The sequence below is a fragment of the Hwangdonia sp. genome (genome assembly GCF_048381975.1).
GTDB classification, from domain to species: Bacteria; Bacteroidota; Bacteroidia; order Flavobacteriales; family Flavobacteriaceae; genus Hwangdonia; species Hwangdonia seohaensis.
In genome coordinates this window covers 288357-346027 of sequence record NZ_JBLWYT010000003.1, presented here as the reverse complement: position 1 = coordinate 346027, position 57671 = coordinate 288357, and the positions used below count along the sequence as shown (strand labels likewise).

The 57671-nt window shown below is 35.7% G+C and carries 53 protein-coding genes (2 of these 53 cut by a window edge); 21 read left to right on the top strand and 32 right to left on the bottom strand.

The features are described 5' to 3' along the window. Positions 1-757: the final stretch of a peptidase M61 gene (locus tag ACN5J7_RS07730; RefSeq protein ID WP_418603455.1), read on the top strand. The gene continues 1136 nt to the left of window position 1, outside the view; only the last 757 of its 1893 coding nucleotides appear in the window; the start codon falls outside the window, past its left edge; it ends in the stop codon at positions 755-757. 108 nt (positions 758-865) lie between these two features. Here ACN5J7_RS07730 and ychF read toward each other — a convergent pair whose 3' ends face one another. The 10 genes from ychF to ACN5J7_RS07680 form a co-directional block, all read right to left on the bottom strand. Continuing rightward, positions 866-1960 (bottom strand): redox-regulated ATPase YchF, encoded by a 1095-nt coding sequence (gene ychF, locus ACN5J7_RS07725; protein WP_418603454.1) that lies wholly within the window; start codon positions 1958-1960, stop codon positions 866-868. 189 nt (positions 1961-2149) lie between these two features. After that, the gene (locus tag ACN5J7_RS07720; RefSeq protein WP_418603453.1) at positions 2150-3583 is read right to left on the bottom strand and encodes a pyridoxal phosphate-dependent decarboxylase family protein; all 1434 of its coding nucleotides are present in this window, start codon (positions 3581-3583) and stop codon (positions 2150-2152) included. Positions 3584-3596: 13 nt separating this feature from the next. Next, on the bottom strand, positions 3597-4220 hold the full coding sequence (locus tag ACN5J7_RS07715; protein ID WP_418603452.1) for a Type 1 glutamine amidotransferase-like domain-containing protein: 624 nt from the start codon (positions 4218-4220) through the stop codon (positions 3597-3599). A gap of 15 nt (positions 4221-4235) precedes the next feature. Further along, positions 4236-5243, bottom strand: coding sequence for a T9SS type A sorting domain-containing protein (locus ACN5J7_RS07710; RefSeq protein WP_418603451.1), 1008 nt, complete (start codon positions 5241-5243; stop codon positions 4236-4238). A 247-nt stretch (positions 5244-5490) separates the two neighbouring features. Continuing rightward, entirely contained in the window at positions 5491-6072 is a 582-nt protein-coding gene (locus ACN5J7_RS07705) for a DUF7010 family protein (protein WP_418603450.1), read from the bottom strand. Positions 6073-6114: 42 nt separating this feature from the next. Further along, complete coding sequence (locus ACN5J7_RS07700; protein ID WP_418603449.1) at positions 6115-6756, bottom strand: class I SAM-dependent methyltransferase; 642 nt, start codon at positions 6754-6756, stop codon at positions 6115-6117. Between the two features lie 3 nt (positions 6757-6759). Further along, positions 6760-7416, bottom strand: a complete 657-nt coding sequence (locus ACN5J7_RS07695) for an SCO family protein (protein WP_418603448.1) — start codon at positions 7414-7416, stop codon at positions 6760-6762. Positions 7417-7427: 11 nt separating this feature from the next. Further along, positions 7428-9155, bottom strand: coding sequence for a tetratricopeptide repeat protein (locus ACN5J7_RS07690; protein WP_418603447.1), 1728 nt, complete (start codon positions 9153-9155; stop codon positions 7428-7430). A gap of 409 nt (positions 9156-9564) precedes the next feature. Continuing rightward, positions 9565-11223 carry a tetratricopeptide repeat protein gene (locus ACN5J7_RS07685; RefSeq protein ID WP_418603446.1) on the bottom strand — a complete coding sequence of 553 codons (1659 nt, stop codon included), beginning with the start codon at positions 11221-11223 and terminating at the stop codon, positions 9565-9567. Between the two features lie 220 nt (positions 11224-11443). Further along, positions 11444-11797 carry a 4Fe-4S dicluster domain-containing protein gene (locus ACN5J7_RS07680; RefSeq protein WP_418603445.1) on the bottom strand — a complete coding sequence of 118 codons (354 nt, stop codon included), beginning with the start codon at positions 11795-11797 and terminating at the stop codon, positions 11444-11446. 76 nt (positions 11798-11873) lie between these two features. Between ACN5J7_RS07680 and ACN5J7_RS07675 the strand changes: the two genes are divergently transcribed. The 8 genes from ACN5J7_RS07675 to ACN5J7_RS07640 all read left to right on the top strand — a co-directional run bounded on the left by ACN5J7_RS07675 (position 11874) and on the right by ACN5J7_RS07640 (position 19642). Beyond that, positions 11874-12932, top strand: a complete 1059-nt coding sequence (locus ACN5J7_RS07675) for an acyl-CoA reductase (RefSeq protein WP_418603444.1) — start codon at positions 11874-11876, stop codon at positions 12930-12932. 113 nt (positions 12933-13045) lie between these two features. Then, the gene (gene serC / locus ACN5J7_RS07670; RefSeq protein ID WP_418603443.1) at positions 13046-14110 is read left to right on the top strand and encodes a 3-phosphoserine/phosphohydroxythreonine transaminase; all 1065 of its coding nucleotides are present in this window, start codon (positions 13046-13048) and stop codon (positions 14108-14110) included. Between the two features lie 108 nt (positions 14111-14218). Further along, positions 14219-15169: a D-2-hydroxyacid dehydrogenase gene (locus tag ACN5J7_RS07665; RefSeq protein WP_418603442.1), complete on the top strand. Its 951-nt coding sequence runs from the start codon at positions 14219-14221 to the stop codon at positions 15167-15169. Between the two features lie 119 nt (positions 15170-15288). Then, the gene (locus tag ACN5J7_RS07660; protein ID WP_418603441.1) at positions 15289-15927 is read left to right on the top strand and encodes a DUF937 domain-containing protein; all 639 of its coding nucleotides are present in this window, start codon (positions 15289-15291) and stop codon (positions 15925-15927) included. A 123-nt stretch (positions 15928-16050) separates the two neighbouring features. Further along, on the top strand, positions 16051-16488 hold the full coding sequence (locus tag ACN5J7_RS07655) for a DUF6146 family protein (RefSeq protein ID WP_311939992.1): 438 nt from the start codon (positions 16051-16053) through the stop codon (positions 16486-16488). A gap of 36 nt (positions 16489-16524) precedes the next feature. After that, entirely contained in the window at positions 16525-17019 is a 495-nt protein-coding gene (locus ACN5J7_RS07650) for a DUF6787 family protein (protein ID WP_311939994.1), read from the top strand. After that, positions 17019-17351 (top strand): hypothetical protein, encoded by a 333-nt coding sequence (locus ACN5J7_RS07645; RefSeq protein WP_418603439.1) that lies wholly within the window; start codon positions 17019-17021, stop codon positions 17349-17351. The genes ACN5J7_RS07650 and ACN5J7_RS07645 overlap by 1 nt, the downstream gene beginning before the upstream one ends. A 65-nt stretch (positions 17352-17416) precedes the next feature. Beyond that, positions 17417-19642, top strand: a complete 2226-nt coding sequence (locus ACN5J7_RS07640; protein WP_418603438.1) for a TonB-dependent receptor — start codon at positions 17417-17419, stop codon at positions 19640-19642. A gap of 158 nt (positions 19643-19800) precedes the next feature. Here the strand turns inward: ACN5J7_RS07640 and ACN5J7_RS07635 are convergent, their stop codons facing one another. Continuing rightward, positions 19801-20091 (bottom strand): hypothetical protein, encoded by a 291-nt coding sequence (locus ACN5J7_RS07635; protein ID WP_418603437.1) that lies wholly within the window; start codon positions 20089-20091, stop codon positions 19801-19803. Between the two features lie 43 nt (positions 20092-20134). After that, positions 20135-20722, bottom strand: coding sequence for a GTP cyclohydrolase I FolE (gene folE / locus ACN5J7_RS07630; RefSeq protein ID WP_418603436.1), 588 nt, complete (start codon positions 20720-20722; stop codon positions 20135-20137). Positions 20723-21004: 282 nt separating this feature from the next. Between folE and ACN5J7_RS07625 the strand changes: the two genes are divergently transcribed. Further along, positions 21005-23515 carry a DUF5916 domain-containing protein gene (locus ACN5J7_RS07625; protein ID WP_418603435.1) on the top strand — a complete coding sequence of 837 codons (2511 nt, stop codon included), beginning with the start codon at positions 21005-21007 and terminating at the stop codon, positions 23513-23515. Positions 23516-23567: 52 nt separating this feature from the next. Next, on the top strand, positions 23568-24233 hold the full coding sequence (locus ACN5J7_RS07620; RefSeq protein WP_418603434.1) for an ABC transporter ATP-binding protein: 666 nt from the start codon (positions 23568-23570) through the stop codon (positions 24231-24233). Between the two features lie 76 nt (positions 24234-24309). Here the strand turns inward: ACN5J7_RS07620 and ACN5J7_RS07615 are convergent, their stop codons facing one another. Together ACN5J7_RS07615 and ACN5J7_RS07610 are read right to left on the bottom strand one after the other, a co-directional pair. Continuing rightward, entirely contained in the window at positions 24310-25119 is an 810-nt protein-coding gene (locus ACN5J7_RS07615) for a hypothetical protein (protein ID WP_311940009.1), read from the bottom strand. Between the two features lie 276 nt (positions 25120-25395). Beyond that, positions 25396-26256: a mechanosensitive ion channel family protein gene (locus ACN5J7_RS07610; protein ID WP_418603433.1), complete on the bottom strand. Its 861-nt coding sequence runs from the start codon at positions 26254-26256 to the stop codon at positions 25396-25398. Between the two features lie 161 nt (positions 26257-26417). Here ACN5J7_RS07610 and ACN5J7_RS07605 point away from each other — a divergent pair, with 161 nt between their 5' ends. From ACN5J7_RS07605 to ACN5J7_RS07590, 4 genes are all read left to right on the top strand, one after another. Further along, positions 26418-27182: a TIGR02757 family protein gene (locus ACN5J7_RS07605; protein ID WP_418603432.1), complete on the top strand. Its 765-nt coding sequence runs from the start codon at positions 26418-26420 to the stop codon at positions 27180-27182. Positions 27183-27184: 2 nt separating this feature from the next. Then, on the top strand, positions 27185-27406 hold the full coding sequence (locus ACN5J7_RS07600; RefSeq protein WP_418603431.1) for an EamA family transporter: 222 nt from the start codon (positions 27185-27187) through the stop codon (positions 27404-27406). 116 nt (positions 27407-27522) lie between these two features. Then, entirely contained in the window at positions 27523-29385 is a 1863-nt protein-coding gene (locus ACN5J7_RS07595) for a DNA topoisomerase IV subunit B (RefSeq protein WP_311940017.1), read from the top strand. Positions 29386-29391: 6 nt separating this feature from the next. Further along, entirely contained in the window at positions 29392-32067 is a 2676-nt protein-coding gene (locus ACN5J7_RS07590) for a DNA gyrase/topoisomerase IV subunit A (protein ID WP_418603430.1), read from the top strand. A 75-nt stretch (positions 32068-32142) separates the two neighbouring features. Here the strand turns inward: ACN5J7_RS07590 and ACN5J7_RS07585 are convergent, their stop codons facing one another. Genes ACN5J7_RS07585 through ACN5J7_RS07575 form a run of 3 tightly spaced genes read right to left on the bottom strand, consistent with a single transcriptional unit; the run spans position 32143 to position 36528 of the window. Next, positions 32143-34545, bottom strand: a complete 2403-nt coding sequence (locus ACN5J7_RS07585; RefSeq protein WP_418603429.1) for an ABC transporter permease — start codon at positions 34543-34545, stop codon at positions 32143-32145. Between the two features lie 17 nt (positions 34546-34562). After that, entirely contained in the window at positions 34563-35258 is a 696-nt protein-coding gene (locus ACN5J7_RS07580; protein WP_418603428.1) for an ABC transporter ATP-binding protein, read from the bottom strand. Between the two features lie 10 nt (positions 35259-35268). Next, positions 35269-36528 carry an efflux RND transporter periplasmic adaptor subunit gene (locus ACN5J7_RS07575; protein WP_418603427.1) on the bottom strand — a complete coding sequence of 420 codons (1260 nt, stop codon included), beginning with the start codon at positions 36526-36528 and terminating at the stop codon, positions 35269-35271. Between the two features lie 321 nt (positions 36529-36849). Here ACN5J7_RS07575 and ACN5J7_RS07570 point away from each other — a divergent pair, with 321 nt between their 5' ends. Together ACN5J7_RS07570 and ACN5J7_RS07565 are read left to right on the top strand one after the other, a co-directional pair. Beyond that, complete coding sequence (locus tag ACN5J7_RS07570; RefSeq protein WP_418603426.1) at positions 36850-38232, top strand: sigma-54-dependent transcriptional regulator; 1383 nt, start codon at positions 36850-36852, stop codon at positions 38230-38232. 153 nt (positions 38233-38385) lie between these two features. Further along, positions 38386-39618 carry a sensor histidine kinase gene (locus tag ACN5J7_RS07565; RefSeq protein WP_418603425.1) on the top strand — a complete coding sequence of 411 codons (1233 nt, stop codon included), beginning with the start codon at positions 38386-38388 and terminating at the stop codon, positions 39616-39618. Here the strand turns inward: ACN5J7_RS07565 and miaA are convergent. From miaA to ACN5J7_RS07530, 7 genes are all read right to left on the bottom strand, one after another. After that, on the bottom strand, positions 39601-40557 hold the full coding sequence (gene miaA, locus ACN5J7_RS07560; protein ID WP_418603424.1) for a tRNA (adenosine(37)-N6)-dimethylallyltransferase MiaA: 957 nt from the start codon (positions 40555-40557) through the stop codon (positions 39601-39603). The genes ACN5J7_RS07565 and miaA overlap by 18 nt on opposite strands. After that, on the bottom strand, positions 40511-41380 hold the full coding sequence (locus ACN5J7_RS07555; protein ID WP_418603423.1) for an ion transporter: 870 nt from the start codon (positions 41378-41380) through the stop codon (positions 40511-40513). Before ACN5J7_RS07555 ends, miaA begins: the two co-directional genes overlap by 47 nt. 25 nt (positions 41381-41405) lie before the next feature. After that, the gene (locus tag ACN5J7_RS07550; RefSeq protein ID WP_418603422.1) at positions 41406-43364 is read right to left on the bottom strand and encodes a DUF3857 domain-containing protein; all 1959 of its coding nucleotides are present in this window, start codon (positions 43362-43364) and stop codon (positions 41406-41408) included. A gap of 6 nt (positions 43365-43370) precedes the next feature. Next, positions 43371-44732, bottom strand: coding sequence for an exonuclease domain-containing protein (locus tag ACN5J7_RS07545; protein ID WP_418603518.1), 1362 nt, complete (start codon positions 44730-44732; stop codon positions 43371-43373). Positions 44733-44807: 75 nt separating this feature from the next. Next, the gene (locus ACN5J7_RS07540; protein ID WP_418603421.1) at positions 44808-45485 is read right to left on the bottom strand and encodes a YggS family pyridoxal phosphate-dependent enzyme; all 678 of its coding nucleotides are present in this window, start codon (positions 45483-45485) and stop codon (positions 44808-44810) included. A gap of 104 nt (positions 45486-45589) precedes the next feature. Next, positions 45590-46480: a 3-hydroxybutyryl-CoA dehydrogenase gene (locus tag ACN5J7_RS07535; protein WP_418603420.1), complete on the bottom strand. Its 891-nt coding sequence runs from the start codon at positions 46478-46480 to the stop codon at positions 45590-45592. A gap of 109 nt (positions 46481-46589) precedes the next feature. Then, complete coding sequence (locus tag ACN5J7_RS07530; protein ID WP_418603419.1) at positions 46590-47549, bottom strand: Gfo/Idh/MocA family protein; 960 nt, start codon at positions 47547-47549, stop codon at positions 46590-46592. Positions 47550-47704: 155 nt separating this feature from the next. Between ACN5J7_RS07530 and ACN5J7_RS07525 the strand changes: the two genes are divergently transcribed. Next, positions 47705-48346, top strand: coding sequence for a protein-L-isoaspartate(D-aspartate) O-methyltransferase (locus ACN5J7_RS07525; protein ID WP_418603418.1), 642 nt, complete (start codon positions 47705-47707; stop codon positions 48344-48346). 14 nt (positions 48347-48360) lie between these two features. Here the strand turns inward: ACN5J7_RS07525 and ACN5J7_RS07520 are convergent, their stop codons facing one another. From ACN5J7_RS07520 to smpB, 4 genes are all read right to left on the bottom strand, one after another. Next, positions 48361-48885: a GNAT family N-acetyltransferase gene (locus ACN5J7_RS07520; protein WP_418603417.1), complete on the bottom strand. Its 525-nt coding sequence runs from the start codon at positions 48883-48885 to the stop codon at positions 48361-48363. 18 nt (positions 48886-48903) lie between these two features. After that, positions 48904-50799 (bottom strand): Xaa-Pro dipeptidyl-peptidase, encoded by a 1896-nt coding sequence (locus ACN5J7_RS07515; RefSeq protein ID WP_418603416.1) that lies wholly within the window; start codon positions 50797-50799, stop codon positions 48904-48906. A gap of 5 nt (positions 50800-50804) precedes the next feature. Then, complete coding sequence (locus ACN5J7_RS07510; RefSeq protein WP_418603415.1) at positions 50805-51341, bottom strand: hypothetical protein; 537 nt, start codon at positions 51339-51341, stop codon at positions 50805-50807. A 145-nt stretch (positions 51342-51486) separates the two neighbouring features. Next, complete coding sequence (smpB, locus tag ACN5J7_RS07505) at positions 51487-51945, bottom strand: SsrA-binding protein SmpB (RefSeq protein WP_311940051.1); 459 nt, start codon at positions 51943-51945, stop codon at positions 51487-51489. Positions 51946-52244: 299 nt separating this feature from the next. On the opposite strand from smpB, the gene ACN5J7_RS07500 reads away from it, so the two are divergent. Continuing rightward, positions 52245-53840 carry a S41 family peptidase gene (locus ACN5J7_RS07500; RefSeq protein WP_418603414.1) on the top strand — a complete coding sequence of 532 codons (1596 nt, stop codon included), beginning with the start codon at positions 52245-52247 and terminating at the stop codon, positions 53838-53840. Here ACN5J7_RS07500 and ACN5J7_RS07495 read toward each other — a convergent pair. After that, a complete protein-coding gene (locus ACN5J7_RS07495) occupies positions 53837-54031 on the bottom strand; it encodes a dodecin (RefSeq protein WP_418603516.1) in 195 nt (64 codons plus the stop codon). The genes ACN5J7_RS07500 and ACN5J7_RS07495 overlap by 4 nt on opposite strands. 139 nt (positions 54032-54170) lie before the next feature. On the opposite strand from ACN5J7_RS07495, the gene lpdA reads away from it, so the two are divergent. Continuing rightward, complete coding sequence (gene lpdA, locus ACN5J7_RS07490; protein ID WP_418603413.1) at positions 54171-55571, top strand: dihydrolipoyl dehydrogenase; 1401 nt, start codon at positions 54171-54173, stop codon at positions 55569-55571. Between the two features lie 11 nt (positions 55572-55582). Then, entirely contained in the window at positions 55583-56773 is a 1191-nt protein-coding gene (gene fabV, locus ACN5J7_RS07485) for an enoyl-ACP reductase FabV (protein ID WP_418603412.1), read from the top strand. A 99-nt stretch (positions 56774-56872) separates the two neighbouring features. Here fabV and ACN5J7_RS07480 read toward each other — a convergent pair whose 3' ends face one another. The 3 genes from ACN5J7_RS07480 to ACN5J7_RS07470 all read right to left on the bottom strand — a co-directional run. Further along, positions 56873-57199, bottom strand: a complete 327-nt coding sequence (locus tag ACN5J7_RS07480) for a CCC motif membrane protein (RefSeq protein ID WP_311940077.1) — start codon at positions 57197-57199, stop codon at positions 56873-56875. Positions 57200-57208: 9 nt separating this feature from the next. Continuing rightward, complete coding sequence (locus ACN5J7_RS07475; protein WP_418603514.1) at positions 57209-57430, bottom strand: DUF2752 domain-containing protein; 222 nt, start codon at positions 57428-57430, stop codon at positions 57209-57211. Between the two features lie 139 nt (positions 57431-57569). Beyond that, a protein-coding gene (locus ACN5J7_RS07470; RefSeq protein ID WP_418603411.1) for a T9SS type A sorting domain-containing protein crosses the window boundary here: on the bottom strand, positions 57570-57671 show its final stretch. The gene runs 1770 nt beyond the window's last position; only the last 102 of its 1872 coding nucleotides appear in the window; its start codon lies off the right edge, out of view — the gene reads right to left on this strand; it ends in the stop codon at positions 57570-57572.

Here is a 57671-nt window from a genome sequence, read left to right as displayed (position 1 = left end):
TTACAATAAACTAATGGATAAAATTCAAGCAGCTTCTCAAATGGACGACGCTATGAGTTTTACCATTATGAGCGAAAATGTTTTAAAAGCACCGTACAAAGATCAGTATTTAAACGTGTATCATAAAGGGGCTTTAATAGGTATGTGCATCGATATTTTAATGCGCGAAGAAAGCCAGGGCAACAGAGGTATTCTATCCTTAATGAAAGAATTATCAAATAAATACGGGAAAAACAAACCGTTTGAAGATGATAAATTGATAGATGAAATTGTAGCGATGACCTATCCGTCGTTACGCGAGTTTTTCGACGACCATGTTATTGGCGATTTACCAATAAACTATACGACATTTTTCGATAAAGTAGGATTGGAAATCGGCGAAGGCAAAGTGGAAACCAATTACATATTAATGAATGGCGCGCCAATTGTTAGTGGCGACGGTCAAACAGGTACTATCTTTTTTACGGATATGGTTTTAGAAAATAGTTTTTGGGCGGAACATGGCGCAAAACCAAACGACGTTATAAAATCGATTAACGGAACATCGGTTAGCTTGCAAAATGCGAATAACGTTTTAGAAGGTGTGTTTTCTTGGAAACCGGGGAAAGAGATTGAAGTGGTACTTAATAGGGCAGGAGAAGATATTGTTATTAAAACAAAAACGACAAAAACCTTTACCATAGGCCAAGGCATTATGCACAAAGAAGATGCTACCGATGCACAAAAAGCATTGCGTGAAGCGTGGTTAAAGGGCTAGTTCTATTAAAAAAAAACAATAAAAAAAGATTGATAAATTATAGGTTTATCAATCTTTTTTTATTTATGAAAGCTTTTAAATTTATGAATTCAAAAACCGGAAATTGAATTAAACATTAAATAAGAAGTGCATTACATCACCATCCTTAACGATATAATTTTTGCCTTCAACACGCATTTTACCAGCTTCTTTAACTTTGGCTTCACTTCCAAAAGCCACATAGTCATCAAAAGCAATAACCTCGGCTCTAATAAATCCTTTTTCAAAATCGGTATGGATAACGCCTGCTGCCTGTGGTGCCGTAGCTCCAATATCCACAGTCCATGCGCGCACTTCTTTTACACCAGCGGTAAAATAGGTTTGTTGGTTTAATAGTTTGTATGCAGAACGGATTAATTTAGCTGAACCCGCTTCATCAAGCCCAATGTCCTGTAAAAACATTTGGCGCTCTTCGTAATCGTCCAATTCGTTAATATCGGCTTCCGTTCCCACAGCAAGTACTAAAACCTCCGCGCTTTCGTCTTTAACGGCATCTTTTACTTGCTCAACATAAGCGTTTCCGGTAACGGCAGAACCTTCATCTACATTACAAACATACATAACCGGCTTATCGGTAATAAGTTGTGAAGGCTTTACAAAATCGTTGTAATCATCTTCAGAAAACGTTAATGCTCGTACCGAAACCCCAGCTTCTAAGCCAGCTTTTAATTTTAATAAAACAGCTTCTTCCTTTTGGGCTTCTTTATTCCCGGTTTTTGCAGCACGTTTTACTTTATCCAGTTTTTTATCGACGGTTTCCAAATCTTTCAACTGCAGTTCCATATCGATGGTTTCTTTGTCCCGAATGGGGTTTACGTTGCCATCAACATGCACGATATTATCGTTATCAAAACAGCGCAATACATGAAGGATAGCATCGGTCTCACGAATATTAGCCAAAAACTGATTGCCTAATCCTTCGCCTTTACTGGCTCCTTTTACCAAGCCCGCAATATCTACAATCTCTACGGTTGCAGGTTGTACGCGTTCTGGATTTACCAATTCTTCCAGTTTTTCCAACCTCGGATCTGGTACATTTACCACCCCAATGTTAGGCTCGATAGTACAAAACGGAAAGTTTGCACTTTGCGCTTTGGCATTTGATAAACAATTGAATAAGGTCGATTTCCCTACGTTTGGCAATCCTACAATTCCTGCTTTCATTGAATAAGTTTTTATTCATTCCCTTGAAGAAGGGAATCTATATTTATTTGCGAGTGCAAATGTAGTTATTTTTGCCGTTTAAAAGCATAAAAAAATCGAGATGAAAACTGTGGGTTTGTTAACGTGAAATCATTTGATCTTTAATACACTTATTGGGAAAGGCCCAGCCTTGATAAACTCCAGTCGGTTTCAGTCAATTGAAGATGGACTATCATTTTTTAGAAGCGTCAATACGGTTTCCATTTCCTTTAAAGCCATTTGCACGTCTTTTAAAGTTGTTCTCCAGTTCACAAATGCGGCCCTAAACCCATTTCTACCGTTAAATACTGTTGGTGTTATAAATACGTTTCCTCGATTGCTCAAAGTTGATAAGAATTTATCTATGGATGCCTTATCTGTCGCTTTTAAAGTAAAAGCTACAATGTTGAATTTAACAGGTGTAAGCAATTTAAAAGATTTACTTTCTGAAATTAGGGTCCCGAAAACACCGGCTAAACGAATATTGTTTTCTACAATATCCATATAGCCTTTTTTACCATAAGCATTGAGGGTAAACCATACGGGCAGTGCTTTTAAGCGTCTTGAATTTTCTGGCAGGAGGTTTAAATAATTAAAGTTTTTAAAAATATCGCCTAAATATGGTGCGTTAGAATTTTGAAAAGTATTTACATGTAATTCCTTGTGTTTTTCCTTTATAAAAAAAGTGGCATTTTCGTAAGGAACATTTAACCATTTATGATTGTCGGTAGTGATGCTGTCTGCTTGTTCCCATTCTTTTAAAAGATGGATATACTTTGGCGAACAACTGGCAAAAGCTCCAAAAGCAGCATCTATATGCCACCAGAAATCATATTTTGTTTTTAATTCGGCAATTTTTGAAAAATCATCGAAATCTCCAGAGTTCACGGTTCCGGCACTTGAAATTAAAATGAAGGGAGTTTGTTTGTGCGCTTTAATCTTTAATTCTAAATCATCAACATCCAAGGCTTCTCTACTTGTGTCGATAGTTTTTATCGGAATAATATTTTTACTTCCAAAACCTAACATTGCCAAACTTTTTAAAGCTGAAGCATGTGGAGTAGCACTATATATTTTAATTGGTTTAGCCTTTGAAAACCCTTCTTTAGCTATATCTGTCCCTAACTTTTTGCCCAGCCATTGCCTTGCAACTGCCAGACATGTAAAATTAGACATGGTTGCACCGGTAACAAAACCGCCAATAAAAGTTTTCGGAAGCTGGAAAAGCTCCAGTAATAAATTAATCGTGTTGATTTCAATTTGAGCAGAATTATCTCCATGTCCAGATATTGCTTGCGTATTTTGGTCATACACGCTTGCTAGCCAATCACCAACAATGGATGCCGGTGTTGACCCACCAGTAACAAAACCCCAATACCTCGGGCCAGATGAGGCTACGATGATAGGTTTATAGTTTTCAATAAACTTTTGTAAGGTTTTTTGTGCGCCTAGCCCTTCATTTGTAAGTGGTTCGCTTTTAATGGTTTTATTGGATTTTGAAGTCGCTGTCGTTTCTATATTTTTTAAATAGTCGAGGCTTTCCTTAATCGCATCATCAAAAATTAAATTAATTTGCTCTTTATCTTTCTTTAATATCGCGTTCATATACTTTCAGATTTTATTCTATTGTTAACACCTCGGCGTCTTTTAATGTTATAAAAGGCCATTTGTTATCTATGCATCGCTTAACTGCCCTTTCAATTTTTGTAGATTCTGGGTGATTAGAACGGTAATGTGGTAAAATTCCATAGTTGAATAGGTTTAAACCTTCCCAAATGGTTTCTTTAATTTCTGTGTAAGGAAAATCATTTGGGTTATCAACAAATTGTATGTATTTTAAGGAATCTGAAAGGATACAGACACCTGCACTATACCCGCCATAAAAATAATCATTATTTAAAAGTAATTCTTGAAACACATTGTCAAATCCGCTTAATTTCATAGCTTGTCTTAAAATAAAAGCGTTCCCGCCACAGACCCAAACGCCGTCGAGGGAAACCATTTTATGTCTTAATCTGCTTTCCCGACCAAAATAGTCCCTCAAGTTTAAGTGCTCGCTAACAAACCCCAAACTGTCCAAAAATTCCATTTCTTCTTTTAACTGACTATTTCTATTTTCTGTACTTACGGTTTTAGAATCTCTTGCATTGTTTATATGGGCAATTCTGGCACCTTGAGGCAGCATTTGCTTTAGTGAATCTACACTATTTCCAAATTTATAAGAAGATAAATAATATTTCATTTTAGTTCATCTATTCTAATGGTTAACTATGAATTTATAGGTGCCAAAACTTAGCCCGTTGCTTTTTAGCTTAACAAAATAAATACCCGAAACCATATTTAAAGTTGATACATCTATTTTTGTTTTGGTTGTTGAATCATTTAAACGATTTAAAGGTCTCTCGAAGATTTTTTCGCCCAAAACATTATAAAACTCAACAGTAATCGTGTTATTTGTTTTCGCTTTCAATTCAATATTCAGTTCATCTTTAACCGGATTGGGATACATGTTTAAATGATGATTAGAATCCACAACTTCATCATTACTTAATGGGTCATCAACCTCACTAAACCGGATATAATCAAATTGCGCAAGCAGATTTCCCGGATAAGCTTCAAAAACATAAGCTATAAGTCCCACTTGTAATGTAGCTGGTAAATCTGGGCGATTAAATGCGTCTCTAAATATCCAAGTGGAGCTTCCAATTTGTCGTGAATAAAGACTGAAAAATGTTCCTTCCCGCACCATTCTGAGCTCTGCGGCGGTACCGGACATATTATCTGTAAAGGCGCGTATTGAACTTAAATTGTTGGTGGTAGATTTAAGCTCAATCGATGGATTATCAAAACGCATTCCGGCAACATTAAAAACATAGTTTTCGTTTCCGGATGTTGTAGATGCAGGGTCTCTGGCCATTAATCCAGCCAATTGCGTCCATCCATCAATATCTTGTGCGGGATTGTTTTTTTGTTTGGTGTAAACGGCTGTAACCACATTAAAATCTCCCGTGATTTCTTTGTAGATAAGTCCCGCATTCATATCTACCCACCAAACACAGGTTCGGTTGCATTCCACGTCATCAAGGTTCATTTCCATAAATCCGTTATTCATGGGAACTGGTGTTTGGTAATATTGGGTTTGGAATAAATTCCATGATTCATCCAGGGTTGAATCGTTAAACTCATCGCTTAAAGCACTTATTTGACTGAACACTGTTGTTGTAAAGCAGATGTAAAGGAGACCTATTAAGTAGTTGTTTTTCATTTTTAGTTGGTTTTTAATTTATGATAGATTTACTGACTCCTGTTTAACTTGCTCTAACAAATTTTAAAAGCCTATTTTGATTGCTCACAATAGGCTTTTGGTTTTGAATAAATTAAATAATCCCCGAAAAAAAATTAATCATCCAAAAATTCCTGTTGGCAATGTGATTATATAGTGATTTAAAAAGTTTTGATGTTTTTAGATTTATTGTTTTTTGAATTGATAGAATTAGACTTTCATTATTCAATTATTTGATTTTTTTTGAATGTTCTTCACATTTTTGAACGGTCCTTGGCATAGAAAACCATAGAATTATAAACATGGCCAATAGCAAAAAACCCGTATATAATGGAATGTAAAACAGGGTTTCTACGGGGAAGTTCAATCCCATAATTAGGCTCGTGGCCGAAATAATTCCTGCCATAATAGCGTAGGTATTGTCATCGTAAAACCAAGTATAAGGAAACAAGTGCGCGCCCGTAATAATGGCATATACCATTACAAAATAATCCGGTTGGGTAAGTAAAATAAATACCAAAAACGGAAAGTAAAACAACTGTGCAAAGTTTAACCAAAGCCCTAAGGATTGCAACGGGTTTTTGGCCACTTTCCATTGTGTTTTCAAGAGTTTTGAAAACACAAACGCCAACGGAAGCAACAATGCACCAATTATAAAAACCAATACGCTTTTGTTGTATGATGTGGCTTTTAACGACCATAGGTAGGCTATGGCAAACCAAATTACAGATGCCGCCAATATAAAGTCGGTGCCTTTTTTTGCTTTAACTGCGAGCTCTAATTTAAGTTTTTGGAGTTGGCAATAATTCATATTTATAATTTTAAGATTTAATGTTTTCAACTGTGTTAAAAATTATTTAATGGCTTTTCCCCTTATTTGGGTTGTGATAGGAATAAAGGGCGAGTACAAATTATAAGCCTCAATTTCCAGTGTATTAAACCCGGCAGATTCCAATAATAATTTGGTGTCTCTATTGGTATGGCACCCTTCAAAAAACCAATGCCACGGTTTGTGCAGTATTTTTTGAATGTAAGCTAAAATGCTTTTTTCCTGAGCTTTAACATGCTCAACAAACACAAAAACCCCCGATGGTTTTAATATGCGTTTAATTTGATTAATGCATGTTACAGGATTGTTTACCGTACAAAGCACTAAAGTAGATACCACAAAATCACATGAGTTATCTGGTAAATCTATCGACTCGCCAACCATGGTTTTTATTTCCAGATTAATGCCATATTTTGCAGCATTCTTTTTTAAATTATTATGCATATAAATATTTGGTTCTATTGCAATTAGCCTTGTTCCCTTTTTTAAATAGCGCATATTTGCCCCTGTTCCCGAACCAATTTCAACAATGGTTTCTGGATGGTTTTTAAAGAGTTTCTTTTTAGATTTTCCAAAAAGATAATTCATGTAATCATCAAGGATTTTAAGCATCCAAGCATTTATTGGCCCGCGAATGTTATTGGTTTCGAAATCAGAATGCTTCATCACTTATAAGCTTTGAAGGGCTTTGATATCTTCTATTAAACGCGAGACGTCCTCGTCTTTAATACCATCATAAATACCTCGTATTTGTTTGTCTTTATCTATGAGGATAAAATTTGAGGTATGTATAAAATCTTGCATTCCGCCATCGCCTTCATCAGTAACGGCGAAATAACTTTTGCGCGCCAGCTCGTAAATGTGTTTTTTATTGCCCGTTGTAATATGCCATTTTGAGTCTATCACACCATTTCTATCGGCGTAAGCTTTCAACCTCGGAATGCTGTCAATATCTGGGGTTACGGATAACGATAGAAGCATAAACTCGTCATCATTCAAAAACTCCTTTTGAATTTTGGCCATATTATTGGTCATAACCGGACAAATTGTTGGGCAACTGGTAAAAATGAAATCTGCTACGTAAATTTTATTTTTATAGGTTTCTTGGGTGATGGTTTTTCCGTTTTGATTGATTAATTCAAAATCGGCAACCCTGTGGTTTTCACTCAAATGATGTAAACTCGCATCTACCAATTCAGGATTCACATCCGTTGGATTGTAGACAGCTGGCGCCTCTTTATGCGACAGATATAGTTTATATACATGTGCTGAAATTAAAACCAATACCAATAATGATAATGACGATTTAACGATAAATACTTTCATTTTAAATACTGTTATAAAATTGAATTGCTAATGTTGATATCGGCGTCTTTCCAAGCTTTGTTGAATTCCTTTTTTATGGTCTTTGCCTGAGATAGTTTTCCTTGTGCCACATAGGCATTGTATAAACCGATTAGCGACCATCCGTTTTGTCTTAAAACTGCCAAATCTTCCTTGTATATTTTTTCGGCTGCTTCGTATTTTTTAGCCTTCATTAAAACAGCGCCTAAATTCTGCCTTGTTGGAATATGCCACGCCGAAGGTTCGGTATAAACGAGCGCATCTTCAAAAACCACAGCATTTTCAAGATGTTTGATAGCCGTTGGCAAATCGCCTTTTAAAGCCGCCAATTCTCCCGCCACAACCTCAAAAGCGATTGCTGCAATTGAAGCTGAATTATTGTTGGCTGTTGCCACGATATTTTCTAACTCCGGGTCGTTTTTAAGTGTCTTAATCGCTGTTAATTCTTCCTCCGCATCTTTTATATTTCCTTTTCTAATAAAGGCAATTCCCCTGGCGTAATGTCTTATCAGATTTAAATGTTTGATTTTTGGGCTTGGTGCCGGTGTCGATAAAATTTCATTCCATTTTCCGAATCGTGTATAAGCCAATAAAGGTGTTGAAGCAAAATCCTGTAAAAAGGGCATGTCAACAAATTCTCCAGCGGGTACTTTTTCAGCTGTTTTTCTGGCGGCATCAATAGCCAATTCGCTGCTCCCCAACAAACTCGCCGAAGACCATAAAAAATGTATATTATGCGGATAATAACCCAACGGATACAGCCCTTGCGAAAAACATTGCGAAATATAATCCTCATCGGCCAAAATAGCCGCTTGATTAACTTTTACGGCATCTTTATAGCGGCCCACTCGAATATAAATATGCGAGGGCATGTGCACGATATGTCCTGCTCCAGGCATTAGCGACGCCAATTTATCGGCACTTTCTACACCAAGGTCTGGATAAGGCAATTCTACCATGTGGATATAATAATGATGCCCGCCCGGGTTTTCTGGCTCTAGTTTCATAGCTTTTTCCAATGCCGTTTTAGCCTCTTTTATATTTGGTGATGGGTTTCCGTTTTTATCCCAGTAATTCCACGGTACCGTATTCATTACCGATGCGGCATATAAAATCTGAATGTTCGCATCGTCCGTATACATTTTAACCACTTTGGCCATTTCCATCATGTAAGCCATATTTAATTCAGCAACATCTTTACTTAAATTTTCGCTATATCTTGCAGACAGCGCTTTAATTAATGCTTGTTCTTTTGGGGTTGCCAATGGTGCTAATTTTTTAGCCTTAGCGATAGCCTCATTATATTTTATCTTGCGCTCGTCATCTGGTTGGGTATCATTTATATTCGGGCCTAAAGCAAAGGCTTGTCCCCAATAATTCATGGCAACATTTGGTGCCAATCGTGCTGCTTCCATAAAAGAACGGTGTGCTTCGGCGTGATTAAAAGCGTAACTGAGTTTTAAACCTTGATTAAAAAAGGCCTGAACTCTATCATTAGTTGTAGAAATTTTAAAACTAAGGTTTCCCAGATTATTGAAAAGCGGAGAAATTTGTTTGGTTGTGTCCACTTCACCCAACAAAAATTTCGCTGGTGTACACTTTACAAAATTATAGGCCAAAGGTTTTGAAGCTTTCGGTTCGGTTTTATTTATAAGAATTGCGGTAACGCATAATGACAGTACAAAAGTTATAATTGTTGATGCATAAATTGTTTTTTTCATGATTTCTATAAGATTAAATTCGATTTACAAATCGTTTCTGGTTTTTATGATTTTATTTTAAAAGTGTTTTTGTTGATTTAATTGTCTTACTCTTAACTTGTACTTTCTATTAAACCAAATTTGCTTTAATGTTGAATCGTATTTTTTTGATTGTAAATAATTCATAACTGTTCGTTTTTGTTTTAAATGATGCTGCAAATCTAAATGCAGAGGAAAGAGATTTAAAAAAAAGGGCGTATACAAAAAGTGGTCTATCGAATTAATTTAGATAGACCACTTTTAGTTTTAACTTAAAAAAAGGTGAACAATAGGTGAACACTAACAGTGTAAAGAGTTAATAATCAATGATTTGAATATATTTTGTTTTTAAGGAAAAAAGAAGTAAAAATATAAAAGAAAAACAGAGGTTTTAGTTTTCCAAACTTAAAAAGTAGCTTAAAAGCTCCTCGTTGGGTTCCAGGTTAAGCTTTTTTCTGAGTCTGTAACGCGCTGTTTTTACACTCTCTGGTGTAATCCCTAATATGGTTGCAGATTCTTTAATGTTTAAATTAAGTCGGGTTAGCGCACAAATCCGTAAGTCGTTGGTGCTGAGATTAGGGTGCTTTGCTTTTAGCTTTTCGTTAAAACCTGTGTGCACATCTTCAAAATAACGCTTAAAATCTTCCCAATTCCTATCGATATTAACATGCTGTTTTATAACCCGGTTTAGCTCTCTAATAATTGTGTCATGCTGTTTGGGCGTCGCTGTTTTTAAAGATTCTATTTTTTCTTTAAGTTGCTGGAACAGCTCGCTTTTCTGTACAAAATTAAGCGTGTACGAGGTGAGCTCTTTATTTCTATAGTCTAATTTTTGTTTTAATTCTTGCTGTCTCAGTTTGGCGTTTTCCAATTCGGTTTTAGTAAACTCTTCCTTGGTAATTTGCAATTCTCTACTTTGGGCAATACGTTTTTTAAAATTCAGAAAATAAAATATGGTAAAAAACATAAGGGTTACCAAACCAATTATTAAGCTCCATTTAACAAAATTATTGGAACGCTCTTTTTCGGCAAGCAGTTCCAATGCCTTTTCATTGGCTTCAATTTGGTTGTTAAATTCCAATGCCGAAATACGCATGGTTTTTTCCGAGTTGAAAATACTATCTTTTAAAGACACATATTTATCGTAATATTCTAAAGCTTCTTCTGGTTTTCCCTCAAGTCGTTTTAATGTTTTTAACTCTTGGTAAGCCTCAAGTTCATAGCGTTTTAAATTGTTTTCTTTAGCGCGTTTTATGGCTAAAACCAAATGTTGTTCGGCAGCATCAAATTTATGGTCAAGCATAAGAAGCTTTCCGTATTGGATAAGATTACTGGTCATACCATCGGTATCGTTAACTTTTCTACCGTAAATTATCGATTTTTCAATGTGGTAATAAGCCTGTTCTTTTTCACCTTGCTTAACATACAAAATACCCAACCTGTTGTGGGCTTCGGCAATGCCATAAGTAAAATTAGCATCGGTATGCATTTTTAGTGCGTTTGTTAAATATTCCTTTGCGTCGTAAAGCCTATCCTGTTTTATATAAATCGATGCAATTTTTGTAAACGTTGTGGCAATTCTGCCATCTAAATTTAAAGCGGTAAATTGGGTAATGGCGTCGTCGTACATACTTAAAGCCTTTTCGTCTTCTTGCAGTGCGGCATAAACCATAGCGAGATTTAATGTGCAGTTTGCGGTACCTTCTAAATTGTTTAAGTTTTTATTTTGCTTTAAGGCTTCGTTTAAATGTTTAATGGCATCTAAATGATTGCCCTGCGACCAATACGCTACACCAAGTACGCGATTTGCCTTGGCTTTTCCGGATAGATAGTTAAGGCTATCGGCTAATTTTAAAGCCTGTTTTCCATATTTTAAAGATTCGTTGGAATCTACAATCCAATAATTATAACCCAATGCGTTAACAATATCGACATAAGCTTCAGACTTTGATGTTTGGTTTTCAATGGCAACTTTTAAGCTATCAATTTTATGTTGCGAAAAACACACAACTGAAATTAACAAAGCATAAATTGATATAAAAACTTTCATTATCTGTTTTGGGTGTGACATAAAAAGGAGTTCAAAGTTAATCTTTTTCTTTAAAATGATGGTTTTATGGCCATTCAAAGTATAGCCATAGTTTAAAGACGTAGTTAGATTAAAAATGTTTCACTTTATAAATGATTTACTTTTGATGCTGAATGTTTTTCAAAAAAAAATCCCAAGTAAAAACTCGGGATTCATTGTATAGTTAAATATCGATTATCGTCTATCCATCAGGATGCATAAAGCGTTGTTTGGCCAATAGTTCTTCTTCGGTCTCCACCACATCTTCATCGGGCACACAACAATCAACAGGACAAACCGCAGCACACTGTGGCTCGTCGTGAAACCCTTTACATTCAGTACATTTATCGGGTACAATATAATAAATTTCGTCGCTAATCGGTTCCTGTGCTTCTTCGGCATCAACCTCTGTTCCGTTGGTTAGTACAACGGTACCTTCTAAACTCGTACCATCTTTATAGCGCCAATCGTCCGCACCTTCATATATTGCTGTATTTGGGCATTCGGGTTCGCATGCGCCACAATTTATACATTCGTCTGTTATTATAATTGCCATAGCGTTTTTTCTCTTGAGTTTGCTTAAATTTGCAGTTGCAAAAATAAAGCCAAAACCATTCATAACCAAATATAGAATGAATTTACGACAAAGAATTAACGCTTTTGTAAAATTAGGAGATTTTATAAGTCAATTTTCTAATGAAGCTATCCAAAAAAAGGATAATGTGGAACACAACGTTTTATTCTTTGACGGGTTTAAGCATCAATTAAAGTTGGCCGAAGAACACAATGGCTGGTTTACGGAAGAAAACATAAAATTTGCCTTAAAAGGGTGGTCCGATTCCTTAACTCTCGAAAACATAACAACATGGTTGCAGCCTTATAATTTAGATGCTGTTAACCCTAAAACGATCGCCATAATTATGGCAGGCAATATACCGTTGGTAGGGTTTCACGATTTTTTATCGGTGCTCATTTCTGGGCATCGGGTATTGGTTAAGCAATCATCAAACGATAAACATTTGCTTCCTTTTTTAGCCAAATATTTAGAGTATGTTGAAAAGGATTTTAAAGGTAAAATTGAATTTACCGAAGACAAGTTAACAGATTTTGATGCTGTAATTGCCACCGGAAGTAATAATACAGCGCGTTATTTTGAGTATTACTTTAAAGGAAAACCATCTATAATTAGAAATAACCGAAATTCGGTTGCGGTTTTAAATGGCAACGAATCGCAAGGAGATTTGCAAAACTTGTCTGAAGATATTTTTAGATATTACGGTTTGGGTTGCAGGAATGTATCGAAACTTTTTGTGCCGAAAAACTATAAATTTGATGCTTTTTTTGAAGCCATTTATCATTGGCATCCCATTGTTGAAAAAGCCAAATACGCTAATAATTACGACTATAATAAAGCCGTGTATTTAATGAGTGAATTTGATATGCTTGAAAATGGCTTTTTTATGATTAAAGAAGATGCAAGCTACGCATCGCCCATTGCAACCTTGTTTTACGAATATTACGAAGATGCAGATCAACTAAAACAAAAATTAAAGGCCGATGCACAACAAATACAATGTGTGGTTTCAAATGGGTTTTTAGACAATGAAATTGCTTTTGGCAGCACACAAAAACCACAACTTTGGGATTATGCAGATGACGTGGATACTATTGCATTTTTAACAGAAATATAGGGCAAAAATTATTATTTTAATAACACAATTTTACACAGAAATTACCACCTTTGCAATCAAAATTAGTCAACAATATAGTTTTTCGCTTTCGTCGAAATAAAAAATAATATTTAATGAAAAAACACAACTTTAACGCAGGACCATCTATTTTACCACAAGAAGTCTTATTAAAAGCTTCTGAAGCAGTAATGGAATATAACAACAGTGGTTTATCTGTAATTGAGATTTCGCACAGAAGTAAAGACTTTGTTGAAATTATGGAAAAAGCCAGAGCATTGGCTTTGGAGTTGCTCGGTTTAGAAGGTAAAGGTTACAAAGCCTTGTTTTTACAAGGTGGTGCTAGCACACAGTTTTTAATGGTGGCTTTAAATCTATTGGAAAAAAGAGCAGGGTATTTAAACTCGGGGACTTGGGCAGATAAAGCCATTAAAGAAGCCAGAATTTACGATGATATTTACGAAGTAGCATCATCAAAAAATGCCAATTACAATTACATTCCTAAAGGTTACGATATTCCTTCAGATTACGATTATTTTCATTTTACAACAAACAATACCATTTTTGGTACGCAAATGAAATCGTTCCCAAAATGCGATATCCCAATGGTTTGCGATATGAGTAGCGATATATTTTCGCGTGCCATAGATTACAGCCAATTCGATTTAATTTACGCCGGTGCACAAAAAAATTTAGGAGCAGCGGGCACAACCTTAGTGGTTATTAAAGAAGATATTTTGGGCAAAGTATCGCGTAAAATTCCATCAATGATGGATTATAAAATGCACATAAGCAAAGGGAGCATGTTTAATACACCACCAGTTTTTGCCGTGTACACATCCATGTTAACTTTAGAGTGGTTAAAAAACCTTGGTGGCATTGAAGCTATTGAAAAGGAAAACGAAAAGAAAGCGCGCTTAATGTATTCCGAGATTGATTTGAATCCGTTATTTAAAGGTTTCGCAACCAAAGAAGACCGATCAAACATGAATGCTACATTCACTTTAGAAAACGAAAATTTAAAAGAAACGTTTGAAGCCATGCTGAAAGAAGGTGGAATTAACGGTATAAACGGGCACAGAAGTGTTGGTGGCTACAGAGCCTCAATGTATAACGCATTGCCATTGGACAGCGTTAAAGCTTTAGTTGAAATAATGAGCGAATTGGAAAGTAAGGCGTAAATAGATTAGCATTTGGTATTCCCTCGAAGGAGGGCATCCCATAAAGCTAACTGAAATATAATTATTAAGATTCCCGCCTTTTGTGGGAATGACAAAAACAGAATTTAAATGAAAGTATTAGCAAACGACGGTGTTTCTCAAAGCGGTATTGATGCTTTGGAAAAAGCCGGTTACCAAGTCATTACAACAACGGTTGCACAAGAGCAACTAATAAATTACATAAACGAAAATAAAATCGATGTTTTATTGGTGCGCAGTGCCACCAAAGTACGCAAAGATTTAATTGATGCTTGCCCAAACTTAAAAATTATTGGTCGAGGTGGTGTTGGAATGGATAATATTGATGTTGAATATGCTCGCGAAAAAGGGCTTTCGGTTATAAATACACCAGCGGCTTCATCGCATTCGGTTGCAGAATTGGTATTTGGGCACCTTTACGGATTAGCACGTTACCTGCACAACTCAAACAGAGATATGCCATTGGAAGGCGATAGCAATTTTAAAGGCTTAAAGAAGGCCTATGCTAAAGGTACTGAATTAAAAGGAAAAACCTTAGGTGTTTTAGGTTTTGGCCGAATTGGACAAGCTACAGCAAAAGTAGCTATTGGCGCCGGCATGAAAGTGGTTGCTTTCGATCCGTTTTTGGAAAAAGCCAATTTGCAATTGGACTTTTTTGACGGACAAACCTTGAATTTTGAAATTGAAACCATTTCTAAGCAAGATGTTTTAAAACAATCAGACTTTATTACGTTACACGTTCCATCACAAGAAAGCTACGTTATAGACGAAGCTGAATTTAACATGATGAAAGACGGCGTAATCATTGCCAATGCAGCTCGTGGTGGTGTGGTAAACGAAGTAGCCCTTGTAAAAGCTATTGAAAGCGGTAAAGTAGCACGGGCAGCTTTAGATGTTTTTGAAAAAGAACCTAAGCCGGAAATTCAATTGTTAATGAATCCTTCGTTATCGTTAACACCGCATACCGGTGCAGCAACTAACGAAGCACAAGATAGAATTGGTACAGAATTAGCGTCACAAATTATAAGTATTCTTGGGTAAAGGAATTCTTTTTAATTAAAATGTGACCTAAACGGTATAAGTGAGTCCTAACAATATGTTGGGACTTTTTTTGTACCTTCAACATCCAATTTATTAATCTTAAAAAACAAAATACAATCATGTCAGGAATTTTAGACTTATTAAACAGCGACCTAGGAAAAACCATTGTTAGTGGTGTTTCGGGCTCAACAGGAACCGATGAAACCAGAACGAGCAGTGTTTTAACCATGGCTTTACCGGTATTAATGAAAGCTATGGAAAGAAACACATCAACGCCGGAAGGTGCCCAAGGCTTAATGGGTGCATTAATGAACAAGCACGACGGAAGCATTTTAGATAACCTTGGAGGTTTATTTAGTGGCGGTGTTAATGATGAGGTTAAAACAGATGGCGATAAAATTCTAAATCATGTTTTAGGAAGCAAGAAGCAAGGTGTTGAAAAAATTATTGGCGAAAAATCTGGTTTAGATGCAGGTTCTGTGGCCGATATTCTTAAGGTAGCCGCTCCAATTTTAATGGGTGTTATAGGAAAACAATCCAGACAAAACAATGTGAGTACGCCAAACGATTTGAGTGGATTGCTAGGTGGATTGCTTGGTGGCAGCGCTGCCAAAGAAGAACAAAGTTTTTTAGAAAAAATATTGGATGCTGATGGCGACGGTAGTGTTATTGACGACGTTGCAGGAATGGTATTGGGAAGTGCCAAGAAAAAAGGTGGACTAGGTGGCTTATTAGGCGGTCTTTTTGGAGGAAAATAAAATAAATTCGTTTTATAGAATTAAAAATGCCAAACATTGTGTTTGGTATTTTTTTTAAAATCAGTTAAAAATCAATCGATTAAGGAATGATTTTTGTATCTTTAAATTAAAAAAAATTAAGTTATGAAAACGTTTCTCTATCTAATCCTAGTCTTAGGTTTTCTTATTGGATGCAATTCCTCAAAAAAGATACCTTCTTCAAACAACGAAGTAACAAATAAAGTAACCCAGAACGATACGGTGAAAATTGCCAACAATGAGCTGGAATACGAAATAATTATTATCGAACCGGGATTTAATTTTTGGTTGGCAAGCAGAGCAAAACCAGAAGGTTACTATTCGCAACAATTTTTGGAAAACAGAAATTATCTTTACGTTACAGAATGGAATAGTAGAGTTATGCAGCCACAGCGCTTTAATCCGGACCTTTACGAATTGCGTATTGATTATCAACCAGGAATTGATTACGGCTACGATGTAAATTATAAACTATATAATTACTTTATCTACTTTCAATTAACTTATAAGCAACAATTAGCTGGTTTTACACCTAGAATTTAAAACACTTTAACTATTTTTGCTCTCAAAATTTTTATAGTGAAGAAATTTAAAGAGCATTGGCAAATACATAAAAATTGGCAACTTATTTTTCCCCTTTTGGGATTAATAGCTTTAGGTTACTCATCTTATAAATTATCTAAAGTGCTTTTAAAAGATGTCCAAATCATGTTAACGTTATTGTTAAGTGGTGTTATCTTTTTTATACTTTTAAAGTTAACTCTTTTCATTTTCAATAAATTGGAAAAAAAATGGAATGTCACCTTTAAATGGGAAATGATAAGCATTTTTTTGGTGTTTGCAACCACGGGTACGTCATCATTATTTGTAAGCAGGCCACTCATTAAACTCATGGGCATAAATAAAGAGAACCTGCCAACTTATACGTATTGGGTATTGTATATAGTTATCGGATTTATTTTTTATCAAATACTTCTGGTTTTAATAGGATGGCTTTTTGGGCAATACAAGTTTTTTTGGGATTTTGAAAAAAAGATGCTTCGTAAAATCGGCTTTAAACGCTTTTTTGATTAATGCAGAGTATTAAAGAACATATCGCTTTTAAGGTTATTACACTGTGTATTGCTGCTCTGTTTTTAGTGCCATCGGCTGTAAAGTTTGCACATATATTTACCCACCACACCCACGAAGTTTGTGAAGGATATAACACCACCCATATACATAAGGTTGATGTGGATTGCGACTTTTACAAGTTTAAGCTCAATAAAAATTTTACGTATTCCTTTTTTAATGTTGATTTGTTTTTAGAGCAAATCGATACCCAACAAATTGTATCGCAGTATTATTTTTTAAGTAAATACCAAGGCTTACAAACCTCACTTCGCGGTCCTCCCGCATTAATTTAATACCATTATAAAATTGTTGAAATTAGTTTTCAGCTTAAAATAATTATTAAATTAAAAATCCATATATGAAGTTGTTTCTCAATATATTGCTAGTATTGGCAGTATCAAATATATATTCTCAAAACAAAATAGAAGGCATCGTAACCGATGCTAGCACAAATATAGAATTAGTTTATGTAACCGTTTACGTGCCTCATTTAGAAAAAGGCACAAGCACTAACGAAAATGGTGAGTTTACATTAAATGATTTACCCACAGGCACGCATACTTTGCTGTTTTCAATGATGGGTTACGAAACCCAATCGATAGATGTTACCATTCCGTTAAACAATCCTTTATCCGTTCAATTAAAACCTTCAGCCATTGAAATGGAAAGCATTATAATTTCCACGCCTTTCCATAAACTACAACGTGATAATGTGATGAAAGTTGAGCACAAAAACGTAGCGGACTTAAAGGCAAGTGGCGCCATAACATTGGCCGACGGCATTACGAATATTGCCGGTGTAGAAAGTGTTACTACGGGCATAGGCATTGGCAAACCTGTAATTAGAGGTTTGAGTTCTAACCGTGTTTTGGTTTACACGCAAGGCGTTCGGTTGGAAAATCAGCAATTCGGCAGCGAACACGGACTGGGAGTTAACGATGCCGGTGTTGAAAGTGTTGAGGTTATAAAAGGGCCAGCTTCGTTGCTTTACGGTAGCGATGCTTTGGGCGGCGTGCTTTATCTTAACCCCGAAAGATTTGCTAATAACAATACCGATTCAGGCGATTTTGGAACAAATTACTACAGCAACACCAAAGGCTTTAGTACCAATGCGGGTTATAAATCTTCGGTAAATAATTTTAAATTTTTATTTAGAGGAAGTCTTACCGAACATTCAGATTACAAAACAAAAGCATATCGGGTTACCAATACGCGTTATAGAGAGCAGGATTTTAAAGCAGGTTTGGGCTATCAAAACCAAGCGATTAAAACGGCTTTTCGATATAATCTCAACAATTCTAAATTGGGCATTCCAGAAGAAATCGGGGAGCAATCAACAAACAAAACACCGTTGTTGCCGTTTCAGAATATTACAAACCATATATTTAGCTCAAAATCGGTTTTGTTTTTCAACAACTCGAAATTAGACCTCAATTTGGGATATGTTTATAATGATAGAAAAGAGTTTGAAGATCATCACCATCATGAAACCGAAGAAGAGCACGAACAACATGAAGAGGAAGAAGAAGACGATATGTTAGAAGCGGCACTTCGTATGAAACTAAAAACATTTAATTACGATGTAAAATATCATCTCCCAAAACTGGGCAAATTTGAAACCATTGTTGGTGCTCAAGGGATGAATCAAATCAATTCAAATTATGGCGAAGAAGAATTGATACCTGATGCGACAACTAACGATTTTGGTGTTTTGGCAACTTCTCATATTCATTTTGAAAACATAGATATTCAACTTGGGGCACGTTTTGATAACCGTAATATTAATGTAGTTTCAGGTATAAACAAAAGCTTCAATAGTTTTAACGGGGCTTTCGGAATCAAAAAAAACATTGCGGAAAACATTACCGCACGATTAAATTTTGCAACAGGATTTAGAGCGCCTAATTTATCCGAACTTACATCGGATGGGAGTCACGAAGGAACGAATCGATACGAAATAGGAAACATCGATTTAAAAAGCGAACAAAACTTTCAAACCGATGTCGCTTTGGAATTGAAAAACGAACATTTAGAAATTTTTGTAAACGGTTTTTACAACCAAATAAACAACTATATTTTCCTTTCGCCCAACAGCAATGTTATTGATAATACGCCTGTTTTTGTGTATTTACAAAACGACGCTAAACTTTATGGCGGCGAATTTGGGTTGCATTTGCATCCGCACCCTTTGGATTGGTTGCATTTTGAGTCGAGTTTTGAAACCGTTACGGGAAAGCAAAAGGATGATACGTATTTACCGCTAATCCCTGCAAACTCGATAAGTAATATTATAAGAATTGAATTTGAAGATAATTGGATTAAAAAAGGCTATGCTTTTGTGAAGTTAAAATCGACATTCAAACAAAATAACGTGAGTGCTTTTGAAACCAATACCAATGGCTACAGTCTTTTAAGCGCTGGTTTAGGTGGAGATTTTTCGGTATTTAAAAATGAGTTGAGCGTTACGCTTTCCGGAAATAATTTAACCAATAAAACGTATGTAAATCATTTGTCGCGGTTAAAACCCGATGGTATATTTAATATGGGCAGATCTATTAATTTAGGATTTACCTATAGCTTATAACTAAAAAAGAAGCTGTCTAAAAGGTCTTACCCTATGTCATATTGAGCTTGTCGAAATATTTTAACTTACTGATAATCAATATCGGTTTCGACAAGCTCAACCTGACAAATTAAATTCAAACGACTTTTTAGACAGCTTCTGCTTTTATAATAATAGTATTATTCATTTTCAGCTTCAACCTCAATCACAATAGGCTTTTCTTCCTTTTGAAAAACATAGGTTAAAAACCACATAATCGTAAAGGTTGGAATAATGTCAAGACCCGGAATGGCCTCTTCAATAAACGATATAACACCTGCCACTTTACCTCTTGTCCCTTTATACATTTTACTCATTAAATAAGCCGATGCCGGTGCCCAAATAATATCTAAAAGGGTGAGCATTCCAACAATATCAAACAATATGCTTAAGGTCAATTTTTTGTTTTTACTTAAATTTTCTAAATTCATAGGCTTTGTTTTAGTCTGTATAACGCAAAAAATATACCAAAAATTATTTGCCAATAAGTTTTAAAAATTCGTTTCTAGTTTCAATTTTTTCAAACTGTCCCCTAAAACCCGAAGTTGTTGTTATCGAGTTTTGTTTTTGCACACCGCGCATCATCATACACATGTGCGACGCTTCAATAACCACAGCAACGCCCTGCGGTTTTAAGGTGTCGTTTATGCAATCTAAAACCTGTTCGGTTAAGCGCTCCTGTACCTGCAACCGTCTTGCGAATATATCTACAATTCGGGGCAATTTGCTTAACCCGACTATTTGTCCGTTCGGGATGTATGCAATGTGTGCTCTACCAAAAAAAGGTAAAATATGGTGTTCGCAAAGCGAATATAATTCGATATCCTTCACAATCACCATTTCGTTGTAAGACTCTTTAAACATGGCGCTTTTAAGAACTTCAACCGGATCTTGGTTGTAGCCTTGGGTTAAAAATTGCATCGCTTTTGCGGCACGCTCGGGAGTTTTTAACAAACCATCACGTTGGGTATCTTCGCCTAAATCTTCAATAATGTTTTTATATCTGTCCTTAACATCGTCGGTTACCTGAATGTTGTACTCTTCAAAACTTTTATATGGCATGCTGTGTTTTTTATTAAAATTTATAGCTTAAGCGAGAATGACATTTTTACTGAAACATCAAAACCATGCTTCAAAACATTCTTGTTCGAATAAAAATAGTCAAAAAAACTTAGACGTTATCTTCTTATTAAAATTTCAAAAAAATATTAACAATTAGTTTGTTTTTTTAACGTTTACTTAAGATTAATACGGTTTTAACAAAAGTACATTTGTTAAAAGTGTAACAATTTTTGATTAATATGGTCTTTTAACCATCAACCAAAACAACAAAAATCAACCTTAATGAGGCAACCAACAACGCTCTGCTTTATTTTATTATTCTCTTTTTTTGCCTTTGCCCAGGATAAAAAAACCTTAAATATTGTAAGGACTGATAAGCCGCCGAAAATTGATGGTGTGCTAAATGACCCGGCATGGGAACAGGCAAACGAAGCCAAAGACTTTACTCAGTTTAGACCGGAAATGGGTGTAGCAGAGAAAGCGCATCAAAAAACGGTTGTTAAGATAACTTATGATGACAACGCGATTTATATTGCTGCCTATTTAAAAGATTATCCAGAGGATATTCAAAAACAATTTTCGACCCGCGATAATTTTGGGCAATCCGATTTTTTTGGTGTGGTGTTGAACCCTAATAACGATGCCCAAAACGATACCGAATTTTTTGTGTTTAGCTCAGGCAATCAGGCTGATGCTGTGGCTTCGCCGAGTATTGATAACGGCGAGGATTTTGGATGGAATGCCGTTTGGGATAGTGCCGTTAAAATTGTTGACGACGGGTGGATTGTAGAAATGAAAATTCCGTACCGAGCCCTTCGGTTTTCTAACGATGAGGTACAAACTTGGGGCGTGCAGTTTCACAGACGATTTAGAGTTGATAACTCGCAATATTCTTGGAATCCTATTGACAGAACCAAAGGAAATGTTGGTTTATATCACGGCGAATTAACCGGCATTAAAAACATTAAACCACCAACGCGTTTGAGCTTTTATCCGTTTGTGTCGGGCATATCAACATCTTTTGATGGCGAACGCGAAACCGATTTTAACGTTGGGTTGGATGTAAAATACGGCATCACCGAAAACTTTACTTTAGATGCCACTTTAATACCCGATTTTAGTCAGGCAGCTTTTGATAACGTAAGATTGAACCTTGGCCCGTTTGAGCAAACATTTAGCGAACAACGCCAGTTTTTTAAAGAAGGTGTCGATTTGTTCAACAAAGGCGATTTGTTTTTTTCAAGGCGTATTGGTAATGCGCCTGTGGAACAAGATCGTGTTGAGGACGAACTGATTAACAATAGCAATATTAACGAGGAAATTATCGATAACCCAGACATTGTTAAAACATTAAATGCCGTTAAGGTTTCGGGACGTACAAAAAAAGGATTGGGTGTTGGTTTTTTTAATGCCGTAACTGAAAAAACTCAGGCTAAAATAAAAACCACCGAATACATTAGAGATCAAAACACACAAGCCATAACAGATAGTGTTATTTCATACAGGAATAGAGTTACCGAACCGCTTGCCAATTACAACATTTTGGTGCTCGACCAACAGTTTAATGGCAATTCTTCAGTAAGTCTTATAAACACCAATGTAACAAGAGATGGTGGTTTTAGAGACGCCAATGTTACGGGGTTTTTAGCCGATATTTCAAATAAAAGAAACACCTATAATATTCGTGGTCAAGTAAAAATGAGCAATGTGAATTTGTCTGATGGCGTGAGTACAGGTTTAAGTTCATTCTTTATGGTGGGAAAAACACATGGTAAGTACCGCTATAGTTTCGACCATAGTTTTGCAGATGAGGAATACGATATCAACGATTTGGGATTAAATAACCGAAACAACTATAACAATTTTGGCTTCGATGCTTCCTATCAAATTTTTGAACCTACTGAAAAGTTGAATGATTTTAGGTTTAACACTTGGGTAAATTACCGCCGGTTGTACAACCCGAGTACTTTTACTGGGGCAAACCTTGGAATGCGTGTTAATGCACAAACCAAAAAATTGATGTGGTTTGGGGCCCGGGTAAATTTTGATTTGGGAAAACAATACGACTACTTTGAACCTCGCGATTTTGAAAACAAACGCTTTTTTATCTACAAAAACTTCGGATCGGCCGGTATTTGGTTTGAAACCAATGCCAATAAAACATTTTCAGTTGAAGCCAATTTAGGGTCGTTTACCATGTTTGACAAAGAAAGAGATTTGTTTGGCTATGAATTTGAAGTGGAACCCACCATAAGATTTAATGATAAGTTTAGGGTGTCTTATGAATTTGAATACCAAAACAACAAAGGAAGTCGCGGTTTTGTTGATAATATAAATGATGATATTGTTTTTGGCGAACGCGATGTGGTTTCGGTTGAAAACGGTCTTTCAGGAGCCTATAATTTTAATCCGCTACACGCCATAAGTCTAACTTTTAGAAACTTTTGGAGCACCGTAAATTATGACTACCAACTGTTTATTCTTGAAAACGACGGCACACTTTCAGCAAATAACGGCTATAATGTAGATAGCATAGCTGAAAGCCCGAATATTAATTTCAATACTTGGAATTTAGATTTGCGTTACTCGTGGCAATTTGCTCCGGGTAGCCAACTTACCGCGTTGTACCGAAACTCGTTATTCAATTCAGACTCGGCCTCAAAAGACAATTATTTTAATAGTTTAAACACCTTATTCGATCAACCTATACAACATGTGTTTTCATTAAAACTTCAATACTTTATCGATTATTCAAATCTTAAAAATGTTTTTAAAAAGAAAAGTAACAGCTAATCGTTGCTTATAAATCTATAAAGTATTACTTTCATTGCCCTAATTATTTTGTATGATTAAAGCACATAACGTTCATAAATATTACAACGATTTACACGTCCTTAAAGGTGTTGATATTCATGTGAAAAAAGGCGAAATCGTCTCTATTGTCGGTGCTTCTGGAGCAGGAAAAACCACCTTGTTGCAACTGTTGGGCACCTTAGATCGCGCTTCGGAAAAAGAAGATTTCAATATCACCATTAACAATACCGATATCAATACGCTAAACGATAAAGCCTTGGCAAAGTTTAGGAACGAGCATATTGGATTTATCTTTCAGTTTCATCAATTATTACCTGAGTTTACAGCTTTGGAAAACGTGTGCTTACCGGCATTTATAAAAGGCACCAAAAAAACAGAAGCTGAAAAACGCGCCAAAGAACTATTGGATTTTTTAGGCTTATCGCATCGTCACGACCATAAACCAAACGAATTGTCAGGTGGTGAGCAACAACGAGTTGCCGTGGCTAGAGCTTTAATAAATAACCCCGATTTAATTTTTGCCGACGAGCCTTCTGGAAACCTGGACAGCGAATCGGCCGAAACCTTACACAGCCTGTTTTTTAAACTCCGCGAAGAGTTTGGGCAAACCTTTGTAATTGTTACACACAATGAAGAACTGGCAAATCTCGCCGATAGAAAACTCACGATGGTTGACGGGAAAATAATCAACAACTAAACTTAGATAATTTAAGCAATAAAAAAGGGCTCATAAATGTTTATGAGCCCTTTTGCTTACTTATGTGTTTTAATAATTAATTTCCTAAAGGATATGTTTGGCCCAAAATGGTTATGGTTGAATTGGTATAATTCAATTTAATATCATTTATTTCGGCCACATCAATATCAAGAATACCAGATTTTATACTTCTTGGCAACAGCACAAAATGCAAGGATTCTTCAACAGTCAGTGCATACGGAATGCCTTTGGAGCTTGTTCCAGATTGTGTGCCATCTAGCATATATTCATCGTCCCAAATATTAAAGGGTGTATCTGAACCTGCTACCCAAGTTCTGGTAGAATTTTCGATGTAATTTACAGATGCACCATTTTCTGCAGTGATTTTTCCATTTTCGATGGTCACACTGTATTCTAAATGATCATCTTGATTTTTACCTAAATTTTTAACGTGGTGCGTGCCTTCAACCTTAAAGCCTTCATGGTAATAATCTGCAAAGGTTGTAGTGTGCTCACTATCTGGTTTGCCGTACCAATCGGTTGAAACAATAATGGCTTTACCTTTACGTGTAATGCCATCTTTACACAATACGCCCGATTGATAGTCAATCGTAATGGTTTTAGGAAATGTAGTAAAATCTAATGGTTCAACAGTAATTATCGGGCTGTCGCCATTTTTGGTTTTACTCGATTTGGAAGTGGTCGAACTTTCCGAACTTAAAACAGCATCGCCACTGTTATTGCCTACATCCTGAAAAACTTTGTTTACAATGGCATACTCGGTTAAAACTTCAATAGCAGATGCGGAGGCATCAATTGGTTTTAATTCATCATCTTGACAGCTCATAAAAAGCAGTACAAGAATTGGGGCTAAAATTTTTCTCATATATATTTATTTTATTTGCTAATTAACGTTTTAAATTAAAATTTTAGTACAACTGGTCTATAAATTTTGTAATTTAAAGTTAATTTTTGTATTTCATCGATATTTTTTTAAATATTGTAAGTTTTTAACTTCAAATTATTTTAAAGAAAATGCTCGGTTAAATTATAAACAGTGGAAATTATTCAGTAGCTATAAATTATAATTGCTAAAATATCTTTCGATTATTTGAAGCTTTTTAGCAAACAAACCATTAAAACAAAACCAGATTATTTGGTGTTATTCTTCATCCTTTTTTTTGGATTCGTTAGCATTTGATATTACGTGTAAATCCATTTGAGGAAAAGGTATAGAGATATTGTTTTTGGCAAATTTCCGACTAATAGTTCTGCGTATATCGCTTTTCACTTTACTTATCCGAAATATATTTTGACTGAAAAACAAAACTTGAAAATCCAATGATGAACTGCCAAAATTCACCAATCGCGCTTCTGTTGTTTCACGGTCAGGTATATCGGGATGTTCAAAAGCACTTTCTTCCATAATTTTTATAACCAAATCAATATCACTTCCATAAGCAACACCAACATCAATTCTAAAGCGCGTTTTCATGGTTTGATGGCTCCAGTTTATAACCTTATTGGTTGTGATTAATGAATTTGGAATAATTATAGAGACGTGGTCGGTATTTAGTGCTTTGGATGTTCGCAAACCAATACTTTGTATCTTAACGATATCGCCATCAATGTCCAAAACGTCATCTATTTTTATAGATTGTTCGGAAAGTAAAATTATTCCGGATATAATATCGTTGAATGTTTGCTGCAAACCTAAGCCAATACCAACTAGTAAAGCCGCAGAACCGGCCAGTAATACGGTAACCTTAACACCAACGGTTTCCAGAATAAGCCCGATTGCAATTATCCATATAAAATATCTAATAATTTGAAGTAGGGCATAAGCACTCCCTTTGGTGAGTTTTTTAAATTGACGTTTGCGAAAAAGCGCTTTTTTGATGACCAAAATGATGAGTTTGGAAACCAGAAAAATCATTAAAACGGTCACTAATGTAAACACCTCTATACTGTTTTTTCCTATACGGATAAGCTCAAGGTCTAAAAAATCTTTTAATGTTTCCATGTTGTTCTTTTACTGTCGCTCAGCGATTTGGATATGTTTCAATAATTTATATAAATCGTTTAGCGAAGTTAGTTTTTTTAACTTATAATTTCAATAACTCACTATTTATTTTATGACTAAACTTAAGTAGATTACTTACTTTTACCCTCAAAATTTACTTCTTGAAAAAAGCAGAACTCAAAGAATTTTTAGACGCTAAAGTTATTCAGTACAATAACCCACAGTTTATTGAAAGCGACCCCATTCAAATTCCACATCAATTCCATAAAAAAGAAGATATTGAAATTGCCGGTTTTTTAACGGCGACCATTGCTTGGGGAAACCGTAAAAGCATAATTAACAATGCCAAGCGTTTGATGGAATTATTGGATAATGCGCCTTACGATTTTGTTTTAAATCACCGAGAAACCGATTTGGAAAAACTTCAACCTTTTGTACACCGAACCTTTAATGGAAATGATTGTATTCATTTTATAAAGAGTCTTAATCACGTTTATTTAAATCACTCGGGTTTGGAGTCTTTGTTCTCAAAACATGCCGAAACCGATTCGCTTCAAAAATCCATTTCAAATTTTAAGTCTGTTTTTTTTGAAATTGAACATTTGCAGCGTACCCAAAAACATGTGAGCGACCCGCTTAAAAATTCCGCCGCAAAACGCATTAATATGTTTTTAAGGTGGATGGTGCGCAACGACAACACCGGTGTAGATTTTGGTATTTGGAAAAGCTTGTTGCCTAGTCAGTTATCTTGTCCTTTAGATGTGCATTCCGGAAATGTAGCTCGAAAATTAGGCCTTTTAAAACGCAAACAAAATGATGCCAAAGCACTTTTGGAACTCGATTTGGCATTGCGAAAATTGGATGCAAACGACCCGGTAAAATACGATTTCGCCTTATTTGGGTTAGGTGTTTTTGAGGGTTTTTAATTGTGGTTTTCGCTACCGTGATTCCGTCGTTTTTAGTGTCGGATTCCATAAAAATGATCAGCTCTTCAAACTTTACAATTGTTGCCGGAGTGGGACCGATTTCAACCATAGTTTTAGCTGCTATTTTTTTAAATGAAACTTTATCATTGCTTCAGCTATTTGGCGCTTTATTGGTAATTATTGGCATCTTATTGGTGTCTTTAAAAAAAGGAAACAATCTGTAGTTCAACGTTCTCAACAAAAACAATTTTTTATTGTTAATTACTTTGTGATATCGCTGTTTTATATTATAATTGGTTGTGTTATATTAGCGTCCTATCATTAAATTTTGCTCTATTTTATGGCTGTACAATCCAATTATACCGAAGACAATATACGTTCACTAGACTGGAAAGAACATATCCGTATGCGCCCAGGTATGTATATTGGCAAATTGGGTGATGGCTCGTCGCCAGACGATGGCATTTACATCCTTTTAAAAGAAGTGCTCGACAACTCCATTGACGAGTATGTTATGGGCGCGGGCAAAACCATCGAAATTTCCATTCAGGGCACCAAGGTAACGGTGCGCGATTACGGGCGGGGCATCCCGTTGGGTAAAGTGGTCGATGTGGTTTCAAAAATGAATACCGGCGGTAAATACGACTCCAAGGCCTTTAAAAAATCGGTAGGTTTAAATGGTGTTGGTACCAAAGCCGTAAATGCGCTGTCGTCGTTTTTTAGAGTAGAATCTACGCGCGATAGTAAAAGCGCTTCCGCGGAATTTGAGCAGGGAAATTTGGTGACCAAGGATTTATTGGAAGATACGTCGCGCAGAAAAGGTACAAAAGTATCGTTCGTTCCAGATGAAGCCATCTTTAAAAATTATAAATACAGAAACGAGTATATCATTAAAATGTTGAAAAACTATGTGTATTTAAACCCCGGTTTAACCATAGTTTTTAATGGCGAAAAATATTTTAGCGAAAACGGTTTAAAGGATTTGTTAAGTGAAAATATTAATGAATCCGATAGGTTATATCCCATTATCCATTTACGTGGCGATGATATCGAAATTGCTTTAACACACAGTAAAACACAATATAGCGAAGAGTACCACAGTTTTGTAAACGGACAAAACACCACCCAGGGCGGTACCCATTTAAATGCCTTTAGAGAAGCTGTAGTTAAAACCATTCGTGAGTATTATGGCAAAAATTTTGATGCCTCCGACATTAGGAAATCGGTAGTAAGTGCCATTGCCATAAAAGTTATGGAACCTGTTTTCGAGAGTCAGACCAAAACCAAATTGGGTTCTACCGATATGGGTGGCGATTTACCAACGGTGCGTACGTACATCAACGATTTTGTAAAAACGCATTTAGATAATTTTTTACATAAAAACCCGGATACGGCTGAGAAAATACAGCGTAAAATTTTACAGGCCGAACGCGAGCGCAAGGAATTATCGGGTATTAGAAAATTAGCCAAAGACAGAGCAAAAAAAGCAAGTCTTCACAATAAAAAATTGCGCGATTGCCGTGTGCACTTTGGAGATACCAAAAACGAAAGAAACCTTGAAACCACTTTGTTTATAACCGAGGGCGATTCCGCTTCGGGAAGTATTACAAAATCGCGCGATGTGAATACACAAGCCGTTTTCAGTTTAAAAGGTAAACCCTTAAACTGCTACGGATTAAGCAAAAAAATAGTTTACGAAAACGAAGAATTCAATCTGCTTCAAGCTGCTTTAAACATTGAAGAATCTTTGGAAGATTTACGCTATAATAATGTGGTAATCGCCACAGATGCCGATGTTGATGGGATGCACATCCGGCTGTTGCTTATAACATTCTTTCTTCAGTTTTTCCCTGAAGTCATCAAAGAAGGGCATTTGTATATTTTGCAAACCCCGTTATTTAGGGTGCGCAATAAAAAGGAAACCATTTACTGCTATTCTGAAGAAGAACGAAGAGATGCCATTGAAAAATTAAAACCAAAACCGGAAATCACACGATTTAAAGGATTGGGTGAAATATCGCCCGATGAGTTTAAGCATTTTATTGGCGATGATATTCGTTTAGACCCCATTATGTTGGACGATAATATGTCTATTGAAGATTTGTTGTCTTTCTACATGGGTAAAAACACACCGGATCGACAAGAGTTTATTATTGATAATTTGAAAGTAGAATTGGATTTAATTGAAGAAGAGAAAGCCTAACACAGCATGATAGAAGAAGAAAACGACGATTTAAACAACATAAATAAAGAACAAAACGATGCCCCCCAAGAAACCATTACCCGAATTACGGGTATGTACAAAGATTGGTTTTTAGATTATGCCTCGTATGTCATATTAGAACGAGCCGTACCTGCTATTGAAGACGGTTTTAAACCCGTGCAGCGCCGTATTATGCATTCCATGAAAGATTTGGATGACGGGCGCTACAATAAAGTGGCAAACATAGTTGGTCATACCATGCAATACCACCCACACGGTGATGCCAGTATTGCGGATGCCATGGTGCAAATCGGTCAAAAAGATTTGTTAATTGATACCCAAGGAAACTGGGGAAACATTCTCACGGGCGATAGGGCAGCGGCATCGCGTTATATTGAAGCGCGTATCTCAAAGTTTGGTCTCGATGTTGTTTTCAACCCTAAAATCACCGAATGGCAGGCCAGTTATGATGGCAGACGAAAAGAGCCCGTAAACCTTCCGGTTATGTTTCCGTTGTTGTTGGCACAGGGTGGCGAAGGTATTGCGGTAGGTTTATCCACTAAAATATTACCACATAATTTTATCGAGCTTATTGAAGCTTCCATAAAACATTTACAAGGCAAGCGATTTACTATTTTACCAGATTTTCCAACGGCTGGAATTGCCGATTTTTCAAATTATAACGATGGTTTGCGCGGAGGCAAGGTGCGTGTTCGTGCAAAAATATCGCAAGTAGATAAAAATACTTTGGCCATTACCGAAATTCCTTTTGGTACTACCACATCAACGTTGATAGATTCCATTTTAAAAGCCAACGATAAAGGTAAAATCAAGGTTAAAAAGATTGAAGATAACACCGCTGCCGAAGTGGAAATATTAATCCATCTTCCGTCAGGATTATCGCCAGATAAAACCATTGATGCCCTATATGCGTTTACCAGCTGCGAGTCGTCAATTTCGCCATTGGGTTGTGTTATTGAAGATAATAAACCTTTGTTTGTAGGCGTTACGGAAATGTTGCGTCGCTCGACCGATAATACCGTTCAGCTTTTAAAGCAAGAATTGGAAATCAAATTAAACGAGTTTGAAGAGCAATGGCATTTCGCATCGTTAGAACGTATTTTTATCGAAAACAGGATTTACCGCGATATTGAAGAAGAAGAAACATGGGAAGGTGTTATTTCTGCTATCGATAAAGGCCTTCAACCTCATATAAAACATTTAAAACGTGCCATTACTGAAGACGATATTGTGCGTTTAACCGAAATACGAATCAAGCGTATTTCAAAATTCGATATCGATAAAGCGCAGCAAAAAATTGATGCTTTAGAAGATCAAATAGCGCAGATAAAACATCATTTGGCAAATCTAATTGATTACGCTATAACTTATTTTAAGCGACTTAAAAAAGATTACGGCGAAGGGCGCGAGCGCAAAACCGAAATCAGAACGTTTGATGATGTCGATGCTACCAAAGTGGTTATTCGAAACACCAAACTTTATGTAAATAGGGAAGAAGGTTTTATTGGAACCTCGTTGCGCAAAAACGAATATGTTGGCGATTGCAGCGATATCGACGATATTATTGTGTTTACCAAAGAAGGCAAAATGATGGTTACCAAAGTGGACACTAAAACCTTTATTGGTAAAGACATCATTCATGTGGCGGTGTTTAAAAAGAAGGACAAGCGCACCATTTATAATATGATTTATCGCGATGGAAAAGGTGGACCATCATACATAAAACGATTTGCCGTAACCAGTATTACACGCGATAAAGAGTACGATTTAACCAACGGAAACAAAGGGTCCATGCTTTACTATTTTTCGGCAAATCCTAATGGCGAAGCCGAAGTGGTTACCGTTAATTTGCGACAAGCGGGCAGTATAAAAAAACTAAAATGGGATATCGATTTTGCAGATATTCTTATAAAAGGGCGCACATCAAAAGGGAATTTGGTAACTAAATATTCCGTGAAGCGGGTGGAGTTGAAAGAGAAAGGTGTATCAACCTTAAAACCTCGCAAAATTTGGTTTGATGATGCCGTACAACGCTTAAATGTTGATGGAAGAGGCGAATTAGTGGGCGAGTTTAGAGGCGAAGACAAGTTATTAGTCATCAATCAATCGGGAATGGTAAAAACGGTAACGCCGGAAGTTACCATGCATTTTGATGATGATATGATTGTTATGGAAAAATGGGTGCCTAAAAAGCCCATATCGGCCATTTATTTTAATGGTGAAAAAGAATTGTATTATGTAAAGCGCTTTTTAATTGAAAATGAAGGCAAAGAAGAATCGTTTATTTCTGAGCACCCCAATTCGCAGTTGGAAATAGTTTCTACCGATTGGAAGCCTATGGCTGAAATTGTATTTGCCAAAGAGCGCGGAAAAGACAGAAAAGAAAATGTGGAAATTAACCTTGAAGAGTTTATTGCGGTTAAGGGGATAAATGCTTTGGGTAATCAATTGACAAAAGACAAGGTCAATCAAATTAATTTGTTGGATCCTATTCCTTTTGAAGCACCAAAAGAAAAGCATGCCGATGAGATTGAAGTTGTGGATGAAATGGAAGTTTCCGCAAATAGTTCGGAAGATAAAAAAACAAGTAATACATCAAAATCAAGCGATAAATCCCATGAATCGGACACAGATGATGAAGGGCAAATAACATTGTTTTAAAAAGGATATAATTTTAAATTAAAAAAGCACATGAAAATTCTCAAGTGCTTTTTTGTTTTGGTTGATTAATAAATGCTATTCATATTTTATGGCATTTACGGGATCTGAATTTGCAGCTAAATAAGCTTGAGAGCTTACGGTAATTAAGGCTATAATTAATGCTAAAAATGTTGCAAAAAAGTAGGGTAGTAACGGCATATCAATTTGATATGAGAAGTTTGTTAACCAATTTTTTGCTAGCAAATAGGTAATAGGCCATGCGAAAATATTAGCAATAAGAACAAGTTTTATAAAATCTTTGGTAAGCATTTGCATAATCTGCGGCACCGAAGCCCCTAAAACTTTACGAATGCCAATTTCTTTGGTGCGTTGTTCGGCAGTATAAGATGCTAAGCCATATAAACCCATTGCCGAAATTATTATGGCTAGAATAGTTAAAAACAAAAACATGGTTCCAAAATTCTCTTGTTGTCTTAATAATGCACCAAATTTTTGATCTAAAAAAGTATACCTAAAGGGATGCGAAGGTTCTAATTTGTTCCACTCATTTTCAATATAATTTATGGTGGCATTCATATCATTTTTTGCGATTTTAAAAGACGCAAACCATACATTATTTGTAATAGCCAATACCATTGGGCGAATAGGTTGGTTAAACCCTTCAATATGAAAATCTTTAACAATGCCAATAACATTTCCGTATTCAGCTGTTCCGTCCAAATTCATATTCCCGATACGACGTCCCACGGCATTTTCAATATTAAAACTTTTAACGGCGGTTTCATTTAAGATGTAGTATGGCACAGAATCAGATTCTTTTTCTCTATCAAATTTTCGTCCTTCTAATAATTCTACACCTAACGTTTTAAAATAATCATAGTCAACTTCCATATTCCACAACGGTAATTGTTCTTCACTACCTTCTAAAGCAAATTGATTTTGATTAGGTGTGTCTCCGGGATAATATGATGCTCTTGTAACGCTTAGAACATTACTGTTCTTTAGAAAGATATCTTTATAGTTTCTAAAGTTTTCAGTCATAGCATCAGTTTGAATTGGAACAACTATGACTTGATCGCCTTTAAAACCAATGTCCTTATTATGTAAAAATGAAATTTGTTTGAATATAATTATCATCCCAATAATTAAAATAGTGGATGCTGTAAATTGAGTAATTACAAGCACTTTTCTTAATAGTGCACCACCTTTGGTTTTTGTAAGATCGCCTTTTAATACGGCAATGGGTTGAAATGCCGATAAGAAGAATGCTGGATAACTTCCTGCAAATAAACCATAAATTAAAGTTACTAAAAGTGCAAATAAAATGGTTTTACCAATATATTCATTAAAGAGTGTAAGATTGGTTTCCATAATATTGTTAAAACCCGGAAGAAATAACTCAACCAAAATAAAGGCTAAAAATAGTGCTATAAAACTTTGGATAACGGACTCTGTTAAAAACTGAATAATTAACATTTTTCTTGATGCACCCGTTACCTTTCTCACGCCAACTTCTTTGGCTCGTTTACCAGATCTGGCAGTAGACAAGTTCATAAAGTTTATTCCGGCAATTAGAATGACCAATAAAGCAATGCCAATAAAAACATAAATGTAAATAATATTACCGTTTTGTTGAATTTCCCAATCTTTTTGGGAGTATAGATGAATGTCTTTTAAAGGCATCAATTGATATTCAAAAGCATTGCCTTGGGCCATAAATTCCTCTACGGTAATTTTCATAAATTGCTCAACATCGGGCTCTATTTTCTTCATAAAGTTACGCCTCATTTCGGTTTGAAACGCATTAAAATTTGCACCTTCCTTAAGTTTTACATAAGTATAGTTATTATTACTCATCCAAACATTGCGGATGGTATTTTGAGCCATAAACATATTAAATTGAAAATGGGCATGCCCTTGAGGTTCTTTAACAATACCTCTAACAATAAAATTCCTTCTATTGTCGTAATTAACTACTTCACCCAAAGGGTTTTTGTCACCAAATAATTTACGAGCACTTTCTTCTGTTAATACAATAGCATTTTCTTCTTTAAGAGCTGTGTCCGGACTACCATGAACAAATTCATAATTAAAAACCTTAAAAAAGGTACTATCGGCTTCAACGCCATTTTGAATGTATACCTTAGTTTGCTCATGGCGCATTAAAATTTCTTGATTTATGGTATGTATCCTTGTGGCATTTTCTACATCTGTAAATTCAGTTCTTAAGGCATTTGCCATCGGGCTTGGAGATACCGGAGCGTCCATTTTTTGACCCATCAAATCGGCTTTTATGCCTGTGCGGTAAATGCGCTCGTAGCCATTCCAATGTTTTTCATAACTTGTTTCGTCTTTAATAAATAAGAACACAAGAATAGTTACCGTAAGCCCCAATGCTAACCCAAGAATGTTAATTAGGGCATAAATTCTATTTTTATTTAAGCTTCTAAAAGCAACTTTTATATAATTTTTAAGCATGATTTTTTATTTTAAAATTATATAACAGCCTGTGTGAGCTTGCTTTTATTTTCAGATACAATCTGCCCATCGAGTAAATTGATTATGCGCTCGGAATAACTAGCATCATGAGGCGAGTGTGTTACCATTACTATGGTTGTTCCGGCTTCGTGCAATTCGCATAATAACTCCATAACTTCGTTACCGTGCGAACTGTCTAGATTTCCTGTTGGCTCATCGGCTAAAATTAATGGCGGTTTTGTAATTAAAGCCCTGGCAACGGCAACACGTTGTTGCTGACCGCCAGATAATTGTTGTGGAAAATGTGATGCTCTGTGCGAAATCCCGATTTTTTCTATCAACGCATTTACTCTTTGTTTGCGCTCTGATGCTGGTACTTTATTATAAAGTAAAGGAAGCTCTATGTTTTCAAAAACGGTTAATTCATCGATTAGATTAAAGTTTTGAAAGATGAAACCAATATTTTTTTTACGAATATTTGAACGTCCTTTTTCGTTCAAATGAGAAACTTCTTCGCCTAAAAATTTGTAACTGCCGCTTTCTGGCTTATCAAGTAATCCTAAAATATTTAAAAGCGTTGACTTGCCACAACCCGATGGCCCCATAACGGAAACAAATTCGCCCTTTTTTATTTCGAATGAGACTTCATTTAATGCCGTAGATTCTATTTCGTCCGTTCGGTAAACTTTGGTTAATTGATTTAGTTTGATCATGATTTTTGATTTAATTGATTTTGATTGATTCATAATTTTTGAAGTCGTCATAAGATGATGAAATAAATTCATCACCTACACTTAGTCCTTCCAATACTTGATAATAACTTGGGTTTTGGCTGCCTAATTTTATATAGCGTTTTGTGGCTCCTCCTTTGCCATTAAGCACATAAACATATTGTCCGCCAGAAGATTGAAAATAACTTCCTCTAGGAATCATAATGGATTTTTGTGCTTTGGATAATTCCAATCTTACTTGAAGTGATTGCCCAATAGTAATAGCTTTTGGTGGCGTATTTACAAAAATCAATTCAATTTCAAAACGTCTGTTCGCAACTTCGGGAAGCACTTTTTTTACTTTCAAATCTATTAGTTCGCCATCAAACGAAAAACGCGCTAATTGCCCCGGTTTTACAGTGCTCAAGTAGTACTCGTCTACTTGCCCTTTTACTTTAAATCCGGACTGAACATCTATTTTTGCAACCGTTTGGTTCCTTCCATAAGATTCGCCAATTACCGGGTCGAATGATGATAACATACCAGACACCGGTGCGCGAACCAGCATTTTATCAATATTGTCGTGTATCATTTCTAAATTGCGTTGCATCATCGCAATAGATTTATTAATTTGCTGAATTTGAACTTTATTATCCGCTCTGCTTTTTTTAACATTACTGGCCACCAAATTGCGTTTGTTTTTTAAATATTTATACGATTCTTTTCTATCGATAAAATCATTTTTTGCAACAATGTCTTTTTGATACAAAATAGAATCTACTTTGTAATTGCGCTCAATATCTGCTAAATTATTTTCGCTATCAATAAGCGATTCTGTTAAAACACGTTGATCTTTTTCAAGTGATAATTTTAAATTTCTAAGATTGTTTATTTGCTCTACAATAGCCGTTTCCTGATTCATGTAACCAAGCGTAACCGAAGGATTGCTTAAGCGCAATAAAGGTGTTCCTTTATCAACTGCAATACCATCTTCAATAAATATTTCCTCTACAGTGCCACCTTCCAAAGTGTTTACCAAAACCAAATTAATGGGCTCTACATCGGCATCAATTAAAATCATATCTTGAAAATCACCTTCGATAACTTTTTTTACAGAAATTTTTGAAGCATCTACTTTATACGTTTTTTTATTAATGGCTTTAAACCCGAAAAAGACTAGAATTAAAAATACAGCTATACCTGCGATATACAGCCTTTTTGTATGATTCCATCTCTTTTTTTCGACTCTTTTGTCCATTCCAATTTGTTTCATAACTTATTAATTAAATCAGAATTGAAAATGCTAAGTCTATTATTAATACAACGATTTCTATAAATAAGGCTATCATGATTTATTGGGTTTTAAAGTTGTTAGTAATTATGATTTTTAAAATTTTCATAACAGATTCGTTTTTTGATTGATGAATTTTGAATTGATATATTCAATCCTAATGCCAAATATTTTTTTAATGCAAATAACTGATAATCAATTAGTTAATTTTTTATACTTCACTTTAAGTGTTCATTTTCGAACATTTAATTGTTCGTTATTGAACATTTTGTACATTAGTAAAAATCTTATTGAAAGTTTAAAATGACAAAAAATATAGCAACTATTTTAATTATTGATGATGATGAAGATGTATTGCTCTCTGCCAAATTATTGTTGAAAAAACATTATACCAATATAATTATTCGTAATAATCCTAAGGAAATCAATCAAATACTTTCTAAAGAACACATCGATGTCATTGTGTTGGATATGAATTACAGAATAGGTTTTAATGATGGAAAAGAGGGCATGTATTGGCTAAAACATATCCTGGGTATTAAGCCGGAAATGGTTGTTGTTTTAATGACGGCTTATGGGGAAGTTGAATTAGCTGTTGATGCCATTAAAAATGGAGCATTCGATTTTATATTAAAACCATGGACCAACGAAAAGTTTTTGGCAACCATTCATGCCGGTTTAGAGTTAAGTAAATCCAATCAGAAAGTGTCAATTTTAAAGCATACCAATAAAACGTTATTAAAAAATGATGCCAAAAAATTTGGGCCCATCATAGGCAAATCTTCAGCAATGATGAAAGTTTTGGATGTTGTTGAAAAAGTAAGCCATACCGATGCCCATGTTCTAATATTAGGCGAAAATGGTACAGGAAAACAGCATTTGGCAAGAGAAATACACCGACAATCTTCAAATAATGAAGGCTCATTTATTCATGTAGATTTAGGGGCTTTATCCGAATCTCTTTTTGAAAGCGAGCTATTTGGGCATAAAAAAGGAGCATTTACAGATGCCTTAGAAGATAAACCCGGACGTTTTGAAATGGCAGAAAACGGGACTCTCTTTTTGGATGAAATAGGGAATCTCCCTTATAATTTACAATCAAAATTATTAACAGTATTACAGGATAAGAAAGTATCGAGATTGGGTGAAGGCATAGAAAGACCCTTTAATGCAAGATTGTTATTTGCTACCAATGCACCACTACATCAGTGGGTTTTAGAAGGTAAATTTAGACAGGATTTATTATTCAGAATAAATACGGTTGAGATTGAAATTCCACCATTGCGAAAAAGACCAGAAGATATTTCAGAATTTGTTAGTTATTATTTAAAAGTGTTTAAGGAAAAATATCATAAATCGCATTTAACAATTACTGACGAAGCACTAAATACACTTAAATCGCATAAATGGCCCGGAAATATTCGAGAAATTCAGCACACTATCGAGCGAGGTGTAATCATGTCTGATGATGATGTAATAACACCTTCAGATTTTAATTTGAGTGCTATTGATACAAATAAAATGACTGATATCGCTGTTTATGATAATTTGAATTTACAAGACATTGAAAAGTTGCTCGTGCAAAAAGCAATGCATAAACATGAAGGGAATATATCCAAGGCCGCTAAAGAATTAGGGTTAACCAGAGCTGCACTTTATAGACGATTGGAAAAGTTTAATTTGTAATATTTTAGTATGATTAAACGATTTACACTTCAAGTTGTTATTCGCATTTTAGTAATTTTATTACTGTGTGTTTTGTTTTCGTTTTTTTTAATTAAGAGTTTTTGGTTTAGTACATGCGGTGTAGGTTTGTTAATTGTTTTACAGGTTTTTTTATTGATAAAGTATGTTAACAATACAAATTATTCGCTTGTAAAGTTTTTGTATGCTTTAAAAAACGAAGACTATTCGGTGTATTTTTCACCTTCAAAAAAAGGCGATTCGTTTGCCAAGGTTTTTGATGATTTTAACTTGATAATTAAAATTTTCAAGCAGAATAAAATTGAAAAAGAAGCCCAGTACAAATACTTCAAATACATATTAGAGCATGTAAATCTTGGGATTATTTCAATTAAAAAAGAAGATTTGCATCAACAGCAATCAAGTGAAGAAATCTTATTTCTGAATAAAGCGGCTAGTAACATACTTAAATTACCCAAACACAAATACTGGCATCGGTTGGCAAATCAAGTGCCCTGGTTGGTTTCTGAAATTAAAAAAATTGCCAATGGCGGAAAGGTTTTAGTAGATTTTGGAGGCGAAGATGAAATAAAGCAGTTATCATTAGAAGTGGTAGAAATACAATTGCTTAAAGAAGATTATTTAATAATTACATTTCAAGACATTCGATCGGAAATTGAACAAAAAGAAATTGAAGCATGGCATAATGTAATTCGAATTTTAGCCCATGAAATGCTTAATTCTTTCACGCCAGTTAGCTCTTTAGCTTCTACCATGAAATCTATTACTGAAGACGAAAACGGAAAACTTATAAATATAGGCAAGCTTGATAAAGAGGATATTTTGGATATTAATATGGCGGCCGCCACTATTAAAAAGCGCTCGGATGGATTATTGGCATTTGTAAAAGATTATCGTACAATTTCAAACATTCCAGTGCCTCAATTGCATAAAATTAATGTGAAAAGTTTTTTAGCCGGCATTCAATTATTAATGAAACCATTGACAGACGAAGCAAATATTAATTTATCTGTACAGCCAATGCCTGCAAATGCGACGATTTTTGCAGACACAAAGTTGATTGAACAGGTGTTAATCAATTTAATTAATAATAGTATTCATGCTTTAAACGGTGTTGAAATTCCAATAATAAAATTAAGTTGTGAGGTTAAAACCGATAAAACTTTAATTACGGTTTACGATAATGGAAAAGGTATCGAGGAACAGATAATCAATCAAGTTTTTATACCTTTTTACACGACAAAGAAAAATGGATCTGGGATTGGTTTAAGCCTTTCAAAAAACATTCTAAAAAAGCATAACGGCAATTTATTAGTTAATTCTGAATCCGGTAAATATACTGTGTTTACCTTAGTTTTTAACAGGTAATAACTCTTTGTTCAATTGTTTTATAATGTTGTTAACATCCGTTTCAAAATCAAACCACAACGTCGTTTCATTTTTTTTAAACCATGTAAGTTGTCGTTTTGCAAATCGGCGGGTATTTTTTTTAATCTCGGAAATTGTGAAATCCAAAGTCCATTCACCATTTAAGTAATTAAAAAGTTCTTTGTAGCCAACCGTATTCAAGGCATTTAATGATTGATAAGGCAGCAAGGTTTTTACCTCATGTAATAAACCATTATCCATCATTATATCAACGCGTTGGTTAATACGGTTGTAAATAATAGCTCTTTCGGCAGTGAGACCAACTGTAATGGTTTTAAAGTTTCGTTTGCTTTTTCCTTGGTTTAAAAAGGATGAATAGGGTTTGCCCGAGCCCAAACAAATTTCTAAAGCGCGAATTACGCGATGCGGATTTTCAATGGCAATGGTGTTGAATGCTTTGGTATCAAGTGCCTTTAATTGGTTTTGTAAATATTTTAAACCTTTTGTTTCCAAATCGTTGTTTAAACCCTGTCGGATTGTTTTATCAATTTCCGGAAATTCATCCAATCCTTTTGTAACGGCATCAACATACAAGCCCGAACCACCAACCATAATAACGACTTGTTTGGTTTCAAAAAGCGTTTTTAATTTTTTAAGTGCATCTCTTTCAAAAGCGCCAACACTATAATTATCCTGAATGGATTTATGATGAATAAAGTGGTGTTTGGCAGCTGATAATTCCACAGTTGAAGGTGCAGCCGTACCAATTTGCATTTCTTTAAAAAACTGCCTCGAATCTGCCGAAATAATATCCGTATTAAAATACTGAGCGAGTTTAATACTAAGTGCTGTTTTGCCTATTGCCGTTGGGCCAACAATTGAAATTAAATAGTTACTCATGGTGTAATTTACAACCGCATTTATGGCAGTATTTAGCATCGTCTTGATGCTTAACCGCTAAACAATTTACACAACATTGTGAGTTAAGTTGAACTGGCATGGTTTTGTTTTCGGGTGGATTTTCTTTTTCTTTCACAGATTTGTTTTGGCTGGTATATTCTGCCGATACAATACCTGTTGGCACCGCAATAATACCATAACCCAAAATCATAACAAAAGAGGCAATAAATTGCCCAAGTGGGGTTTGTGGGGTAATGTCTCCAAAGCCCACCGTTGTTAGGGTTACTATACACCAATAAACACTTTTTGGAATGTTAGAAAACCCGTTTTCTTCACCTTCAACCAAATACATAATAGTGCCCAAAATAATGGCAACAATTATAACAGCAAATAAGAATACCGATATTTTTGCTCTACTGGCTTTTAAAGCATTTAGCAAATTATTTGATGCGCCTAAATACCGAGCCAGTTTCAATATTCTAAATACCCGTAATAGCCTTAAAGCCCGCAATGCGGCAAGGGCGTGAACGCCTCCAACAATTAATGAAATGTATTTGGGTATGGTTGAAAGCAAATCCACAATGCCATAAAAACTGAATATGTACTTTATCGGGCGTCTTACGGTTAATATTCTTGCGATATATTCGATGGTAAATAAAATGGTTATAACCCATTCTGAAATATTGAGGAAATTATGGAAGTTTTCATCAATACTTTGAACGCTCTCCAGCATAACCAGTAAAATACTTGCGAGAATGGTTATTAGCAAAACTACATCAAACAGCTTGCCTTCGGGCGTGTCGGCTTCATAAATAATTTCATGAAGCTTTACTCGCCATTTATTTCTAGTGTATTTACTCATAAACTCAAAAGTAGTAAAAGATTTGCTATTTCTTCTTTAATAATATTAGCGAGTTGGTTTGTATATCTACAATTTTGCTCATAAACGCTTTTAAATACGGATAATATTCTGGTGGGTAAACTGCATCTTGAAAGCTGATTTTTAACATGATATTAATTGCATTACCACTCAAGATATTGGAAAAATGTACGGTTCCTTTATTGTTTGGTAAAGCGAAACTTGCATTTTCCGGTTTTTCCAACACGGTATAAGCATCACTAAAATTAAGCTTTAAAATATAATAATATGCGCCTTTGTATCCGAAATTGATAGGGTATGTACGCTCTTGAAGTTTAAAAGGATTTTCTTTAAAAAATGCCGTAAAAAAAGGGTTTAAATAAATGTTGTCTCCAGTTTCGTCCCAATTATATTCAATATTATAAGTTTCTAAAAAATCCGGATTTGTTTTGTCCTCGTTTGTTACCTTATGATTTGAAATTTCTATGTTTGGGTATCTGTCTTCTAAGTTTGTTACGTAAGCATCACTGTTTTGATGATATCTTTTTCTGTTGGCCAAAGCATGATACCCTGTTTGTTTAGAGTTTACAATACCTGTAATGTTATCGTTTTCATCCATATTCAGTTCTGCTCTAAATTGGATGGTCGATAATTTATTGGGTTTTAAATCTATCCACTCGCTTCCGTTTTTAAAATCCATTAATCGGCCGTAGTTATTCAAACACCTAAAGGGTATCTCGCCAAAGCTCAAATATTTGTCTGTAGCATCAAGTAGGTACGTTTTATCGTTAATAATAGCTTGGACAATTAAATAGTTAAAATCTGAAATTACCGGATATATTTTAGTGGGAAACCCATTATCCCTTGTTGAAATTAAAACGGGATTAACATCAATATTGGCTTCTTTTAACAAGTTGTGCAACAAGATATTTATTGATGATACGTTGCCCGATTTATTTTTAATTAAATCTCTAACCGATACATCTGAAAATATTTTGTAATCGCCATTCCAAGTGTATTTTTCTTGAACATGTTTATAAATGGCATCGGCTTTTTTATAAGCGTCTTTTTCGGTAATTACGGTATGGCTTACAAAATCTTCTAAATTAACGGATTTTGAGAGTTGCTTGCCAATATCTTTATCGGTTCTAAATTCCCTATCTGTGGTTTTCCATGTTTTGGTGTAATTATTTATTCTGCCATCAAATCCTTTAAATACTTTTAACTCGTATTCAATCCGGGCTAAGTAATTATATTTACTGGTCATATAATCTTCTTCAATAAAAGCCGGAATATCTTTCATGGCATAAGAGGAAATGGTGCAATCGGCGTGGGAACCATTACCACCGTATAAACAATTTCGTTTTATTTTCTGACCGTTTTTAAACAATTTTTGACCTCCAACTAATTTAATATTGTACTCGTAAATGGCAGGAATACTTGTGTTGTATTCACTATAAAGCTTAGGAATATCGCTCTGAAAGCTCCAACCTTGATAATTAAACTTAAAAGGCGATTGCAGGGTGTAACTATAATTTATAACCGAACCCTCTTTAATATTTGGTAGCGTAAATTTTACCAATGTGAAATCGTCATTGTATTCTTCTTCAAAAATATGGGCGTCGCTTAATTTGGTGCTAGTCACTTTTCCGTCGACCAAATTATAAGTCGTAGCGATAATATTTTTTACTTTTTCTTTTCGGTCATCGCTTTTTTGTAAATAAATGGTAACATTGGCCTTATTAAAACCTTCGCGATTTAGTATTTTTATTTTGCGTTTTTCTTCGGTAACTAAAGAAAAATCGTTGTTATCAATATAACTGTTTCCGTATTCGTATAAAACCAAAGCATTTGCGGTAGAGTCTTTTTCGTAAACATTTAGCTCTAAATCGGCGCGAGTGACTTTTAACGTTTCTGAATTAAAATTTGTTTGAGCATAAATGGAAATGTTTAAAAACAGAAGTAGGAGTAGGGTAATTTTTTGCATGATGTATTAAAGCGTAATAATTTTTAACCGTTTATTTTTTCTGAGGTAACTTTGTATAATGTGTTGGGTGTCCCTATTGTTGGCCATAGGTGTAATGATGGATTCTAAAATCTCGATATTGTTTATTTGGTAATTCAAATTGAAATAGCCCAAGCCTTTAAATACCCCATTTTCAATTAAGATGGCACTACGTTCATCAACCGCTCGACCTTTATCGACAATAACCATGTTTTTATTGTTGTAACTGTTTTTATCAATTAACTCCTGTACGCGTTTGTTGTAAATTTCGGCAGATTCTTTTTCAATACAGGCGCCATGGCAGGTTTTAATATCGTAGTTAAAGCAGCTGGTTTTGGTTTTGTAAAGTCCCGTTAATTTTTGGCAAAGGTTATAATCTTCAACCGCTTTTGTAATAAAACTTTTTCCGCTTTGGCGGTTGCTAAATGTGGTTATCGATTTTTTTCTTCCGTCGGCAACATCAATCTTTAAATTAATATAGCCGTTTTCATCCTTAAAACTATACAGGGCATGAGTAAAAACGTTGCGCCGTAAGGCTCTGTTATAAATGGGTTTGTTGTGTTTAATGGCTTCGCTTTCCTTTAAAAGCGCCACCAATTCGCTGCCCGTGGCTTCGTAGGTTACCGTGGCCACGTTTTGTTGTATTTTTTTTGATTTTTGATTGGTATTGGTAAAATGCTGATTGATGCGCTTTTTTATATTATTGCTTTTCCCGATGTAAATAATGTCGCCATTGGCTTTGTGGATATAGTAAACCCCGGTTTCTGACGGCATTTGCTCAATAATATCGATATGTCGAGGTTCTAATTGATGCTTGGGATTTAAACGAATGGATTGCTGAATGATGTTTTTTGAGGTGTCCTTATCCAACAATATTTTAAACAGCTTAACGGTGGCCAATGCATCGCCAGAAGCGCGATGTCTATCGGTTACCGGAATACCAAGGGAGCGTACCAACCTACCCAAACTATACGAGGTTTGTCCGGGAATTAAATCTTTTGCCAATTCAACGGTACAAAGGGTTTTACGCTCAAAATCAAAGCCGAGGCGTTTAAATTCGGTTTTTAAAATTCGGTTGTCAAACTTCGCATTATGCGCCACGATAATACAATCTTCGGTAATTTCAACAATACGTTTTGCCACTTCGTAAAACTTGGGCGCACTGCGCAACATGTTGCTATTTATGCCTGTAAGGTTAACAACAAAGGGCTGTATCTCGCGTTCGGGATTGATGAGGCTTATAAATTGATCGACTATCTCGTGGCCATCGTATTTGTAGATCGCAATTTCGGTTATGCCCTCTTCGTTATACTTACCACCGGTAGTTTCTATGTCTAATATTGCGTAAATAGTGAGTTGTTATTTGTTGTTAAGCCGAAGTTCGCTAATTAAATTGCTACTGAAAACTGCGACCGGGATTGAAAACTAATTATAATTCCGTTCGCCAAATATACTACTTCCCACGCGAATCATATTACTGCCACAATCAATTGCCAATTGGTAATCGCCACTCATACCCATGCTTATAATTTTGAATTCTGCACTTCGACTGCGCTCAGTGTGACAAATTCTGAATTTATCAAAAGCTGTTTTTAATAAATTGAATTCTTTTTCTATTTGATTCATATCATCAGTAAACGTTGCCATTCCCATAACGCCAATAACTTTTATATGTTGTAATTCTGAAAAGGCATTGGATTGTAGAATTTCGGAAGCTTCGTCTGGCGACATTCCAAATTTAGAATCTTCTGAAGCAATTTTTATTTGAAGTAAACACGCTATTACTCTATCGTGTATTTTTCCTTGTTTGTTTATTTCCTTCAATAACTTAAGATTATCAACACCATGAATTAAACTAACAAACTCAGCCATGTGTTTTACCTTATTGCGCTGTACATGACCAATCATGTGCCACTCAACGTCTTTGGGCATGTCTTGATATTTGTCAACCATTTCCTGGATTTTGTTTTCTCCAAAAACGCGCTGACCTGCATTGTAGGCTTCCATTAAATCGCTAATGGGCTTGGTTTTAGAAACAGCAACCAAAGTGACGTGCTCAGGTATTGTTGATTTTAAATTTTTTAGGTTTTGTTGGATGCTCATTTATAAGGGTTTGTTGTTAAGTTGCTTGCTGTTAAGTTGTACATTCTAAACGACTTAACAGCTAACGAAATGCTTTTTTTAAATGATGTGGTGCATGCGACTTTTTACTTTAAAAACTGTTTGGCTACGTTTTCAGCCTTTCTGTTTTCAGAATAATCATAAAAACCTTCACCAGACTTTACACCCAATTTACCCGCTCGAACCATATTTACCAATAAAGGGCAAGGGGCGTATTTAGGGTTTTTAAAGCCTTCGTACATCACATTTAAAATGGAAAGACAAACATCTAAACCTATAAAATCGGCAAGTTGTAATGGTCCCATAGGGTGCGCCATACCAAGTTTCATAACGGTATCTATCTCTTCAACACCCGCAACGCCATTATATAAGGTTTCGATCGATTCATTAAGCATAGGCATTAATATGCGGTTGGCCACAAAACCTGGGTAGTCGTTAACCTCTGTTGGAGTTTTACCGAGCTTTCGGCTCATTTCCATAATGGTCTGGGTTACCGCATCGCTAGTGTTGTAACCACGGATAATTTCAACCAATTTCATAATGGGAACGGGATTCATAAAATGCATCCCAATAACCTTTTCCGGTCGTGAGGTTACCGCTGCGATTTGCGTTATGGAAATGGATGAGGTGTTTGTTGCCAAAATAGTTTCCTTTGGGCAGGCGTCATCTAATTGTTTGAAGATATTTAGTTTTAAATCTACGTTTTCGGTAGCCGCTTCAACCACAAGGTTAGCATTTTTAACACCTTCGGAAATATTTGTAAAGGTCGAAATATTTGCTAACGTATCATTTTTATCGGATTCGGTTATTTTTTCTTTGGCCACCATTCTATCTAAGTTTTTAGAAATGGTTGCCATACCTTTTTTAAGCGAATCTTCGCTAATATCAATAAGTTGAACTTTAAATCCGCTTTGTGCAAAAGTGTGTGCAATACCATTACCCATGGTTCCTGCTCCAATTACGGCGATGTTTTTCATATAAAGCTATTTTTCATTTCCGTGAATCCCGATAGTTATCGGGAGGAAATCTTTGTGATGTTCTTTTTTTTATTTGTTCTCGACAGCGCTCGAACTGACATTATTGTTTTTAAAACTGATCGATAATCATGGTTGCCACACGCAAAGCTTCGGTGCCATCGTGAAGGGTAACCACGGGTGTTGTGTTATTATTAATGGCATCGGCAAAGGCTTCCAACTCATCAAGAATGGCATTGTTGTTTTTAATTTCAGGGTTATCAAAATAGATTTGTTTTTTAATACCTTCGGCATTTTGAAGAATCATATCGAAATCGCCCGGGTTTTCTGGGGCATCTTTCATTTTAACCACCTCACATTTCTTTTCTAAAAAATCAACTGAAATATAAGCGTCCTTTTGAAAAAACCGTGCTTTACGCATATTTTTTAACGAAATCCTGCTTGCCGTTAAATTGGCCACACAGCCGTTTTCAAATTCTAAGCGTGCATTGGCAATATCGGGCGTATCGCTAATAACCGAAACGCCACTTGCCGATATGGTTTTTACTTTAGATTTTACAACGCTTAAAATAATATCGATATCGTGAATCATTAAATCCAGCACCACGGGCACATCGGTACCACGCGGGTTAAATTCTGCCAACCGGTGCGTTTCAATAAACATGGGCGATTTAATGTCGTTTTTTACGGCGATAAATGCAGGGTTAAAACGCTCTACATGTCCCACTTGTCCCCGAATATTGTGCTCTGCTAAAAGTTCTCTAATATGCTCCGCTTCCTCAACGGTATTGGTAATTGGTTTTTCAATAAAAATATGCTTGCCTTTAGCAATGGCTTGTTTGGCACATTCGTAATGCGACAGTGTAGGTGTTACAATATCTACCATATCTACGGCATCGATAAGGGCTTCGATCGTATCGAAAAATTTATAGCCAAATTCGGCTTCTACTTTTTTTCCGTTTTCCGCATCGGCGTCATAAAACCCAACAAGTTTGTATTTATCCGATTGGTTAAGAAGTCTTAAATGAATTTTCCCCAGATGACCAGCACCTAGTACACCAGCTTTTAGCATATTATTACGTTTTCTACAAAAATAAGATATTTAACACAAGAAATTGATTATTTCCATCTAATTTTTTGCTTTATTGACACTTAAAAGAAATAGTGATTAAAATGGATTTAACTTAAAAATCTTTGCTTAATTTAGCTTTGAAAATTACCTGACCATTGAAAGATACATTTAGACACAAAGGACTACGACAGCAGTTAGTTAAAGTTATAAGAAACAAAGGAATAACCAACGATGCGGTTTTAAAGGCCATTGGAAATATACCAAGACATTTGTTCATGGACTCTGGTTTTTTAGATCATGCGTATCAAGACAAAGCGTTTCCTATTGCGGCAGACCAAACCATATCGCAGCCCTATACGGTAGCCTTTCAAACGGAATTATTGGAAGTCAAAAAAGGCAACAAGGTTTTAGAAATTGGTACGGGCAGCGGGTATCAAACCGCAGTTTTATGCGAAATAGGAGCTAAGGTTTTTAGTATTGAGCGTCAGCAAGAACTCTTTAAAAAAACCAGTAAATTCTTGCCTAAATTGGGTTATCGCGCTAAAAAGCTCATTTTTGGAGATGGCTATAAAGGTTTGCCGGAAGAAGCGCCTTTTGATAGTATTATTGTTACTGCTGGCGCACCGTTTGTGCCAAAGCCTTTATTGAGTCAACTGAAAATAGGAGGAAGGCTTGTTATTCCTGTGGGTGATGATGTGCAAGTTATGACGCTTTTTGTTAGAAAAGGACAAAAGGAATTTGAACAACATGAGTTTGGGGAGTTTCGTTTTGTGCCCTTGTTGGAAGATAAGAATTGATTTATTTGCTGATGCTAACAGGTATTGGATTTACTGTAAACGACATGCAGCCATTTTACATTGTTAAACGCAAGTTGCTTTTGATACTCAAATAGTCTTGTCATTCCAATTTTTTCTGCCACTCTTTGAGAAGGTATGTTTTTTATATAGGTGTGTATAAATATTTCGCTTAATCTCAAGGTTTTAAAGCCATAATTTAGACTTGCTCTAGCCGCTTCAGTCGCGTAGGCATTATTCCAAAAGCTCTGTTTTATATGATACCCTATTTCTGGTACAATATTTCCATTGATGTTTTGCAAGCTTATACCACATTGACCTATAAATTCATTTGATCCTTTTAAAATGACGGCCCAAAGTCCAAATCCGTTTTCGGCATAACTTTGGATGCTTTTATTAATCCATTGTATTACTTCATCTATCTCATAAGGAGCAGGATAATAAATCATGGTTTTTTTGTCTCCTAATATATCATGTAATAATGGAACATCTTCAATTTTCAACTTTCTAAGTATTAACCTATCAGTTTCAATAATATGCATGCTGGTTAATTTTTACAACTAATTAAAATCCTCAACGCCACCAACAACAGGTAAAACCAAATACGTTCCATCCAAATCAACGGTCAATTCTGTTCCTGGTTTTGGGTGCAACGTAAACTCTTTATCACTTGAAAAAATCATCAATCCAATTTGTTGCCCTGCTTTAATGATTTGATCGTCTGGTTGTAAATCAAAAGTAACGTCGTAAAACTTACCCGGTTTTAAGGGTTTGCTTTCGGTTAACGATTTATGGTTTTGAGGATCTGCCCATCCACGGGTAATAATATTATCGGTTGTTTTTGCGCGTCTGCTGTCATTCCAAGGCAGTGATACCAACCAAACCGATAAATTTGCAGCAGTTTTGTTGCTAGCCAATTTAATGGTGATTTGTGGTACACCCGAAATGTGAACATCCTTTGTTAGTTTAGGTGTTACAAACAGCAAACGGTGGTTCGTGATTTCTGCTCGCGCCAACGCTTCACCGGTAAACGAGTAATTGTCAACCAACGTTTCTTTGCCTTGTTTTGTTGGTTTTGTTGTGGTTAATCCGCCTGTTTTTGGAGCACCGGATGTTAGGTGCAACGTTATTGGTTTTGCTTCAGGATTTGGGTAGTCCTTGTAAGCTGTTGGTTCGTCCATTTTGTCGCCTTCGCGAACTATCCACGCTTTATGGGGTTCGTTTTCAATATCATTGTCAATACCGTGTAAATATTGTGTAAACCATTTATTCATCATGCTTATTGGTGGTGGTCCACCATGACCGAATTGGTGGTAATAAATTTGCGTGGTCAAGCCCATGTCTTTGGCTTTTTTATAAATGCGGTAACTGTGTTCCGGCATCACATTCCAATCGTTAAACCCGTGCGCCATTAACAATGCGGCTTTCATTGGTGCCATATCGTTTAAATAATCCCGACCTGCCCAAAAATCGTTATAATCGCCCGTAATTCTATCCATGCCATTTTTCATTTCCATATCGCGAACCATGGCATTGCTATAAGCTCTTTTGTTTTTAATTGCTTTAGGAATATGGGCATCATTAATAGTTGCATTACTGTTTGGAATTATAGATTCTCCACCACCACTATGGATATAATCGTACAACACATCGATATCTTCACCTAAATAACCACCCGGAGAACGCACCAATCCGTTGGAACGGTAATAATGATAATAAGACGTATTTGGTGCCACAGGAATAATAACCTCTAAACCTTCAACGCCCGTGGTTGCGGCTGCCAAGGGAAGCGTACCGTTGTACGATGTTCCCGTCATACCCACTTTTCCGGTGGTCCAAAACGCTTCAACCTCTTCACCGCCGTAAGCTTCAGTATAACCTTTTGCACGACCATTTAACCAGTCGATAACCGCTTTTGGAGCCAAGGATTCGTTATCGCCACCAACCGTTGGCGAACCTTGGGATAAACCTGTTCCGGGAGATGATGAATGTACCACAATATAGCCTCGAGGCACCCAAGTTTGAATTTGCGAATTTGAAATAATGGGACGCTCGCCCAATCGGGTAACTTCGGGGTGTACCCTTGCTTTTCCCATAGCACCCAATTCGTGCTTTACATCCCAAAAAACACCATCAACATCTGGGGCAACCCCGGCGTAGTACGGACTGGTTTCGTAAATAACGGGAAGCTTTAAACCTTCGGTTTCGGTTTGGTACGGTCTGGTTACACCAACATGCATGCGATCTAGCTTGCCATCGCCATCGGTATCAAAAGTGGTTTCGACAAATAAATCATGACGAATCCATTTATCCGGCGTATTAAAGGCTTCAACTATTTGAGCTTCACCATCTTTAAAAATAGGCGTTGCTTTTTCTTGGGCTACAACGGACAATACGGTTGTGATGGCTAAACAAAAAGTGAGTATAGCTGTTTTAAATTTGGAATGCTGAGTCATTGAATTTATTGTTTTGGGAGATAAATATTAGGCATGGGTTGGTCTTTGGTTTCTTGGGTCCAGAAAACATTAACAATCCACCAACGCAAACCATCATAAAATAGTTGAATACTATTAATACCGCGCATAAAAGGTTTTTCGTCCCCTTCACTTTTATAAGCTTCGTAGGTGCTAAAAACTTGGGCAATATGACCAAAGGCATCAACTTTTCGGTGTATTTCTTTTTCAAAAAAACCGTTATCAACTAACCATTTGCCCGAACTTTTAATGTAATCGTCCGGTTTCATGTACCGCACTTTGTAAACACCTTTTTTATCCTTTCCTGAAGGAATTAGTTTAGCATTGGGTTTAAACAAATGTTTAAAAAGTGCCCAATCTCTAGCTTCGCCTCTTTCGCCGGAAATAACATCGTATAACGTACCGATAATGCTATCTAAGGTTTTTACCTTGTTAGAATAATCTATTTCTTTTTCGGCATTGTCTTGGGCGTTTATGTTAAAGGTTAATAGGCAAATAAATAATGTGGTAACAAGTTTTTTCATATTGAAAATTTTTCGAGGTTTTACAGAATACAAAGTAGAAATTTAACAATAATTGAAGCGTTAAGATAGTCTTAAATTTAAAAAAATTTCATTGCTGTTTATATCAATGCATTCAAAGAATTGTCATTCGCATTAAAATGGGAATTTATCTATAAGTTTTCTTAACTCTATCTAAATCGCGTTTATTATCGCGGTCTTTTATGGTTTCGCGTTTGTCGAATAATTTTTTACCTTTTGCCAAGGCAATTTCCAATTTGGCAAACCCTCTATCGTTGATAAATAAACGCAATGGAATAATGGTTAATCCCGTATTCTGGACTTCTTTATTTAGTTTTTTTAATTCCTTTTTATTTAAAAGCAATTTTCTTTCGGCTTTGGGACGGTGGTTGTAATAATTGCCAAAAGCGTATTCTTGAATGGTCATGTTAATTACAAAAAGTTCGCCTTTTTCATTAAACTCACAAAAACTTTCGGCAATGGAGGCTTTGCTGCTTCTAATGGATTTAATCTCGGTTCCGGTTAACACAATTCCAGCGGTGTACTTATCCAATATTTCGTATTGAAAGCGCGCTTTTTTATTTTGTATGTTAATGGTTTTTTGCATGGAGCACAAAGCTAAACGATTTTACTTAAAAGTTAAAGGTTAATTTAAAATTAAAAAGAATGAGTTTAATAAAACCAACAGCACTATTTTTTTGTGACACTAATTAGCACAAATAAGCAAGTTAATCTCATTTAAAATTGGTAAAATGATTGCACAAATAGAAAAATCTTTAGATTTTTTTCAAAAAATCCGTGGAAATCCGTGAAATTCGTGTCTCAATGTTTTTAATGGGCTTGTTCTGTTAAATTAAAATAATTACAATTACTTTAGTTGCCTTAAACGTGATTATTTTTTTTTGAATGAAGAAATTCTTTCTGATATTTAGTGTTTTGCTCGTTGTTACTTCTTGTAGTAGCGTTAAAACTTATAACGAGCAAATTATAGCCTTACACACGGTTGAAGATTTGCAAAACGATGTGGATAAACTCTACAAACAACTTAAAAAACACCACCCAAAACTGTATCAATATACCTCCAAATCCGTTTTGGATTTTAAATTCGATAGCTTAAAAACGACGATAAAACAGCCGATGACTTCGCGTGAATTCTACAAAATACTGGCGCCTGTTGTTACAAACGTGAGGCAGGGTCATGTTTCGGTAGGTTCGGCAAACAAAAGGTTTACAAGAAAGGAAAGAAAGTTGTTGAAAAAGAAAAAATTTGAATTTTACGATTTGGATTTCGAATATTTAAACCATAAACTTTACGTTAAAAATACACGAGGTAAAGACTCTACATTGGTTGGAAACGAAGTGGTTAAGATTGAAAACGATTCAGCTTCAAATTTAGTCGATCTCTATAAAACCCAATTTGCTTCCGATGGCTATAACACCACGCTACACAATCGGTTTGTTGGCAAGAATTTTAAAACCTTTTATTACAGAAACAAGGGTTTTGTAGATAGTTTGAAAGTAACGTTTAAAAATGAAGATTCAACCTTTGTAAAAACCTTTAAACGCTTAAAAAAAGAAGACAAAAAGAAGGATGCTGAAAGCGATTCCAACAAAACGGTTAAACCTAAAAAACTGACCAAAACAGAAAAAAAAGCCAATCGGATTGCTCGAAAAAAGAAACGGAAATTCAACAAAAAACACGGTTATATTGCAAGTAGAAAACAATACACGCGCAATTTTGATTTTATTGGAAAAGACAGCACTATTGCCCTTATGAAAATAAGAGGGTTTGGTAACGGGCCATTCAAAGAGTTTTACGAGGAAAATTTTGCAAAATTGGATTCGGCTAAAACCAAATATTTTATTTTGGATTTGCGTGATAATGGCGGTGGACGCATTGCGGAAATCGATAAGCTATACTCGTATTTAACCGATGAAAACTATCAATTTATTACCGAAAGCGAAGTCAATAGCAGAATTCCTTTTATGAAGTTTGTAATGAGCAACACCTCGTCAACCGGTCTTAAAATTGTTGGCGGATTGTTATCGCCCATCATAGTAACCCACAATTTGTTAAAGACCAAGAAAAAAGATGGCAAGCTGTATTACCGATTCAATAAATTTTCAAAAATAAAAGCCCCCAATCCGTTGCATTTTAAAGGCACCGTGTATGTATTGATTAATGGGAATTCGTTTTCGGCATCCTCACTTTTATCAACACATCTTAAGGCCAATAAACGCGCTGTTTTTGTAGGCGAAGAAACCGGTGGCGCATACAACGGAACCGTGGCGGGCATTTATAAATTATACCAATTGCCAACATCAAAACTTAAAGTACGGATGGGCTTAATGCAAATTGAAGCCCCACAAAAACAGCATCCCGACGGTTATGGCGTAAAACCAGATGTTGAAATTACACCAACTATTGAAGATAGAAAAATGAATATCGATACCGAATTGGAATGGGTTTTAAAGGCTATTGAAAAAAATGAATTACACTAATTCATTGTAAAACCTAACTTAACAGTAACTTGCCAGTGTTCAACTTTTCCATTTTTGATACTGCCCCTTGAATCTGTTATTTCAAACCATCGCAAGTTTTGTACGGAGACAGCAGCTTTTGATATGGCATTTTGTACAGCATCATCACTAGATGTTTCTGATGTTCCAACAATTTCAATTTTTTTGTATATGTGATTTTCCGTGATATATAATTTTAAATTAAAAAAGTCTTTAAAAGATACAAAAAATAATGCTTATGCCATGGGGTAATGAGTGAATCAAAATTCGTATTTTTGTGTTTGATTTTTTAAACGAACAACAAAAACTTATATGAAATCATACGATGTAGCCATTATTGGTTCAGGTCCTGGCGGATATGTTGCAGCAATACGTTGCGCACAATTAGGGATGAAAACAGCAATAATTGAAAAATATGCAACACTAGGAGGCACTTGTTTAAACGTGGGATGTATTCCGAGTAAAGCGCTTTTAGATTCGTCGCACCATTACGAAGATGCGGTGAAGCATTTTGAAGAACACGGCATAGAAATCCCTGGCGATGTAAAAGTCAACCTAGAAAAAATGATTGCACGTAAGCAATCCGTTGTCGACCAAACCACGGGTGGCATCGATTTTTTAATGAAGAAAAATAAGATTGATGTATATCAGGGCTTAGGAAGCTTTAAGGATGCAACACATATTAGCATCAAGGGCGAGGAAACTACCGAGATTGAAACCAAAAACACCATAATTGCCACGGGCAGTAAACCATCAAATCTGCCGTTTATCAATTTGGATAAAGAGCGCATCATTACATCAACCGAAGCTTTAAAATTAAAAGAAATTCCAAAACATTTAATCGTAATAGGCGGAGGCGTTATTGGTTTGGAGCTGGGTCAGGTTTATAAAAGATTGGGCGCAGAAGTTACAGTGGTTGAGTATATGGATCGCATTATCCCAACCATGGATGCTGGTCTTTCAAAAGAATTAAACAAGGTACTAAAAAAGCAGAAATTTAAAATCAACGCGTCGCATAAAGTAAAATCTGTTGAGCGAAAAGGCGATGAGGTGATTGTAAAAGCAGATAATAAAAAAGGTGAAGAAGTAGAATTTAAAGGCGATTATTGCTTGGTATCTGTCGGGCGTCGCCCATATACAGATGGTTTAAACGCCGAAGCTGCGGGCGTAAAGCTGAATGATAAAGGTCAAGTTGAAGTTAATGATCATTTACAAACCAGTGCCTCAAATATTTACGCTATTGGCGATGTTATTAAAGGCGCGATGTTAGCGCATAAAGCCGAAGAAGAAGGGGTGTTTGTTGCCGAAACTTTGGCGGGACAAAAACCACATATCGATTATAACTTAATTCCCGGCGTGGTTTACACATGGCCAGAAGTTGCTGCCGTTGGTAAAACCGAAGAAGAATTAAAAGACGCTGGGGTCGATTACAAAACCGGTCAATTCCCTATGCGTGCTTTAGGTAGAAGTAGAGCGAGTATGGATTTAGATGGCTTTGTTAAAATTTTGGCCGATAAAAAAACAGATGAGATTTTAGGTGTTCACATGATTGGCGCACGTGCTGCGGATATGATTGCTGAAGCGGTTGTAGCTATGGAATACAGAGCGTCGGCGGAAGATGTATCACGTATGTCGCATGCGCATCCAACATATACGGAAGCCATTAAAGAAGCTGCTTTAGCGGCCACGGAGGATAGGGCATTACACATTTAGAAACGAAATTTATGATAATAGAACCAAAAACAAGAGGCTTTATATGTTTAACATCGCACCCAACAGGTTGCGAACAAAACGTATTAAATCAAATTGAATACGTAAAAGAACGACCCGTTAAAAATGGGCCCAAAAAAGTATTGGTTATTGGAGCTTCCACAGGGTTTGGTTTGGCATCAAGGATTACCGCTGCTTATGGCTCTAACGCGGCAACCATTGGGGCGTTTTTTGAAAAACCACCAAGCGAAGGTCGGCCGGCATCTCCAGGGTGGTACAACAGTGCCGCTTTCGAGGCCCAAGCGCATAAAGATGGTCTGTATGCCAAAAGTATTAACGGCGATGCCTTTTCAAACGAAATAAAAGCACAAACCATTGATTTGATTAAATCCGATTTAGGCGAAATCGATTTGTTGGTTTACAGTTTAGCATCACCGGTTCGTACGCATCCCGATACTGGCGAGCGTTTTAAATCGGTTTTAAAGCCAATCGGACAAACATTTACTGATAACACGGTAGATTTTCACACCGGCGAAGTCAAGGAAATTTCTATCGAACCCGGGACAGAAGAGGATATTAAAAATACCGTTGCTGTAATGGGTGGCGAAGATTGGCAGATGTGGATCGATGCCTTAAAATCTGCGGGTGTTCTGTCCGAAGATTTTAAAACGGTAGCCTATTCTTATATTGGGCCATCGCTAACCGAGGCAGTTTACAGAAAAGGAACTATTGGGCGCGCAAAAGATCATTTGGAGGCGACGGCCTTTAAAATTACCGATGCTATAAAAGCTATTAACGGTCAAGCCTATGTTTCTGTTAACAAAGCTTTGGTAACACAGGCGAGTTCTGCAATTCCCGTAATTCCCTTATACATATCTTTATTGTATAAAGTGATGAAAGAAGAAGGGATTCACGAAGGTTGTATCGAGCAAATTGAACGTCTGTTCAATGCCCGTTTATATGCTGAAAATTTGGAATTGGACGAAGCTGGTAGAATACGAATTGACGATTGGGAAATGCGCGACGATATTCAAGCGAAAGTTTTAGAGCTTTGGAAACAAGCAACCACCGAAACCTTACCAAATATTGGTGATTTAAAAGGCTACGAAACCGATTTTTATAACCTTTTCGGATTTAAGGTTGATGGTGTCGATTACGATAAAGCTGTAAACGAAATGGTTGATATTCCTGGGTTGCAAGAATAATACCTTGTGATTTTTCAAATCGAAAAGAAATCTTATAAATTAAAAAGCCTCCAAAAGTTTAATGCTTTTTGGAGGCTTTTTTTATTGTGATAATAGGTCTTAATTATTCTGCATTTGTTCTAGCATATCTTGAGATTGCTGCATGAGTTCATCCCAACCAACAGTCGATATTCTGTAAATAGTCATTACTAAATATAAAATATTGATTATTAGAATAACCAGTGCTACAATTTTAGCTGTATTCATAGCTTTTATGCTTGCAGGTTCAAAATTTTCGGGATTAAGTTTTACGGCATTTAATTTGCTGTGGGCTATAAAAAAAGCGATACCAGCAAGAATAAAACCTAAACCGCCAAAACAGCAGCATAAAAGACCTAAAATAGCTAATACGTAAACAATAGTTGGATTGAGTTTTTGTTGTTCCATGTGTGAATTTTAATTGATTAATTTAATAATAAAACTTGTTATAATAGTTAGTACCGATATAATTGCAAGTATGGTAATTATTTTATTTGAATGTTTAAATTTAAAGAAAATATTTATTACGATAGATATAAAAAGTAAAATTAAGCTGTAAACGGCCGGATACATATAAAATGCCTCCACAAAATGACCTTGGAAAATTAGTGATACTGAACGTTGCAAACCACAGCCCATGCAATCCATTCCAAAAAGCGTTTTGTTTAAACAAGGGAGCATATATTCTTCAAGCGCTTGCATTAAAAAAAAGATTGAGTTTTGCCAAATTTAGAAAAAAAGCAAGTAAACTACCGCTTTTTTAAAACTAAATTACTGTTTAGTTTTTATTCGAAATAACCACTTTTTTAGTGTACCCTTGGTTGTTTTTTAAACGGATTCTCGCAATATAAACACCATCACTTAAAGATTTTGTTGAAAA

Coding starts and splice junctions, on each gene's coding strand:
- ACN5J7_RS07615 (WP_311940009.1), bottom strand. CDS start 25,119: ATGAGAAAAATTTTAGCCCCAATTCTTGTACTGCTTTTTATGAGCTGT.
- ACN5J7_RS07550 (WP_418603422.1), bottom strand. CDS start 43,364: ATGCAAAAAATTACCCTACTCCTACTTCTGTTTTTAAACATTTCCATT.
- ACN5J7_RS07585 (WP_418603429.1), bottom strand. CDS start 34,545: ATGCTTAAAAATTATATAAAAGTTGCTTTTAGAAGCTTAAATAAAAAT.
- miaA (WP_418603424.1), bottom strand. CDS start 40,557: ATGCTAAATACTGCCATAAATGCGGTTGTAAATTACACCATGAGTAAC.
- smpB (WP_311940051.1), bottom strand. CDS start 51,945: ATGCAAAAAACCATTAACATACAAAATAAAAAAGCGCGCTTTCAATAC.
- ychF (WP_418603454.1), bottom strand. CDS start 1,960: ATGAAAGCAGGAATTGTAGGATTGCCAAACGTAGGGAAATCGACCTTA.
- ACN5J7_RS07575 (WP_418603427.1), bottom strand. CDS start 36,528: ATGAAACAAATTGGAATGGACAAAAGAGTCGAAAAAAAGAGATGGAAT.
- ACN5J7_RS07620 (WP_418603434.1), top strand. CDS start 23,568: ATGATTAAAGCACATAACGTTCATAAATATTACAACGATTTACACGTC.
- ACN5J7_RS07590 (WP_418603430.1), top strand. CDS start 29,392: ATGATAGAAGAAGAAAACGACGATTTAAACAACATAAATAAAGAACAA.
- ACN5J7_RS07580 (WP_418603428.1), bottom strand. CDS start 35,258: ATGATCAAACTAAATCAATTAACCAAAGTTTACCGAACGGACGAAATA.
- fabV (WP_418603412.1), top strand. CDS start 55,583: ATGATAATAGAACCAAAAACAAGAGGCTTTATATGTTTAACATCGCAC.
- folE (WP_418603436.1), bottom strand. CDS start 20,722: ATGCCATATAAAAGTTTTGAAGAGTACAACATTCAGGTAACCGACGAT.
- ACN5J7_RS07520 (WP_418603417.1), bottom strand. CDS start 48,885: ATGCATATTATTGAAACTGATAGGTTAATACTTAGAAAGTTGAAAATT.
- ACN5J7_RS07715 (WP_418603452.1), bottom strand. CDS start 4,220: ATGAAATATTATTTATCTTCTTATAAATTTGGAAATAGTGTAGATTCA.
- ACN5J7_RS07655 (WP_311939992.1), top strand. CDS start 16,051: ATGAAAACGTTTCTCTATCTAATCCTAGTCTTAGGTTTTCTTATTGGA.
- ACN5J7_RS07690 (WP_418603447.1), bottom strand. CDS start 9,155: ATGAAAAAAACAATTTATGCATCAACAATTATAACTTTTGTACTGTCA.
- ACN5J7_RS07540 (WP_418603421.1), bottom strand. CDS start 45,485: ATGAGCATCCAACAAAACCTAAAAAATTTAAAATCAACAATACCTGAG.
- ACN5J7_RS07610 (WP_418603433.1), bottom strand. CDS start 26,256: ATGGAAACATTAAAAGATTTTTTAGACCTTGAGCTTATCCGTATAGGA.
- ACN5J7_RS07530 (WP_418603419.1), bottom strand. CDS start 47,549: ATGCTAAAAGCTGGTGTACTAGGTGCTGGTCATCTGGGGAAAATTCAT.
- ACN5J7_RS07480 (WP_311940077.1), bottom strand. CDS start 57,199: ATGGAACAACAAAAACTCAATCCAACTATTGTTTACGTATTAGCTATT.
- ACN5J7_RS07720 (WP_418603453.1), bottom strand. CDS start 3,583: ATGAACGCGATATTAAAGAAAGATAAAGAGCAAATTAATTTAATTTTT.
- ACN5J7_RS07570 (WP_418603426.1), top strand. CDS start 36,850: ATGACAAAAAATATAGCAACTATTTTAATTATTGATGATGATGAAGAT.
- ACN5J7_RS07510 (WP_418603415.1), bottom strand. CDS start 51,341: ATGAAAAAACTTGTTACCACATTATTTATTTGCCTATTAACCTTTAAC.
- ACN5J7_RS07625 (WP_418603435.1), top strand. CDS start 21,005: ATGAGGCAACCAACAACGCTCTGCTTTATTTTATTATTCTCTTTTTTT.
- ACN5J7_RS07685 (WP_418603446.1), bottom strand. CDS start 11,223: ATGAAAGTTTTTATATCAATTTATGCTTTGTTAATTTCAGTTGTGTGT.
- ACN5J7_RS07680 (WP_418603445.1), bottom strand. CDS start 11,797: ATGGCAATTATAATAACAGACGAATGTATAAATTGTGGCGCATGCGAA.
- ACN5J7_RS07700 (WP_418603449.1), bottom strand. CDS start 6,756: ATGAAGCATTCTGATTTCGAAACCAATAACATTCGCGGGCCAATAAAT.
- ACN5J7_RS07660 (WP_418603441.1), top strand. CDS start 15,289: ATGTCAGGAATTTTAGACTTATTAAACAGCGACCTAGGAAAAACCATT.
- ACN5J7_RS07555 (WP_418603423.1), bottom strand. CDS start 41,380: ATGAGTAAATACACTAGAAATAAATGGCGAGTAAAGCTTCATGAAATT.
- ACN5J7_RS07695 (WP_418603448.1), bottom strand. CDS start 7,416: ATGAAAGTATTTATCGTTAAATCGTCATTATCATTATTGGTATTGGTT.
- ACN5J7_RS07710 (WP_418603451.1), bottom strand. CDS start 5,243: ATGAAAAACAACTACTTAATAGGTCTCCTTTACATCTGCTTTACAACA.
- ACN5J7_RS07675 (WP_418603444.1), top strand. CDS start 11,874: ATGAATTTACGACAAAGAATTAACGCTTTTGTAAAATTAGGAGATTTT.
- ACN5J7_RS07535 (WP_418603420.1), bottom strand. CDS start 46,480: ATGAAAAACATCGCCGTAATTGGAGCAGGAACCATGGGTAATGGTATT.
- ACN5J7_RS07635 (WP_418603437.1), bottom strand. CDS start 20,091: ATGAATTTAGAAAATTTAAGTAAAAACAAAAAATTGACCTTAAGCATA.
- ACN5J7_RS07640 (WP_418603438.1), top strand. CDS start 17,417: ATGAAGTTGTTTCTCAATATATTGCTAGTATTGGCAGTATCAAATATA.
- ACN5J7_RS07475 (WP_418603514.1), bottom strand. CDS start 57,430: ATGGGCTGTGGTTTGCAACGTTCAGTATCACTAATTTTCCAAGGTCAT.
- ACN5J7_RS07500 (WP_418603414.1), top strand. CDS start 52,245: ATGAAGAAATTCTTTCTGATATTTAGTGTTTTGCTCGTTGTTACTTCT.
- ACN5J7_RS07665 (WP_418603442.1), top strand. CDS start 14,219: ATGAAAGTATTAGCAAACGACGGTGTTTCTCAAAGCGGTATTGATGCT.
- serC (WP_418603443.1), top strand. CDS start 13,046: ATGAAAAAACACAACTTTAACGCAGGACCATCTATTTTACCACAAGAA.
- ACN5J7_RS07645 (WP_418603439.1), top strand. CDS start 17,019: ATGCAGAGTATTAAAGAACATATCGCTTTTAAGGTTATTACACTGTGT.
- ACN5J7_RS07515 (WP_418603416.1), bottom strand. CDS start 50,799: ATGACTCAGCATTCCAAATTTAAAACAGCTATACTCACTTTTTGTTTA.
- lpdA (WP_418603413.1), top strand. CDS start 54,171: ATGAAATCATACGATGTAGCCATTATTGGTTCAGGTCCTGGCGGATAT.
- ACN5J7_RS07705 (WP_418603450.1), bottom strand. CDS start 6,072: ATGAATTATTGCCAACTCCAAAAACTTAAATTAGAGCTCGCAGTTAAA.
- ACN5J7_RS07595 (WP_311940017.1), top strand. CDS start 27,523: ATGGCTGTACAATCCAATTATACCGAAGACAATATACGTTCACTAGAC.